General features: G+C 56.7%; 52 protein-coding genes (2 of these 52 running past the window's edge). 28 read left to right on the top strand and 24 right to left on the bottom strand.

The genetic code is table 11. From position 1 onward, the window contains the following. On the bottom strand, positions 1-809 hold the 5' portion of the coding sequence (locus KGP22_RS16320) for an MFS transporter (protein ID WP_223580161.1). The gene continues 421 nt to the left of window position 1, outside the view; 809 of the gene's 1,230 nt are visible here — the first part of the coding sequence; the start codon lies at positions 807-809; its stop codon lies beyond the left edge, outside the window. A gap of 97 nt (positions 810-906) precedes the next feature. On the opposite strand from KGP22_RS16320, the gene KGP22_RS16315 reads away from it, so the two are divergent. Beyond that, positions 907-1,797, top strand: coding sequence for a LysR family transcriptional regulator (locus KGP22_RS16315; RefSeq protein WP_223580160.1), 891 nt, complete (start codon positions 907-909; stop codon positions 1,795-1,797). Here the strand turns inward: KGP22_RS16315 and KGP22_RS16310 are convergent. Next, the gene (locus tag KGP22_RS16310) at positions 1,794-1,982 is read right to left on the bottom strand and encodes a YfgG family protein (protein WP_223580159.1); all 189 of its coding nucleotides are present in this window, start codon (positions 1,980-1,982) and stop codon (positions 1,794-1,796) included. The two genes, KGP22_RS16315 and KGP22_RS16310, sit on opposite strands and share 4 nt — an antisense overlap. 353 nt (positions 1,983-2,335) lie before the next feature. Between KGP22_RS16310 and KGP22_RS16305 the strand changes: the two genes are divergently transcribed. After that, entirely contained in the window at positions 2,336-4,576 is a 2,241-nt protein-coding gene (locus KGP22_RS16305; protein ID WP_223580158.1) for an EAL domain-containing protein, read from the top strand. A gap of 4 nt (positions 4,577-4,580) precedes the next feature. On the opposite strand, the gene ppx is transcribed toward KGP22_RS16305, so the two are convergent. From ppx to purM, 4 genes are all read right to left on the bottom strand, one after another. Beyond that, positions 4,581-6,119, bottom strand: coding sequence for an exopolyphosphatase (ppx, locus tag KGP22_RS16300; RefSeq protein ID WP_045399702.1), 1,539 nt, complete (start codon positions 6,117-6,119; stop codon positions 4,581-4,583). 3 nt (positions 6,120-6,122) lie between these two features. Continuing rightward, positions 6,123-8,183: a polyphosphate kinase 1 gene (ppk1, locus tag KGP22_RS16295; RefSeq protein ID WP_111965176.1), complete on the bottom strand. Its 2,061-nt coding sequence runs from the start codon at positions 8,181-8,183 to the stop codon at positions 6,123-6,125. Between the two features lie 207 nt (positions 8,184-8,390). Continuing rightward, positions 8,391-9,032 carry a phosphoribosylglycinamide formyltransferase gene (gene purN, locus KGP22_RS16290; RefSeq protein ID WP_223580157.1) on the bottom strand — a complete coding sequence of 214 codons (642 nt, stop codon included), beginning with the start codon at positions 9,030-9,032 and terminating at the stop codon, positions 8,391-8,393. After that, the gene (gene purM, locus KGP22_RS16285) at positions 9,029-10,066 is read right to left on the bottom strand and encodes a phosphoribosylformylglycinamidine cyclo-ligase (RefSeq protein ID WP_008501643.1); all 1,038 of its coding nucleotides are present in this window, start codon (positions 10,064-10,066) and stop codon (positions 9,029-9,031) included. Before purM ends, purN begins: the two co-directional genes overlap by 4 nt. Positions 10,067-10,332: 266 nt before the next feature. Between purM and KGP22_RS16280 the strand changes: the two genes are divergently transcribed. The 4 genes from KGP22_RS16280 (at position 10,333) to KGP22_RS16265 (ending at position 14,791) form a co-directional block, all read left to right on the top strand. Beyond that, positions 10,333-11,763, top strand: a complete 1,431-nt coding sequence (locus tag KGP22_RS16280; RefSeq protein WP_136195547.1) for a 6-phospho-beta-glucosidase — start codon at positions 10,333-10,335, stop codon at positions 11,761-11,763. A gap of 227 nt (positions 11,764-11,990) precedes the next feature. Then, entirely contained in the window at positions 11,991-12,617 is a 627-nt protein-coding gene (gene upp / locus KGP22_RS16275) for a uracil phosphoribosyltransferase (protein WP_111965178.1), read from the top strand. A gap of 86 nt (positions 12,618-12,703) precedes the next feature. Next, positions 12,704-13,993 carry a uracil permease gene (gene uraA / locus KGP22_RS16270; RefSeq protein ID WP_111965179.1) on the top strand — a complete coding sequence of 430 codons (1,290 nt, stop codon included), beginning with the start codon at positions 12,704-12,706 and terminating at the stop codon, positions 13,991-13,993. 96 nt (positions 13,994-14,089) lie between these two features. Beyond that, positions 14,090-14,791 (top strand): DnaA inactivator Hda, encoded by a 702-nt coding sequence (locus KGP22_RS16265; protein ID WP_211438414.1) that lies wholly within the window; start codon positions 14,090-14,092, stop codon positions 14,789-14,791. 65 nt (positions 14,792-14,856) lie between these two features. Here the strand turns inward: KGP22_RS16265 and arsC are convergent, their stop codons facing one another. Further along, positions 14,857-15,213 (bottom strand): arsenate reductase (glutaredoxin), encoded by a 357-nt coding sequence (gene arsC, locus KGP22_RS16260; protein WP_223580155.1) that lies wholly within the window; start codon positions 15,211-15,213, stop codon positions 14,857-14,859. A gap of 18 nt (positions 15,214-15,231) precedes the next feature. Beyond that, positions 15,232-16,695 carry a beta-barrel assembly-enhancing protease gene (gene bepA, locus KGP22_RS16255; protein WP_223580153.1) on the bottom strand — a complete coding sequence of 488 codons (1,464 nt, stop codon included), beginning with the start codon at positions 16,693-16,695 and terminating at the stop codon, positions 15,232-15,234. A gap of 221 nt (positions 16,696-16,916) precedes the next feature. Here bepA and KGP22_RS16250 point away from each other — a divergent pair, with 221 nt between their 5' ends. After that, the gene (locus KGP22_RS16250; RefSeq protein ID WP_033146172.1) at positions 16,917-17,981 is read left to right on the top strand and encodes an AI-2E family transporter; all 1,065 of its coding nucleotides are present in this window, start codon (positions 16,917-16,919) and stop codon (positions 17,979-17,981) included. A 95-nt stretch (positions 17,982-18,076) separates the two neighbouring features. Here KGP22_RS16250 and bcp read toward each other — a convergent pair whose 3' ends face one another. Then, positions 18,077-18,547: a thioredoxin-dependent thiol peroxidase gene (gene bcp / locus KGP22_RS16245; RefSeq protein ID WP_014171119.1), complete on the bottom strand. Its 471-nt coding sequence runs from the start codon at positions 18,545-18,547 to the stop codon at positions 18,077-18,079. Continuing rightward, positions 18,547-19,116, bottom strand: a complete 570-nt coding sequence (locus KGP22_RS16240) for a glycine cleavage system transcriptional repressor (RefSeq protein ID WP_023308758.1) — start codon at positions 19,114-19,116, stop codon at positions 18,547-18,549. The genes bcp and KGP22_RS16240 overlap by 1 nt, the downstream gene beginning before the upstream one ends. Before the next feature lie 145 nt (positions 19,117-19,261). Here KGP22_RS16240 and dapA point away from each other — a divergent pair, with 145 nt between their 5' ends. From dapA to ypfH, 6 genes are all read left to right on the top strand, one after another. After that, on the top strand, positions 19,262-20,140 hold the full coding sequence (gene dapA / locus KGP22_RS16235) for a 4-hydroxy-tetrahydrodipicolinate synthase (RefSeq protein WP_008501633.1): 879 nt from the start codon (positions 19,262-19,264) through the stop codon (positions 20,138-20,140). 16 nt (positions 20,141-20,156) lie between these two features. After that, positions 20,157-21,191: an outer membrane protein assembly factor BamC gene (bamC, locus tag KGP22_RS16230; RefSeq protein WP_111965182.1), complete on the top strand. Its 1,035-nt coding sequence runs from the start codon at positions 20,157-20,159 to the stop codon at positions 21,189-21,191. Positions 21,192-21,301: 110 nt separating this feature from the next. Then, entirely contained in the window at positions 21,302-22,015 is a 714-nt protein-coding gene (gene purC / locus KGP22_RS16225) for a phosphoribosylaminoimidazolesuccinocarboxamide synthase (protein ID WP_008501631.1), read from the top strand. A 120-nt stretch (positions 22,016-22,135) separates the two neighbouring features. Beyond that, positions 22,136-23,002: a neutral zinc metallopeptidase gene (locus KGP22_RS16220; RefSeq protein WP_223580151.1), complete on the top strand. Its 867-nt coding sequence runs from the start codon at positions 22,136-22,138 to the stop codon at positions 23,000-23,002. Next, positions 23,002-24,948, top strand: coding sequence for a GNAT family N-acetyltransferase (locus KGP22_RS16215; protein ID WP_223580148.1), 1,947 nt, complete (start codon positions 23,002-23,004; stop codon positions 24,946-24,948). The genes KGP22_RS16220 and KGP22_RS16215 overlap by 1 nt, the downstream gene beginning before the upstream one ends. Before the next feature lie 73 nt (positions 24,949-25,021). After that, positions 25,022-25,717 (top strand): esterase, encoded by a 696-nt coding sequence (ypfH, locus tag KGP22_RS16210; RefSeq protein WP_223580146.1) that lies wholly within the window; start codon positions 25,022-25,024, stop codon positions 25,715-25,717. A gap of 38 nt (positions 25,718-25,755) precedes the next feature. Here ypfH and KGP22_RS16205 read toward each other — a convergent pair whose 3' ends face one another. Genes KGP22_RS16205 through KGP22_RS16195 form a run of 3 tightly spaced genes read right to left on the bottom strand, consistent with a single transcriptional unit; the run spans position 25,756 to position 27,466 of the window. After that, complete coding sequence (locus KGP22_RS16205) at positions 25,756-25,953, bottom strand: YpfN family protein (protein ID WP_008501627.1); 198 nt, start codon at positions 25,951-25,953, stop codon at positions 25,756-25,758. Positions 25,954-25,977: 24 nt separating this feature from the next. Then, complete coding sequence (gene dapE / locus KGP22_RS16200; RefSeq protein ID WP_223580144.1) at positions 25,978-27,105, bottom strand: succinyl-diaminopimelate desuccinylase; 1,128 nt, start codon at positions 27,103-27,105, stop codon at positions 25,978-25,980. Positions 27,106-27,115: 10 nt separating this feature from the next. Continuing rightward, positions 27,116-27,466: an ArsC family reductase gene (locus tag KGP22_RS16195; RefSeq protein ID WP_111965187.1), complete on the bottom strand. Its 351-nt coding sequence runs from the start codon at positions 27,464-27,466 to the stop codon at positions 27,116-27,118. 387 nt (positions 27,467-27,853) lie between these two features. Here KGP22_RS16195 and ypfM point away from each other — a divergent pair, with 387 nt between their 5' ends. Then, positions 27,854-27,913, top strand: a complete 60-nt coding sequence (gene ypfM, locus KGP22_RS16190; protein WP_015572204.1) for a protein YpfM — start codon at positions 27,854-27,856, stop codon at positions 27,911-27,913. A 108-nt stretch (positions 27,914-28,021) separates the two neighbouring features. Here the strand turns inward: ypfM and acrD are convergent, their stop codons facing one another. Beyond that, positions 28,022-31,135, bottom strand: coding sequence for a multidrug efflux RND transporter permease AcrD (gene acrD, locus KGP22_RS16185; protein ID WP_149366403.1), 3,114 nt, complete (start codon positions 31,133-31,135; stop codon positions 28,022-28,024). A 142-nt stretch (positions 31,136-31,277) separates the two neighbouring features. Next, the gene (narQ, locus tag KGP22_RS16180) at positions 31,278-32,972 is read right to left on the bottom strand and encodes a nitrate/nitrite two-component system sensor histidine kinase NarQ (protein WP_149366404.1); all 1,695 of its coding nucleotides are present in this window, start codon (positions 32,970-32,972) and stop codon (positions 31,278-31,280) included. A 152-nt stretch (positions 32,973-33,124) separates the two neighbouring features. On the opposite strand from narQ, the gene aegA reads away from it, so the two are divergent. From aegA to KGP22_RS16165, 3 genes are all read left to right on the top strand, one after another. Beyond that, positions 33,125-35,104, top strand: coding sequence for a formate-dependent uric acid utilization protein AegA (gene aegA, locus KGP22_RS16175; RefSeq protein WP_223580141.1), 1,980 nt, complete (start codon positions 33,125-33,127; stop codon positions 35,102-35,104). A gap of 66 nt (positions 35,105-35,170) precedes the next feature. Continuing rightward, entirely contained in the window at positions 35,171-35,764 is a 594-nt protein-coding gene (gene nudK, locus KGP22_RS16170; RefSeq protein ID WP_111965191.1) for a GDP-mannose pyrophosphatase NudK, read from the top strand. A 101-nt stretch (positions 35,765-35,865) separates the two neighbouring features. Beyond that, complete coding sequence (locus KGP22_RS16165; protein WP_111965192.1) at positions 35,866-36,909, top strand: DUF1176 domain-containing protein; 1,044 nt, start codon at positions 35,866-35,868, stop codon at positions 36,907-36,909. Positions 36,910-36,951: 42 nt separating this feature from the next. Here the strand turns inward: KGP22_RS16165 and tkt are convergent, their stop codons facing one another. Together tkt and tal are read right to left on the bottom strand one after the other, a co-directional pair. Next, positions 36,952-38,940, bottom strand: coding sequence for a transketolase (gene tkt, locus KGP22_RS16160; RefSeq protein WP_111965193.1), 1,989 nt, complete (start codon positions 38,938-38,940; stop codon positions 36,952-36,954). A gap of 19 nt (positions 38,941-38,959) precedes the next feature. Beyond that, the gene (gene tal, locus KGP22_RS16155) at positions 38,960-39,910 is read right to left on the bottom strand and encodes a transaldolase (RefSeq protein ID WP_223580139.1); all 951 of its coding nucleotides are present in this window, start codon (positions 39,908-39,910) and stop codon (positions 38,960-38,962) included. A 289-nt stretch (positions 39,911-40,199) separates the two neighbouring features. Here tal and maeB point away from each other — a divergent pair, with 289 nt between their 5' ends. Then, complete coding sequence (gene maeB, locus KGP22_RS16150) at positions 40,200-42,479, top strand: NADP-dependent oxaloacetate-decarboxylating malate dehydrogenase (RefSeq protein ID WP_111965194.1); 2,280 nt, start codon at positions 40,200-40,202, stop codon at positions 42,477-42,479. A gap of 56 nt (positions 42,480-42,535) precedes the next feature. Here the strand turns inward: maeB and hemF are convergent, their stop codons facing one another. Both hemF and amiA read right to left on the bottom strand, forming a co-directional pair. Further along, positions 42,536-43,435, bottom strand: a complete 900-nt coding sequence (hemF, locus tag KGP22_RS16145) for an oxygen-dependent coproporphyrinogen oxidase (RefSeq protein ID WP_111965195.1) — start codon at positions 43,433-43,435, stop codon at positions 42,536-42,538. Beyond that, positions 43,435-44,310 carry an N-acetylmuramoyl-L-alanine amidase AmiA gene (amiA, locus tag KGP22_RS16140; RefSeq protein WP_111965196.1) on the bottom strand — a complete coding sequence of 292 codons (876 nt, stop codon included), beginning with the start codon at positions 44,308-44,310 and terminating at the stop codon, positions 43,435-43,437. The genes hemF and amiA overlap by 1 nt, the downstream gene beginning before the upstream one ends. A 212-nt stretch (positions 44,311-44,522) precedes the next feature. Here amiA and KGP22_RS16135 point away from each other — a divergent pair, with 212 nt between their 5' ends. The 10 genes from KGP22_RS16135 to pdxK all read left to right on the top strand — a co-directional run bounded on the left by KGP22_RS16135 (position 44,523) and on the right by pdxK (position 52,865). Next, positions 44,523-44,948, top strand: a complete 426-nt coding sequence (locus tag KGP22_RS16135; RefSeq protein WP_014884750.1) for a GNAT family acetyltransferase — start codon at positions 44,523-44,525, stop codon at positions 44,946-44,948. Then, complete coding sequence (locus tag KGP22_RS16130; protein ID WP_111965197.1) at positions 44,935-45,384, top strand: DUF2919 domain-containing protein; 450 nt, start codon at positions 44,935-44,937, stop codon at positions 45,382-45,384. Before KGP22_RS16135 ends, KGP22_RS16130 begins: the two co-directional genes overlap by 14 nt. Positions 45,385-45,447: 63 nt before the next feature. Further along, entirely contained in the window at positions 45,448-46,023 is a 576-nt protein-coding gene (locus tag KGP22_RS16125) for an RpoE-regulated lipoprotein (RefSeq protein WP_223580137.1), read from the top strand. Between the two features lie 92 nt (positions 46,024-46,115). Further along, positions 46,116-47,015 (top strand): Dyp-type peroxidase, encoded by a 900-nt coding sequence (locus KGP22_RS16120; protein WP_223580135.1) that lies wholly within the window; start codon positions 46,116-46,118, stop codon positions 47,013-47,015. A gap of 172 nt (positions 47,016-47,187) precedes the next feature. Next, positions 47,188-48,201: a sulfate ABC transporter substrate-binding protein gene (locus KGP22_RS16115; protein WP_111965200.1), complete on the top strand. Its 1,014-nt coding sequence runs from the start codon at positions 47,188-47,190 to the stop codon at positions 48,199-48,201. Then, the gene (cysT, locus tag KGP22_RS16110; protein ID WP_004123378.1) at positions 48,201-49,034 is read left to right on the top strand and encodes a sulfate/thiosulfate ABC transporter permease CysT; all 834 of its coding nucleotides are present in this window, start codon (positions 48,201-48,203) and stop codon (positions 49,032-49,034) included. The genes KGP22_RS16115 and cysT overlap by 1 nt, the downstream gene beginning before the upstream one ends. Continuing rightward, positions 49,034-49,909, top strand: coding sequence for a sulfate/thiosulfate ABC transporter permease CysW (gene cysW, locus KGP22_RS16105; protein ID WP_045325891.1), 876 nt, complete (start codon positions 49,034-49,036; stop codon positions 49,907-49,909). The genes cysT and cysW overlap by 1 nt, the downstream gene beginning before the upstream one ends. Beyond that, positions 49,899-50,993 (top strand): sulfate/thiosulfate ABC transporter ATP-binding protein CysA, encoded by a 1,095-nt coding sequence (gene cysA / locus KGP22_RS16100; RefSeq protein ID WP_008501607.1) that lies wholly within the window; start codon positions 49,899-49,901, stop codon positions 50,991-50,993. Before cysW ends, cysA begins: the two co-directional genes overlap by 11 nt. Before the next feature lie 118 nt (positions 50,994-51,111). Continuing rightward, entirely contained in the window at positions 51,112-52,023 is a 912-nt protein-coding gene (cysM, locus tag KGP22_RS16095) for a cysteine synthase CysM (RefSeq protein WP_223580134.1), read from the top strand. 5 nt (positions 52,024-52,028) lie between these two features. Continuing rightward, the gene (gene pdxK, locus KGP22_RS16090) at positions 52,029-52,865 is read left to right on the top strand and encodes a pyridoxine/pyridoxal/pyridoxamine kinase (protein ID WP_111965202.1); all 837 of its coding nucleotides are present in this window, start codon (positions 52,029-52,031) and stop codon (positions 52,863-52,865) included. A gap of 45 nt (positions 52,866-52,910) precedes the next feature. Here pdxK and crr read toward each other — a convergent pair whose 3' ends face one another. The 5 genes from crr to cysZ form a co-directional block, all read right to left on the bottom strand. Beyond that, complete coding sequence (gene crr / locus KGP22_RS16085; RefSeq protein WP_003861316.1) at positions 52,911-53,420, bottom strand: PTS glucose transporter subunit IIA; 510 nt, start codon at positions 53,418-53,420, stop codon at positions 52,911-52,913. Positions 53,421-53,460: 40 nt separating this feature from the next. Further along, positions 53,461-55,188 carry a phosphoenolpyruvate-protein phosphotransferase PtsI gene (gene ptsI / locus KGP22_RS16080; protein WP_023332954.1) on the bottom strand — a complete coding sequence of 576 codons (1,728 nt, stop codon included), beginning with the start codon at positions 55,186-55,188 and terminating at the stop codon, positions 53,461-53,463. A 44-nt stretch (positions 55,189-55,232) separates the two neighbouring features. Beyond that, positions 55,233-55,490 (bottom strand): phosphocarrier protein Hpr, encoded by a 258-nt coding sequence (gene ptsH / locus KGP22_RS16075; RefSeq protein WP_045909449.1) that lies wholly within the window; start codon positions 55,488-55,490, stop codon positions 55,233-55,235. 317 nt (positions 55,491-55,807) lie between these two features. Then, complete coding sequence (cysK, locus tag KGP22_RS16070) at positions 55,808-56,779, bottom strand: cysteine synthase A (protein ID WP_014884739.1); 972 nt, start codon at positions 56,777-56,779, stop codon at positions 55,808-55,810. Positions 56,780-56,942: 163 nt separating this feature from the next. Then, positions 56,943-57,671: the 3' portion of a sulfate transporter CysZ gene (gene cysZ, locus KGP22_RS16065; RefSeq protein WP_223580133.1), read on the bottom strand. It continues 33 nt past the right edge of the window; only the last 729 of its 762 coding nucleotides appear in the window; its start codon lies beyond the right edge, outside the window; the stop codon is at positions 56,943-56,945.

Raw genomic sequence — 57,671 nt, 5'->3', positions numbered from 1 at the left:
AGCGTGAGTTTGAAGGGGGTTAAGCGGGCGCCCGCCAGCACTTCCAGCGAGCGAGCACCCGTCTGGCCGATCCCCCACAGCATGCCGATGGCGACAGGCAGGCCGAAGTGGGCAATAAACTCCGGCAGATGGGTGGACGTGCCGTTCGAAACAAAAGTAATGAGGGCAATGAAGATGGCATAAAGCCAGCCGTGACGCCGCTCGTTGTTCAAAGGCGGCACGGTGACCTTTGTCGTCACCGTTAGCCGCTGACGGGGAAGCGTTCTTATCAGCGCCGCGCTCAGCAGGCCGAACAGAGCATAGACGCGCAGCGCGTCCTGCCAGCGCATAACCTGAAGCAGAGCATCGCCCAGCGGCCAGAAGACGGCGGAGGCCAGTCCACCCGCCAGCGTGACGCGTGAGATTGTTCTGCGCGCCTGCTGCCCGTAGAGGTTCACCAGCGCGGCGAACAGCGCATCGTAAAGCGACAGGCGCATGCCTGTGCCGGCGACCAGCCAGGCACAGTACCACCCAAAAAGCGTCTGGGTATACGCCATCCCTGCGCAGCTTGCGGCGATCAGCAACGTTCCGCTCATCACCACCGTCTGACCGCCAAAGCGTGCCAGCAGGCGGGCGACAAAAGGGGATACCACCGCCATCACCAGCATCGCCAGCGTCAGGCCGAGGTAAATCTGCGGTGAAGACCATCCACGGTCAGCTGAAATGGCCAGCGCAAAGGTGCCCGGCATATAAAACGAGATCCCCCAGTTGATGAGTTGATTACATCCGGCAGTGAGGGCGAGGTGGCGTGGCAGGGCAGGTGTTTCCATTATTTTTCATTCCGCTATGCAGTTGTCCTGAGCATAACGGGCGCGGTATTGTGCTGGCAGGGCTGCAACCTTATGCGCGGTATAAGAGAAACTTTGAATGACGACGCTTAATCTGGGCTATCTCGCCACCTTCCGTCTGGTGATCCAGCGCGGCAGCTTTTCAGCGGCAGCGGATGTGCTGGGTATCTCCCAGCCCGCCGTCAGCCTGCAAATACGCCAGCTGGAGCAGTTTCTGCAAACGCGGCTGGTAGAGCGTACCGGGCGAGGGATAAAGGCGACGGCTGCCGGAGAGGCATTGCTGGCGCATGGGGAGCGTATTCAGCAGGTGGTGGATGACGCTATTCGGTCCGTGAGCGCATTCAGCCACGATGTGAGCGGCACCATTACGCTTGGCACGGGGGCAACGGCCTGCATCCATTTTCTGCCGCCTCTGCTGGAGCAGCTACGACGCGACTATCCGCTCCTGAACGTGGGGGTGACGACGGGCAACACCCGCGATATCGTCAGGGCCATCGAAGAGAACCGTCTCGATATGGGGCTGGTCACGCTGCCGGTGAGTGGCAAGGCGTTGGACGTCATGCCGGTGATGGACGAAGAGTTTGTTTTTATCGCCTCGCGGGAGCTGAAGGATGTTTTCAGGGACTTTACCCCGGATGCGCTGCACGCTCAGCCGCTGATTGCCTTTGAATCAGGTAGCGGAACCCGGACGCTGATCGATGGCTGGTTTGCGGCTAATGGATTAGCGATCGCACCGGTGATGCAGCTTGGCAGCATCGAGGCGATCAAACGCATGGTTCGCGCGGGGCTGGGCTACAGCATCGTGCCTCGAATGGCGGTAGAACAGGATGACGATCGCGAAGGACTATGCGCGATGTCGCTTACGCCCATGCTGCAGCGGCAGCTGGCGGTGGTGATGCGACAGGATAAAATCCTCAGCAAAGGGATAGCGGCCATTATTCGGCTCGTGCAGCATCCTTCGGCGGTTTAGCGGTCAGCGGTATCGACGGTCAGGCCGGATTGCTGCGACTGGGTTTTGTCCTGATGGTGGTACCAGGCGCCAATCGAGGAGTAAACGAAGCGGCCAAAGAAAAACAGAAAGCTGATGAGCAGTATGATGCGGGTCATTCGGGTGTTAAATCGATGTCGTTTGCGCATACGCGTGACCTGACTCACTCTGTTTATCCTGGGTAAGCCCTTTTGGGCGATAGGGATATTAAGGCACAGCGGGAAGAAGGGGTCAATTCTGCAGTGTGTAAATAACCGTCAATGTATACATTAATTAATGTTATTGAATTTAATTAATGCATTTACCATATTGATAATATGAAGAAAATTATTTCAAAAAAAACACCACAAAGAGTAATTTGCGTAAAGTAGTTTGATTTAAGTCAACGGATTCCCGGCCCTTATATTTAAAATCCTTCCTCCACACAGTTCGCCCCGCACGCCGCCGGGCGGCGCGTACGTCAGGTTGGATGCCTGTCTTTATTTTCCCTCTGGAGCGAAAGGGGTTTAACCGGGCATCTATGAACATTCTCGCTTTCCTGAAAAAAAATGAAAACCGCTGGTGGGCATTGCCGCTTATTTTGCCTGTGGTTTTACTTCCCGTGCTGAGCATCGCGAATACCTTCACGCAGCTGGGAGACGGTATTGCGGCACTCTATTATTTACCCCTCTCATTTTTGCTTTCGCTGATGATGTTCTTTGGGCTGGAAGCGCTGCCCGGGATCGTATTGTCGCTGTTTATCCGCTATTACCCCTCGGTCGGCATGTTCGAAACGGTCGCTGGTATGCTCCATTTTGTCGTCCCTTTAGTGCTGAGCTGGGGCGGCTACCGGGTGTTTGCGCCCAGACGGAATATGACCGCATACGGCGACATCCGGCTGATGGCGCAGCGCATCTTCTGGCAGGTCTTCTGCCCCGCGACGCTATTTCTGGTGCTGTTTCAGTTTGCGGTGTATTTAGGCGTATATGAGAGCCGGCTGAGCCTTGCGGGATTAAACCCTCTTAATATTCGCACGCTCATCAACTATCAGACGCTGCTGGTCAGCGGGCTGACGGGCGTGCCGCTGAGCTATCTGCTGATCCGCCTGATTCGCCATCCGCGCTATCTCAAAAGCCTTTTCTCGCAGATCCGTTCCCAGATAGATAAAAAGGTGACGGTCATTGAGTTTCTGATGTGGGCGATTGCGCTAGGCGGGCTGCTTACGCTGCTGCTGCTCCCGATGAATGAAAACAGCTCCATTTTCACCACGAACTACACCCTGTCGCTGCTCATGCCGGTGATGCTCTGGGGCGCGATGCGTTTTGGCTATAAGCTGATTTCGCTTATCTGGACGCCGATACTGCTGGTATCTATTCACTATTTTTACCGCTATATCCCGGTGAACCCGGGGTATGACATTCAGCTGGCGATCACCTCTTCCAGTTACCTGGTCTTCTCGTTCGTGGTGGTTTTTATGTCGATGCTGGCAACCCGGCAGCGCGCGGTGAACAAACGCTCGCGCAGGCTGGCGCTGCTCGATCCGGTCGTCCATATGCCTAACCTGCGGGCGCTGTCGCGCGATCTGGCGAAAAACCCGTGGTCGGCGCTCTGCCTGCTGCGTATTCCGGAGCTGGAAATTCTGGGCCGAAATTACGGCGTGTTGCTGCGGATTCAGTACAAGCAGCAGCTGGCGCAGTGGGTGAACGGTACTCTCCAGCCCAGCGAGCAGGTGTACCACCTGACCGGGTGCGACATGGCGGTACGCCTCAACGCGGAATCGCACCAGCAGCGGATTGAAACCCTGGACGAGCATATCAAACAGTTCCGCTTTGTCTGGGACGGCATGCCGCTTCAGCCGCAGGTGGGAGTGAGCTATTGCTATGTCCGGTCCCCGGTTAACCATCTGTATCTGGTGCTGGGTGAACTGGGCGTGGTTGCCGACCTGTCGCTCGCCTCTAACCATCCGGAAAATCTTCAGCAGCGTGGGGCCGTCCATTTGCAGCGTAACCTGAAGGATAAAGTTGCGATGATGAGCCGCCTGCAAAAGGCGCTTGATAACGACGAATTCACCCTGCTGGTTCAACCCGTTCGCGGCCTGCGTGGCGATTGCTATCACGAAGTCCTGCTCCGGATGCCGGATGCCAGCGGGCTATTGATCTCTCCCGATCGGTTCCTGCCCGTCGCGCAGGAGTTTGGCCTCTCCTCGCGGGTGGATTTGTGGGTGCTGGAGTATACTCTGCGCTTCCTGGCCGCGCATCGCGAAAGGCTGCCCGGCCAGCGTTTCGCCATTAATCTGGCCCCCTCAACCGTATGTCGGGTGCAGTTTCCGCTTGAGGTCAGTCGCCTGCTGGCGAAATACGCCATTGAGCCGTGGCAGCTAATTTTTGAAGTGACGGAGTGCAGCATCTTTTGCAATGCGGAGCAGGCGCTACACATCCTCCGGCAGCTGCAGAAAATGGGGGTACGTATTGCGATTGATGATTTTGGCACCGGCTATGCGAGCTATGCGCGGCTGAAAAGCGTGGATGCGGATATTCTCAAGATCGACGGCAGCTTTATCCGCAATATCGTCAACAACAGCCTGGATTATCAGATTGTGGCGTCTATCTGCCATCTGGCGCGCATGAAGAAGATGCTGGTGGTGGCGGAGTACGTCGAAACCGAAGAGATACGTAGCGCGGTTCACGCGCTAGGCATCGATTATGTGCAGGGCTATCTGATTGGCAGACCGGCGCCGCTTGAGTCGCTGCTGGAAGCTGAGGCGTCCTGCGCGGACGCCTGAACCGTTACGCGGCGACGTCGGCGCTCTCTTCTTCGATTTTGAGCAGCCAGCCGGTGACCGCTTCCCAGTACTGCTGTTCTTTTTCCAGGTCCAGCAGGACCAGCGCGTTCTGGCTGAACCAGTCGTGCGGGAAGCTCAGCGTCCAGTGATGGTCGTCGGTTTTAAGCTTCAGCGTGGGCGGCGTGGTGGTGGCCTGGCGCTGGTTATTGAGCAGTACGCCCAGACGCAGCAGCTGTATAAGCGGCAGGAACTGTTTTTTCTTGAACAGCGTGAAGCGCGGCAGGTCGTCGAGCTTGATGGCTTTGCGGTGATAACGCACCAGGGTCGCCATCATGGTTTGCTGCTCCTGGTTGAAGCCAGGCAGATCGCTATTTTGCAGAATGTAGGCCGAATGGCGATGCATCCCGCTGTGGTTGATGTTGAGCCCCACCTCGTGGAGCATTGCGGCCCATTTTAACAGCGCGGCAAGCTGCGGGTGCGCGAGCTTCGGATTCTGCTCTTCCCACTGCTCGTACATCTGCACCGTGGTGTCCAGCACGCGCTTCGCCTGCTCGCGGTCGATATTGTACTGGTTAGCCAGGCTTTGTGCGGTGCGGCTGCGAATATCCTGATGGCGGAAGCGGCCTTCCATCTCATACAGCACACCTTCGCGCAGCGCGCCGTCGGAAAGGCGCAGCTCTTTAATGGCGAGGGCATCAAACACGCCGCAGAGGATGGCCAGCCCCGGAACGAAGACCACCTTACGCTCGTCGGAAAGCCCCGGCAGGCTTAAGGCGTCAAAACTTTTATGCTTCAGCACCTCTTCGGTCAGCAATGTCAGGCGTTCGGGCGTGATAAACCCGTCTTTTTCACCCATCGCCAGCAGCACTTCATGCGCCGCTTTGATGGTACCTGACGCGCCCAGCGCCACGTTCCAGCCCTGGATACGGTACTGCCAGGCCAGGTTTTCCAGCTTCTGGACGGCCGCCATCCGCGCACGCTGGAAGTTCTCGCGGGTGATGCTACCGCCCGGGAAATACATCTGTGCGAAGCTGACGCATCCCATACGGCGGCTTTCCACCAGGCGCGGCTCAAAGTCTTCGCCGATCACAAGCTCCGTAGAACCGCCGCCGATGTCGATAACCAGCTTGCGCCCTTTTTCCGGCTGGGTGTGCTCGACGCCCATGAAGATCAGACGCGCTTCCTCGTTGCCGGAGATGATCTCAATCGGGTAGGGGATCACCTTTTCGGCCCGCTTGAGAAACTCAGGTGCGTTCAGGGCCTGGCGTAGGGTGTGGGTGCCCACGATGCAAACGCTGGAGGGCGAGAAGCCCTGCAGGCGTTCAGCAAACAGCGACAGGCAGTTTAACCCGCGCTCCATCGCCTCTTCGCTGAGCATGCTGCGTTCATCAAGACCATCCGCCAGGTGTACGCGCTGCTTCAGACGACCGATGATCTGCAACGCGCCATCTACCTCACGGGCGATGACCATGTGGAAACTGTTAGAGCCAAGATCGACCGCGGCGAATTCCTGCGGGCGTGGGGTCTTATCATTTATCGGCATAGGTTAATCGGGTTGCTCGAGTGATTTGATATAGTCGTAAATCGCCAGTTGCGACCGCACTTTACGGCGGTTGCCGCGCGGTACATAGCGGTTACTGAGTTCTTTGTCGATATAGCGTGCTTTCACGGTATCGCTGAACAGAATCTCGATGATGTCGAGGATCTGCTGCTTCAGGCGCGGATCCAGCAGCGGTGCCGCGACTTCAATTCGGTAGTCAATATTGCGCGTCATCCAGTCTGCCGAAGAGAGATAGACCTGTTTATCACCCGCATTATCGAAAATATAGACCCGATCGTGCTCCAGGTAGCGGTCAACAATGCTGATCACGCGAATATTGTCGCTGATGCCTTCCAGTTCCGGGATCAGCGAGCACATGCCGCGGATCAGAAGATTAACCGGTACGCCGGAGCTGGACGCCGCATACAGCCTGTCCACCAGCCCTTTATCGACCAGGTTGTTAAGCTTCAGCGTGATGCCGGACGACAGCCCTTTCTGGGCATTGGCGATCTCTTTATCGATCATATCGTACAGCAGACGGCGCGAGTTCTGCGGCGAGACCAGCAGATAGTCGAAGCTCACCGGACGGTACGGGTTTTCGATAAAGTTAAAGACCCGGCGCACTTCGTTAGTGATGCGGGCATCGGCAGTTAAGAGCGAGTAGTCGGTATAAATTCGCGCGGTTTTCTCGTTAAAGTTCCCGGTACCGATGTGGGCATAACGCACCACCTCATCGCCCTCTTTACGAGAGATGAGGAACAGCTTGGCGTGAATTTTCAGCCCTGGCGCGGAGAAAATGACGTGCACACCGGCTTCCGTCAGACGACGCGCCCAGTGAATGTTCGCCTCTTCGTCGAAGCGCGCCTGCAGCTCAACCACCACTGTGACTTTTTTGGCGTTGTGCGCCGCGTGGATCATCGCATCGATGATGCGAGAATCTTTTGCCACGCGGTAGATGTTGATTTTGATCGCCAGCACGCTCGGGTCGAACGAGGCCTGACGCAGCAGTTCCAGCACGTGCTCGAAGGTGTGGTACGGATAGTAGAGCAGGACATCGCGTTCGCGGATGGCGTCGAATCCGTTGCGGAATTTATCGAACCAGAGATGGCGCAGGCGCGGCAGCGGCTTGTTCACCAGGTTGGCTTTGCCGACGTTCGGGAAGCCAATAAAATCTTTAAAGTTGTGGTAACGACCACCCGGAACGATGGAGTCATAGCGCGAAATGGTCAGTTTCTCACGCAGCATCTCCACCATGGCGTCCGGCATATCGCGCTGATAGACGAAGCGCACCGGTTCAGCCGTCAGGCGCTGTTTCAGGCTGGATGACATCAGCTCCATCAGGCTGGCTTCCATCTCGTGCACCAGGTCATATTCGGCGTCACGAGTCATTTTCATCGAGTAGGCGTTTAACGCATCGTAATCGAAGAAGCCTTTGAAGATGTCGTCCAGACAGTAGCGCAGGATGTTATCCAGAAGGATCATTGGCTTGCGTCTGCGCGGGGTTTCCGGCGGCAGGTTCACAAAGCGCGGCACCTTGTCGGATGGGATCTCCAGCAGCGCGTAACGGATAGATTCACCGCGAATAATTTCCACCGCCAGGTAGGTGTAGTCATCTTTCAAAAACTGCACCAGATCGGTTTCGCGGTTGATCAGAATGGGGGTAATGTGCTGGCGCAGATAGTGTTTGAAGTAGTGGCGCAGCCAGTTTTGTTGGTTAACGGAAAGCTGGCGTTCGTTAATCAGGAAGATTTGATTGCGCGCCATCTCCAGCAGCAGTTCGTTATACAGGCCGTCAAATTCCTGATCGGCTTTCAGCACGCGGGACTGGATTTTGCCCAGCAGATGCCGCGAGTGCGAGTTTAAGCCCTGTTCTTCGCTGATAATGATGCGTCTTTTCAGCTCGGCAAAGCGAACCTTGTAGAACTCATCCAGGTTGTTCGAATAAATACCCAAAAAACGCATGCGCTCGATCAGCGGGTTACTTTTGTCTGCCGCTTCCTGGAGTACACGTTCGTTGAATGCTAACCAGCTTAGCTCTTTCTCGATATATAACTTTTCCTGACCCATTACAGCTCACACTCCAGTTCAATCACAGGACGTGGTAAATCCGTCTCGTCCTTATTATGGCGAGCATTTCCACGATATGTCCAACAGTGCCAGAAAAGTATGACAGTTATTTTTTTTGTTGGGGAATTTAGAGGGTTGGGGAGGGGACATTCGGGTAATGCATCAGGCAGGTCGGGTAAGCGCAGAAGCGCCACCCGACATAATAAACTACTCTTCCGCCGCATGACCCTGCGGAGGTAACTTAACGCCGTCCAGCCAGGCAGCGCCGTCGCGCATCTCGAGACGTCCGTCGACAAACCAGCTTACCACCAGCGGGTAAATGGCGTGTTCCTGGGTCTGCACGCGTTCGGTCACGTCTTCTTCGCTATCGCCGTCAAAGACCGGGACTTTCGCCTGCAGGATAACCGGACCGCCATCCAGCTCGTCGGTAACGAAATGCACGGAGGTGCCATGCTCCTCATCGCCATTTTCCAGAACCTGACGATGGGTATGCAGGCCGGGATATTTCGGCAGAAGAGAAGGGTGAATATTCAGCAGACGTCCGGTGAAGTGTTCTACAAAAGCCGGGCTCAGAATGCGCATATAGCCCGCCAGCACGACTACGTCCGGCGCGTAGGCATCAATCTCATGCACCAGCTCGCGGTCAAAGGCTTCACGCCCGGCGAACTGGCTGGCTTCCAGCGCGTGCGCGGGAATGTTCGCTTCCCGCGCGCGCTCAAGGCCGAACGCGTCGGCCTTGTTGCTGAATACTGCCCGAATGGTGCCGTTGATTTTCTTCTGCTTGCAGGCGTCTATGATGGCCTGCAAATTGCTTCCGTTGCCGGAAATGAGCACCACGATGTTTTTCATTCAATGACCACACGCTGTTCGGAATCGGAGGCTTTAATCGTACCGATTTTCCACGCGTTTTCACCTTTCTCCGTCAGCAGCTTCACTGCTTTATCCGCTTCGCTTGCCGGCAGGGCGATAACCATGCCCACGCCGCAGTTAAAGGTGCGGTACATTTCGTGAGAGCTCACGTTGCCCGCGGTCTGCAGCCAGTTAAACACGGCTGGCCACTGCCATGAGGATTCGTCGATCACCGCCTGGGTGTTGTCCGGCAGAACGCGCGGGATATTTTCCCAGAAGCCGCCGCCGGTCAGGTGGGCAATGGCGTGAACGTCGACGTTCTCGATAAGCTCAAGCACGTTCTTCACGTAGATGCGGGTCGGCGCCAGCAGATGGTCGGCCAGCGGTTTACCGTCGAGTTCGGTCGTCAGCGGGTCACAGCCGCTCACTTCGAGGATTTTACGCACCAGGGAGTAGCCGTTGGAGTGCGGGCCGCTGGAGGCCAGCGCGATCAGCACATCGCCATCGGCCACTTTGCTGCCGTCGATAATTTCTGATTTTTCTACTACGCCGACGCAGAAGCCCGCGACGTCATAATCTTCGCCGTGATACATGCCCGGCATTTCTGCGGTTTCACCGCCGACCAGCGCGCAGCCAGACTGCAGACAGCCTTCGGCGATACCGTTGATCACGCTTGCCGCGGTATCCACGTCCAGTTTGCCAGTCGCGTAGTAATCGAGGAAGAACAGCGGCTCTGCGCCCTGAACCACCAGGTCATTCACGCACATCGCGACCAGATCGATACCGATCGTGTCGTGACGTTTTAAATCCATCGCCAGGCGCAGCTTGGTGCCTACACCGTCAGTACCCGAGACCAGAACAGGTTCACGATATTTTTGCGGCAGCGCGCACAGTGCGCCGAATCCACCCAGACCACCCATCACTTCCGGGCGGCGGGTTTTTTTCACCACACCTTTGATTCGGTCAACCAGCGCATTACCTGCGTCAATATCAACACCGGCATCTTTGTAGCTGAGAGAAGTTTTGTTGGTCACGGCTTAAATCCCCACGCGATTGCATAGCTAGTAAGAAAAATCGGCGCAATTCTAACAGTCCAGGCAAACGTTTGCGAGCCTATTCTGGACGTGGAGATCTTTTTTTCTGTGCACCCCGTGAATGCAGCCAAACTTGACTCTGTTCACGAAAATGAAACCGGTTTCTGAGAACTGCTTGCAACGGTAATTCCCTTTGCACATCATCGAACTGAAACCGGTTTCTGTAATTGTTTTTGCAGAAAATAACGCAGAATGAGGGAAAGCGAATGTCAGGATTTAAAGCAGATTTTCTGTGGGGTGGGGCCGTTGCGGCGCACCAGCTGGAAGGCGGCTGGAAAGAGGGCGGCAAAGGCGTGAGCGTGGCCGATGTCATGACCGCGGGCGCGCACGGCGTGCCGCGTGAAATCACCAACGGCGTGCTGGAAGGGAAAAATTACCCTAACCATGAAGCCATTGATTTCTACCACCGCTATAAAGAAGACATCAAACTCTTTGCCGAGATGGGGTTCAAATGCTTCCGCACCTCTATTGCCTGGACGCGGATCTTCCCGAAAGGCGACGAGCTTGAGCCTAACGAGGCTGGCCTGAAATTCTATGACGACCTGTTCGACGAATGCCTGAAGTACGGTATCGAACCGGTTATCACCCTGTCTCACTTCGAGATGCCTTTCCATCTGGTCACGGAATACGGCGGCTGGCGCAACCGTAAGCTGATCGACTTCTTTGTTCGTTTTGCAAAAGTGGTATTCCAGCGCTATCAGCATAAAGTGAAGTACTGGATGACCTTCAACGAGATCAACAACCAGGCCAACTTCCACGAAGACTTTGCGCCGTTCACTAACTCCGGGCTGAAGTACGCGCCGGGTGAAGACCGTGAGCCGGTGATGTTCCAGGCGGCGCACTATGAGCTGGTGGCCAGCGCCCTGGCGGTGAAGGCGGGGCGTGAGATTAACCCGTCGCTGCAGATTGGCTGCATGATTGCCATGTGTCCTATCTACCCGCTCACCTGCGCGCCGGACGATATGATGATGGCGATGAACGCCATGCACCGCCGCTACTGGTTCACCGACGTGCACGTGCGCGGCAGGTACCCGCAGCATCTGCTCAACTACTTTGCGCGTCGCGGCTTTACGCTGGATATTACCGAAGAAGATAAAGCCGCGCTGAAGCAGGGCTGCGTCGATTACATCGGCTTCAGCTACTATATGTCCTTCGCCACCAAGGCGACGGCGGATAACCCGCAGCTGGATTACGACGAGAGCAAGAGCCTGGTCACTAACCCGTACGTGCAGAAATCGGACTGGGGCTGGCAGATTGACCCGGTGGGGCTGCGCTACTCCCTCAACTGGTTCTGGGATCACTATCAGCTGCCGCTGTTTATCGTTGAGAACGGCTTTGGCGCGATCGACGTGCAGGAGAGCGACGGCACGGTGAACGACCAGTACCGCATTGACTACCTGTCCGCCCACATCCGCGAGATGAAAAAAGCGGTGGAGGAAGATGGCGTGGATCTGATGGGCTATACCCCGTGGGGCTGTATCGACCTCGTTTCTGCCGGTACGGGCGAAATGAAAAAACGCTACGGCTTTATCTTTGTCGACAAAGACAATGAAGGCAACGGCACGCTGAACCGCAGCAAGAAGAAATCGTTCGACTGGTATAAGCAGGTAATTGCGAGCAACGGCGATAGCCTGTAATTGCCGGGTGGCGCTAACGCTTACCCGACCTACACTACACGTAGGTCCGCGTAAGCGCAGCGCCACCGGGCAGAACTCGCACCCAAGCCGGAGTCTCGCCTCCGGTTTTTTTTGTCTCTAAATCACTTTGCTTGATATACGTCAAGCAAGATGGGTATGGCCTAATCCGAAAAAAGCGGTATAATCCCGAGATTTTTTTGCGGACGCCGCCTCAGAGGAGAAAGAGAATGAAGATTGTGGAAGTGAAACACCCACTCGTTAAACACAAGTTGGGCCTGATGCGTGAGCATGACATCAGCACGAAGCGTTTTCGCGAACTGGCATCTGAAGTCGGCAGCCTGCTGACATACGAAGCGACCTCCGATCTGGAAACAGAAAAAGTCACCATCGAAGGCTGGAACGGCCCGGTGCAGGTTGAGCAGATCAAAGGTAAGAAAATTACCGTGGTGCCAATTCTGCGTGCCGGTCTCGGCATGATGGAAGGCGTGCTGGAGCACGTGCCAAGCGCGCGTATCAGCGTGGTGGGTATCTACCGTAACGAAGAAACCCTTGAGCCGGTTCCTTACTTCCAGAAGCTGGTCTCTAACATCGACGAGCGTATGGCGCTGGTGGTTGACCCGATGCTGGCGACCGGTGGTTCGATGATCGCCACCATCGACCTGCTGAAAAACGCGGGCTGTAGCAGCATTAAGGTGCTGGTGCTGGTTGCGGCTCCGGAAGGGATCGCGGCGCTGGAAAAAGCGCACCCGGACGTTGAGCTGTATACCGCCTCTATCGACCAGGGCCTGAACGAGCACGGGTACATCATCCCGGGGCTCGGCGATGCCGGCGATAAGATCTTTGGTACGAAATAATCGAATAACGATAAATAAGCCGACTTTGATAGTCGGCTTTTTTTTGAATAAAACACCAACAACAATACTACTCAGAGGAAAACACTATGACGCGCCGTGCTATCGGGGTGAGTGAAAGACCGCCGCTTTTACAGACTATCCCGCTTAGTTTGCAGCACCTGTTCGCCATGTTTGGCGCAACCGTGCTGGTGCCAATCCTGTTCCACATTAACCCGGCAACCGTGCTGTTGTTCAACGGCATCGGTACGTTGTTGTACCTCTTTATCTGTAAAGGCAAAATCCCGGCGTATCTGGGGTCAAGCTTCGCGTTTATCTCGCCGGTTTTGCTGCTGCTGCCGCTGGGTTATGAAGTCGCGCTGGGCGGCTTTATCATGTGTGGCGTCCTGTTCTGCGTGGTGTCCTTCATTGTGAAGAAAGCCGGTACCGGCTGGCTGGACGTGATGTTCCCGCCTGCGGCGATGGGCGCCATCGTTGCGGTCATCGGTCTTGAACTGGCGGGTGTGGCGGCGAATATGGCCGGTCTGCTGCCTGCTGACGGCCAGTCACCGGATTCCAAAACCATTATCATCTCGCTGGTTACGCTGGGCGTAACGGTGTTTGGCTCCGTCCTGTTCCGCGGATTTATGGCGATCATCCCGATCCTGATCGGCGTGCTGGCGGGCTACGCGCTCTCCTTCGCGATGGGCGTGGTGGACACCACTCCGATTGCCGAGGCGCACTGGTTCGCGCTGCCAACCTTCTACACCCCTCGCTTCGAATGGTTTGCGATTTTCACCATTCTGCCTGCGGCGCTGGTGGTGATTGCGGAGCACGTCGGCCACCTGGTGGTGACGGCGAACATCGTTAAGCGCGATTTAATCCGCGACCCGGGTCTGCACCGTTCCATGTTTGCGAACGGTTTCTCCACCATTATCTCCGGTTTCTTTGGCTCAACGCCAAACACCACCTACGGTGAGAACATCGGCGTGATGGCGATTACCCGCGTCTACAGTACCTGGGTTATCGGCGGCGCGGCGATCATCGCCATTCTGCTCTCCTGCGTCGGCAAGCTGGCGGCAGCGATTCAGATTATCCCGGTGCCGGTGATGGGCGGCGTGTCTCTGCTGCTGTACGGGGTAATTGGGGCATCCGGTATTCGCGTGCTGATTGAATCCAAAGTGGATTACAGCAAGGCGCAGAACCTGATCCTGACCTCAGTAATCCTGATTATCGGCGTGAGCGGCGCGAAGGTGCACATCGGTGCGGCCGAGCTGAAGGGCATGGCGCTCGCGACCATCGTCGGCGTTGGCCTGAGCCTGATCTTCAAGCTGATCTCGGTGATCCGCCCTGAAGAGGTGGTACTGGACGTTGACGAAAGCGAAAAAGCGTCACATTGATCGAAAAGTCGGGCGAGGGATCGCCCGGTTCTCTCCTTGCAGGTTCCGTGTTAAACTCCTTTCCGATTTTACGTAGGATCTCTGGTTGAGGTATTTCTGAACGGACCGGCACAGCTCTCTCTGCCACTTTATCTCCCTGACGACGAAACTTTCGCGAGTTTCTGGCCGGGTGATAACCCCTCTTTACTGGCTGCACTGCAAAACGTGCTGCGCCAGGATCACAGCGGATACATCTATATCTGGTCACGCGAAGGCGCGGGGCGCAGCCATCTGCTGCATGCCGCCTGCGCGGAGCTTTCAGCGCGCGGTGATGCAGTAGGCTACGTGCCGCTGGATAAACGTACGTGGTTCGTGCCTGAGGTGCTGGAGGGAATGGAACATCTCTCGCTGGTCTGCATTGATAATATCGAGTGCGTGGCGGGGGACGAGCCGTGGGAAATGGCGATCTTCAACCTCTACAACCGCATCCTGGAGTCGGGCAAAACCCGGCTGCTGATCACCGGCGATCGTCCACCGCGACAGCTGAATTTGGGGCTGCCGGATCTGGCGTCTCGTCTGGACTGGGGGCAAATCTACAAGCTCCAGCCGCTGTCGGATGAAGATAAGCTTCAGGCGCTACAGCTGCGCGCAAAACAGCGCGGATTTGAGCTGCCGGAGGACGTGGGACGTTTCCTGCTCAAGCGTCTGGATCGCGAAATGCGCACGCTGTTTGACACGCTCGATCAGCTCGATCGCGCCTCCATTACCGCCCAGCGCAAGCTGACCATTCCGTTTGTGAAAGATATTCTCAAGCTTTGAGTTTTTTGCCGGGAGGCGGGCGGGGTTTGTAGGCCCGGTAAGCGTAGCGCCACCGGGCTAAACCATCACAGGATCTCGAGCACGTCTTCCGGCGGACGTCCAATGCGCGCCTGGCCGTTCGCCACCACAATCGGGCGCTCAATCAGCTTTGGATTTTCAACCATCGCCTGGATCAGCTCAGCCTCGGTGAGACGGCTGTTATCCAGGTTGAGCGACTTATACAGATCTTCTTTCTGACGCATCAGCTCTCTAGCGCTGCCCATTCCCAGCATGCGCAGCAGTTGGCGGAGGGTTTGCGCGTCAGGTGGTGTATCAAGGTAAAGCACCACTTCCGGCTCAACGCCGTTAGACTTAAGCAGGCTCAGGGTATCGCGGCTCTTGGAGCAGCGAGGGTTGTGATAGATTTTTACGGCGTCTGTCATGACGTGAATTCTCCTTTATTACATCTTCTCGTACGGCTTAAAGCGCTGCTGCAGGCCGCGCAGCTGATCGATACGCGCGTCGTAACGGGCCTGCTGTAGGCTACCAAGCTTGACCTGCGAGCTGGCGCTGCTGAGCGCGGAAATCGCCTGATCGAGGCGTCCCACCAGGGCAAAGCCTTCGGCACGCGCCGCAAGCTCCTGATCGCGGTTGCCGAGCTGGGCTTCCGCCTGAGCGAGCAGATCCCAGCCGTTTTGATCGTCTTTATTATTAAAGGTGTAACGGTTCAGGATGGTCGCCGCTTCACCCGGCTGGCCGCCCTGCAGGTAAGCATTCGCCAGGTTAAGCTGCAGCACCGGGTTGGTACGGGCGTCTTTCGCCCCTTTGAGACGGTTAATCGCATCGGCGGTTTTCTTCTGCCCCAGATCGATATCCGTCGAAAGATCGAGATACCACGGGTTGTTCGGGTCGGCAGCCAGAAGCGGTTGCAGCGCTTTACGCGCCTCGTCGTATTTGCTGGCTTCCATCGCCTGAAGCGCCTGACCATACTGCGCGGCGTTTTTCTCACGCACGTTGCCTTTCGCCAGTGTATCCAGCAGGTCACTGGTGAGCTGGTTACGCCCGGAATTGTACATTCCAAGCGTTCTCACTTTCGCCATGTAGAAATCCTGCGAAGACTGGACCACCACCGGACGCATCTGGTTTGCACGGTTACGCGCGTCCGATAGTCGGCTTTCAGGCAGCGGGTGCGTCAGCAGGATTTCCGGCGGACGGGAAGAGTAACGCGCCTGATCGAGCAGTTTTTCCAGGAAGCTCGGCATGGCCTGCGGGTCAAAGCCCGAGCGCTGCAGCACCTGAATCCCGATGCGGTCCGCTTCCTGCTCGTTTTGTTGGGTAAAGCTGATCATCCCCTGACGCGTTCCCGCCAGCGTACCGGTCAGCGCTGCCATCCCGGCCTGCGGGCTGGCCATCGCCAGCAGAATCGATCCCAGTGCACCCACCCAGGTGAGGGGAGCGTTACGTTTCTGGTCTTCCATCGCACGCGCCAGGTGACGCTGTGTGACGTGCGAAATTTCGTGCGCCATTACCGAGGCCAGCTGGCTTTCGTTGTCTGAATAACGGAATAACGCTGAATGCAGCACCACGTTACCGCCAAAGAAGGCGAAGGCGTTGATTTCGTCATTATTGATTAAATAGAAATGGAAGGGGGTCTTTACCGAGTCGGCGTGCGCTACCAGACGCATCCCCAGCCCGTTTATGTACTGCACCAACAAAGGGTCGTTGATCAGCGGGGCGCTGCCGCGTAGCTGGCGAACATAGTAATCCCCCATTTGCATCTCTTGCCCAATAGAGAGCGTGCTTCCTGCTGTGGTGCCCATGTCCGGCAATGAATCGGACGAGTCAGCAAAAGCGGGCAACACCTGACCGACCGTCACCGCGGCAATCAGTGTTGCAACCAGTGTTTTTCTCAACTGCCTGAACATAACCACTGTCCTGTATGTTGGATGTGCTAATTTGACCGATGAACCGGCATATCGTTCATCTCTGCTGCCCTGCGAGTGTAGCCGTGTTGTAGCATGAAGAAAATCCCATTCATCAGGGTTTTGCGGATTGCGATCGGGATACAAAAAGCGAAAGTCTTTTTTGTGACAGTTAGATACAATTCACCGTCTCACTCCCGCCATTCGATTCAGGGAAGGGTTGTATGCTCGAAATGTTAATGCAGTGGTACCGGCGTCGGTTCAGCGACCCGGAAGCCATTGCTTTGTTGGTTATTCTGGTTGCCGGGTTCGGTATTCTGTTCTTCTTCAGCGGCCTGCTCGCCCCTCTGCTGGTGGCGATTGTGCTGGCATACCTGCTGGAGTGGCCCACGGCGCGTCTGGAACATATCGGCTGTTCCCGCCGCTGGGCGACCAGCATCGTGCTGGTGCTGTTTGTCGGCATCCTGCTGTTAATGGCTTTTGTGGTGATGCCGGTCGCCTGGCAGCAGGGAATTAACCTGATCCGCGACATGCCCGGCATGCTGAACAAGCTGTCTGATTTTGCCGCCACGCTGCCGCGCCGTTATCCGGCCCTGATGGATGCCGGAATTATCGACGCGATGGCCGAAAATATGCGTGCCCGCATCATGACGATGGGTGATTCGGTGGTGAAATACTCTCTGGCGTCCCTGGTCGGACTGCTGACGCTGGCGGTTTACCTTGTGCTCGTGCCGCTGATGGTCTTCTTCCTGGTGAAAGATAAAGATCAAATGCTCAACGCCGTGCGCCGTATTCTGCCGCGCAACCGCGGGCTGGCGGGGCAGGTCTGGGAAGAGATGAACCAGCAGATCACCAACTACATTCGCGGCAAGGTGCTGGAGATGATTGTCGTGGGGGTAGCGACCTGGATTGGCTTCCTGATTTTCGGCCTGAACTACTCGCTGCTGCTGGCGGTGCTGGTGGGACTGTCGGTTCTGATCCCGTACATAGGCGCGTTTGTGGTGACCATTCCGGTTGTTGGGGTCGCGCTGTTCCAGTTTGGGCTGGGGACAGAGTTCTGGAGCTGCTTCGCGGTGTACCTGATTATTCAGGGCCTGGACGGTAACCTGCTGGTGCCGGTGCTGTTCTCCGAAGCGGTGAACCTGCATCCGCTGGTGATTATCTTATCCGTGGTGATTTTCGGCGGGCTGTGGGGATTCTGGGGCGTGTTCTTCGCCATTCCGCTGGCAACGCTGATTAAAGCCGTGGTCCACGCGTGGCCGGATGTACCGGCGGTGGAAGAGAAGTAGTTTTGAGCGGCCTGATGTCCTCACCCCGACCCCTTCCCACGGGGAGAGGGAGGAAACACGAAAAACGGCAACCTGGGTTGCCGTTTTGCTGTTTATCAGGCGCTTTGTTTCAGCCAGTTCAACACCACGTCGTGGTGGTTGCTGGTTTTGAAGTCGTCAAACACGTGTTCAACTTTACCGTCAGCGTCAATCAGGAAGCTGATGCGGTGGATGCCGTCGTAGGTTTTACCCATAAACGTCTTCTCGCCCCAGACGCCGAACTGCTCGCATACCTGATGATCTTCATCGGAAAGCAGCGTGAAGTTCAGCAGCTCTTTTTCAGCAAATCGTGACAGCTTTTCTGGTTTATCGGTGCTGATACCCAGCACTTCCACGCCGACTTTTTTCAACTCGTCCATGTTGTCGCGTAAGCCGCAGGCCTGTACGGTGCAGCCGGGGGTCATGGCTTTCGGGTAGAAATAGACCAGAACACGCTGTCCCTGGAAGTCGGTCAAATTTACTTGCTCGCCGTCTTGATCCGGTAAGCTAAATTTCGGTGCGATGTCACCGGCTTTCAGTGGGTTCATTACTCAACTCCATCCTGTTCGTGCTGCGAATAATTGACGACGCTTATACTGCCCTGCGCGTTTAATTCTGTACAGAGGGCTTTGAACGCTTGCTCGATATTTGACGCATCCTGTGAGGCAGGGCTGTGCGCGGTAATTTGAATAAACAGCACCGGAAGACCATGGTCATCGCTTGTCTGCGTACGGGAAACCAGTTCGGCAATATTCATCTGATGACTGTCAAAAAGCGCCGTGAAACGCTCAATCAGATGCGGAGAATCAGGCACTTCAACCTGTACCCAGACGGTAGAAGGCAGTGCCGGACGCGGACGCGCAGTGGTGCGCTTCATGACAATCAGCAAATCCAGTTCGGCCCCTTTCAGCGGCAGGGTCGATTCAATCAACGTGATGGCGTTCCATGTCCCGGAAAGTAACATAATAAATGTGAACTCTTCACCGAGCATCGCCAGACGGCTGTCTTCGATATTACAGCCGCAGCTGCTTACGTGGCGGGTGATGGTGTTCACGATACCCGGCCTGTCGGCACCCAGCGCAGTGATAACCAGGTAATGTTGTGATGAGGTTGTCAAACCTGTTCTTCCTTTGCATGGTTAAGTCTTCCTAAGGAAAGCATAAAAAAAACATGCATACAACCGCCTGAGAGCCTCAGGTCGCTTGCTTTTATTACAGTTCCAAACGTAACATTGAGGCTCTTGTTCGCACAGAGGATGGCTCATGTTCACGGGAAGTATTGTCGCGCTTGTTACACCGATGGATGAAAAAGGTAATGTCTGCCGGTCAAGCATGAAGAAGCTCATTGATTACCATGTCGCCAACGGAACCTCGGCGATCGTTTCGGTAGGGACTACCGGTGAATCCGCAACGCTGAGCCACGACGAGCACGGCGATGTGGTGATGCTGACCCTGGAACTGGCTGACGGACGTATTCCGGTCATCGCGGGCACAGGGGCTAATGCAACAGCAGAAGCTATCAGCCTGACCAAACGTTTTAACGACAGCGGCATCGTTGGCTGTCTGACGGTGACTCCTTACTACAACCGTCCTACTCAGGAAGGTTTGTTCCAGCACTTCAAAGCCATCGCTGAACATACTGACTTGCCACAAATTCTGTATAATGTGCCGTCCCGTACCGGTTGCGATATGCTGCCGGAAACCGTTGGTCGTCTCTCGGAAGTAAAAAATATTATCGGTATTAAAGAGGCGACAGGGAACTTAAGCCGCGTTCATCAGATCAAAGAGCTGGTTTCAGACGACTTTATCCTGTTGAGTGGTGATGATGCGACCGCGCTGGACTTTATGCAGCTCGGTGGCCATGGCGTGATCTCCGTAACGGCAAACGTTGCGGCGCGCGACATGGCTGAAATGTGCAAACTGGCCGCAGCAGGTCATTTTGATGAAGCGCGCGTCATTAATCAGCGTCTGATGCCGCTGCACAATAAATTATTTGTCGAACCCAATCCGATCCCAGTGAAATGGGCATGCAAGGAGTTGGGTCTTGTAGCAACCGATACGCTGCGTCTGCCAATGACACCGATCACCGACCACGGTCGTGATATCGTCAGGGCTGCGCTGAAGCATGCCGGTTTGCTGTAGAGTTTAGGGAGATTTGATGGCTTATTCAGTACAGAAGTCGCGCCTGGCGAAGGTTGCGAGTGTTTCGCTTGTTATGCTGCTCGCTGCCTGTAGTTCAGACTCGCGCTACAAGCGCCAGGTGAGCGGTGATGAATCCTATCTGGATGCGACCCCGCTTGCTGAACTTCACGCACCGGCTGGTATGATCCTGCCGATTCAGAACGGCGATTATAATATTCCCGTGACCAACGGCAGCGGCCTGGTCGGTAAAGCGCTTGATATTCGTCCGCCAGCACAGCCTCTGGCGCTGGTTAGCGGGGCGCGTACCCAGTTCACCGGTGATACGGCGTCTCTGATGGTTGAGAGCGCGCGCGGTAGCAATCTGTGGCCGCAGGTTGTCAGCGTCATTCAGTCGAAGAACTACACCATCGATAAACGCGATGACGCCAGCCAGACGTTAACCACCGACTGGATCGAATGGAACCGTCTGGATGAAGACCAGCAGTACCGTGGTCGCTATCAAGTCTCCGTTAAACCACAGGGTTATCAGCAGGCGGTCAACGTTAAGCTGTTGAACCTGGAGCAGGCTGGTAAACCGGTTGCGGATGCCGCGTCCCTGCAGCGTTACAGTACCGAAATGTTGAACGTAATTGCCGCAGGTCTGGATAAGACCGCTACCGATGCCGCCAACGCTGCGCAGAGCCGTAACGGTGTGACCTTCGATGTTCAGAGCGGCGCGGATGATACCGGCCTGCCAATGCTGGTGGTGCGTGCACCGTTTAACCAGACCTGGCAACGTCTGCCAGCGACGCTGGAAAAAGTGGGCATGAAAGTGACCGACAGCACGCGTTCAACCGGCAGCATGACGGCAACCTATAAGCCGCTCTCCGACAGCGCGTGGCAGGAACTGGGTGCGAAAGATCCTCAGCTTGCCTCCGGTGACTACAAAATTCAGGTCGGTGACCTTGATAACCGCAGCAGTCTGCAGTTTATCGATCCAAAAGGTCACACGCTGACCCAGTCGCAGAACGATGCGCTGGTCGCTGTCTTCCAGGCCGCATTCAGCAAATAAATACGAGGGCTGGTGAATCCAGCCCTTTTTTATTTTAGTGCCACGCAAACGTGTGCGTGGCATAATATCCCCAGTTTTGAACACAAATCATCACACCAGGAGTAATGAAGATGCAGAAGCAAGCTGAGTTGTATCGTGGCAAAGCGAAGACCGTATACAGCACGGAAAACCCGGATCTGTTGGTGCTCGAGTTCCGCAATGATACGTCAGCAGGGGATGGCGCACGCATTGAGCAGTTCGATCGTAAAGGCATGGTGAACAACAAGTTCAACCACTTCATTATGACCAAACTGGCCGAAGCGGGTATCCCGACCCAGATGGAAGCGTTGCTGTCCGATACGGAATGTCTGGTGAAAAAACTGGATATGGTTCCGGTTGAGTGCGTTATTCGTAACCGTGCGGCGGGCTCCCTGGTGAAGCGTCTCGGCATTGAAGAAGGTATCGAACTGAATCCACCGCTGTTCGACCTGTTCCTGAAAAACGATGCCATGCACGATCCGATGGTCAATGATTCCTACTGCGAAACCTTCGGCTGGGTGAACAAAGAGAACCTGGCGCGCATGAAAGAGCTGACCTACAAAGCCAACGACGTGCTGAAAAAACTGTTTGATGACGCGGGCCTGATCCTCGTCGACTTCAAGCTGGAGTTTGGTCTGTTCAAAGGCGAAGTGGTGCTGGGCGATGAGTTCTCACCAGACGGTAGCCGCCTGTGGGATAAAGAAACGCTGGATAAAATGGACAAAGACCGTTTTCGCCAGAGCCTGGGTGGCCTGATTGAAGCGTACGAAGCGGTTGCTCACCGTTTAGGCGTTAAGCTCGACTAACTCCCTCACTTGCCAAAGGATGTTCGCATCCTTTGGCGTCTTACCTTTGTTTCCTATGGTAATCTTGCCGTTAACCGCCTACGATCATAGCTATTATAAATGGAATAGTTAGAGGTGGTTATGCGCTGGCAAGGGCGTCGTGAAAGTGACAATGTAGAAGACAGACGCAGTTATGGCGGCGGCGGTCCTTCAATGGGTGGACCCGGCTTCCGGTTACCCAGCGGTAAGGGCGGCATCATCCTGCTGATTGTGGTTTTAGTCGCGGGTTATTACGGCGTTGACCTCACAGGGTTGATGACCGGTCAGCCGCTGCAACAGCAGCAATCTCAGCACTCCATCAGCCCGAATGAAGATGAAGCGGCCAAATTTACCTCCGTTATCCTCGCCACAACGGAAGACACCTGGGGTCAGCTGTTTGAGAAGATGGGGCGTACCTACCAGCAGCCGAAGCTGGTGATGTACCGGGGCGCAACCCGCACCGGATGCGGCACCGGACAGTCCGTGATGGGTCCGTTCTACTGCCCGGCAGACGGCACCGTCTATATCGATCTCTCCTTTTACGATGACATGAAACGCAAGCTTGGCGCTGACGGTGATTTTGCCCAGGGCTACGTTATCGCGCATGAAGTCGGCCATCACGTGCAAAAGCTGCTGGGGATTGAGCCTAAGGTGCGCCAGCTGCAGCAAAATGCCTCGCAGGCAGAAGTTAACCGACTGTCCGTCAAAATGGAGCTGCAGGCGGACTGCTTCGCGGGCGTCTGGGGCCACAGCATGCAGCAGCAGGGCGTTCTGGAATCCGGCGATCTTGAAGAGGCGTTAAACGCCGCTCAGGCTATCGGTGACGACCGTCTTCAGCAGCAGAGCCAGGGGCGCGTCGTGCCGGACAGCTTTACTCACGGTACCTCACAGCAGCGCTACAGCTGGTTCAAACGCGGCTTCGATAGCGGCGACCCGGCGCAGTGTAATACCTTCGGCAAAGCGATGTAATGCTGGCGTTTGAACAGCTGATACGCGAGCTTGAGCGCACCGGCCATCGTCGGCTGGTGGTGCTCAGCGGCGAGGCGCAGTGGACGTTAACCCAGGCGCTTGCCCTGCGTGCTGCCTTGCCCGGAGACTGGGTAAGGCTTGACGAACACCCTTCAAAAGCCATCAGCGGCCTGCTGGGACGCGAGTTCCGGCATGCTGTTTTTGACGCCAGCGCCGGGTTTGATGTCGCCGCGTTTGCCGCCCTGAGCGGAACGCTGAGTGCCGGAAGCCTTCTGGTGCTACGGGTTCCGCCACTCGACGCGTGGGCCGGGTTGCCAGATAGCGATTCACTGCGCTGGAGCGACAGCGCGGAAGCAATAGCCACGCCGCATTTTGTCCACCATTTCTCCCGGACGATTGCAGCCGATCCCGACGCGATTGTCTGGCTTCAGGGCCGCGCGTTATCCCTTCCGCCTTTACCCGGCGCGCCAGACTGGCAGCCTGCCAGCGGCGCCCCGCAGCGCGAGCAGGCTGAGATCCTGGATGTGCTGCAGGGGATGTCGGGTGGCATCGTGACCGTCACCGCCGCGCGCGGGCGCGGAAAATCAGCCCTGGCAGGAATGTTGCTGAGCCGCATTGCTGGCAGCGCCGTGGTTACCGCGCCGTCGAAGGGGGCAACGGATATCATCGCCCGCTTTGCCGGAGAGCGTTTTCATTTTATGGCCCCGGACGCGCTGCTTGCCTCTTCGCGCCAGGCAGACTGGCTGATTGTTGATGAAGCCGCTGCGATCCCCGGACCTCTGCTGGAAAAGTTAGTTGCCCGTTTCCCCCGCGTGCTGTTGACCACCACGGTGCAGGGCTATGAAGGGACGGGCCGGGGATTTTTGCTTAAATTCTGCGGTCGGTTTGCCGGGCTGCAGCGCTACAGCTTATCTACACCTGTGCGCTGGGCGGCGGGCTGCCCGCTTGAGCGGATCGTCGCCAGTGCGCTGCTGTTTGACGATACGCTGATCGACCGTCGCCCGGAAGGAGAGGTGCATTTAACGTCTCTGGCGCCGACGGCATGGGAAAGCCGCCCGGCGCTTGCCGCGAGCGTGTATGAGCTCCTCTGCGCGGCGCATTACCGCACCTCGCCGCTCGATTTGCGCCGCATGATGGACGCGCCCGGGCAGCAGTTTGCCGTTGCCGAAACGAACACGGTTATCGCCGGGGCGCTATGGCTGGTAGAGGAGGGCGGGCTGTCCCCTGAGCTTAGCCGCGCCGTGTGGGCGGGGTTCCGGCGTCCGCGCGGGAACCTGGTGGCGCAGTCTCTGGCGGCACACGGCGGCTCTCCGCTGGCGGCGACGCTCAGAGGACGGCGGGTGACCCGCATTGCCGTGCACCCTCGCCGTCAGCGGGAAGGGATTGGCCAGGCGCTTGTTCGCAGCGCCTGCGGCGAAGATTATCTGTCGGTGAGCTTTGGTTACACCGATGAACTTTGGCATTTCTGGCAGCAGTGCGGCTTTGTGCTGGTGCGGATGGGCAGCCATCGTGAAGCCAGCAGCGGCTGCTACACGGCGATGGCGCTGCTGCCGCTTAGCGAGGCAGGGCGTCGGCTGTGCGCGCAGGAACATCAGCGTTTGTGCCGGGATATGCGCGTCCTGTCTGCCTGGAACGGTGAAAAGATCCCCGTGGAAGACCGATGGGAAGCTACCCTTAATAGTGACGACTGGCTGGAGCTGGCGGGGTTTGCTTTTGCACATCGGGCGTTTTCAACCTCGGTTGCCGCGCTGACGCGGCTGTTGTTAGCCGTGGACATGCCGCTTCCGGCCCTGCGTGGGAAAATGGCAGGAAAAACGGAAGACGTCGGGCGAAAAGCGTTGCTGGCAAAGCTGCGCAGTGAAACCGCGCAAGCGCTTGAAAGCCTTGATTATCCCCGCTGCCAGCAGTTGAAAGATGACATTTTGCAATGGCAATTTTTTCAATGACTTCTTCAGTAAAGTGGCATGGTCATTCACGTCGGGAGGCGTAGAATCCAGGTCATCTATTAAGGAGACCACCATGAAACACGATCATTTTGTTGTTCAAAGCCCTGACAAACCGGCTAAACAGTTACTGCTTCTGTTTCATGGGGTTGGCGATAATGCCGTCAATATGGGGCAGATTGGCAGCTGGTTTGCGCCCGTTTTCCCCGAAGCGCTGATTGTCAGCATCGGTGGCGTAGAGCCATGCGGCCCGAACGGGCGCCAGTGGTTCTCGGTTCAGGGCGTGACGGAAGAGAACCGTCAGGCGCGCATTGACGCCATCATGCCGACCTTTATCGAGGTCGTCCGCTACTGGCAGCAGCAGAGCGGTGTAGGAGCCGATGCCACCGCGCTGATTGGCTTCTCGCAGGGGTCAATCATGTCGCTGGAAAGCGTAAAGGCGCACCCGGGTCTGGTGTCACGGGTGATTGCGTTTAACGGCCGTTTTGCGACGTTACCGACGAGCGCGACCACGCAAACCACGATCCACTTAATCCACGGCGGTGAAGACCGGGTGATTGAGCTCTCGCATGCGGTTGACGCGCAGGAAGCGTTGATTCGCGAAGGCGGAGATGTGACGCTGGATATCGTTGACGATCTGGGCCACGCGATTGACGACCGCAGCATGCAGTTTGCGCTCGATCGTTTGCGCTATACCGTACCGAAGCACTACTTTGATGAAGCGCTCAGCGGCGGTAAGCCGGATAATGATGATATTGTTGAGTTTATGTGAGGTTATCCCCTCTCCACAGGAGAGGGGATACAGACCGGTTACTTCTTCTGGTCTTTCTTCGGCCAGTCGTCATCATCGTCCCACTTGTCGTTGAAATCACGGTGCGGGGGAAGATCCGGTTTGTTGGCGAGAAATTTTTTATGGTCCACGCGCTTAAGGTCTTTAATCACGTTAAGCAGTACGCCGACCAGAAAAACCAACACCAGAACCCACCAGTACTTTGAAAGCCAATCCATTCGCTATTCCTCTCAGAGCGTTCGTCAGGCGACGATTTGCTCCATAATACGTTGATACATACGGGCCAGCAGTTGCAAATCTGCCGCATTGACACACTCATTTATTTTATGAATGGTTGCGTTCACTGGCCCCAGTTCGACAACCTGTGCACCCATACGGGCGATAAAGCGTCCGTCTGAGGTGCCACCCGTTGTCAGCAGCTGTGGCTTAATTTCATTATAGTGCTCGATGGCGTTCACCACCGCATCCACCAGTTTGCCGCGCTGCGTCAGGAACGGCTGGCCGGAAAGCCACCACTCCACGGTGTAGCGCAGTTGATATTTTTCCAGCAGGGCAACAACGCGCGCCTTGATCATCTCATCGGTCAGCTCAGTGCTGAAGCGGAAGTTGAACTGGACGAAGTAATCCCCCGGGATCACGTTATTGCTGCCGGTCCCGGCCTTGACGTTCGCAATCTGCATGCTGGTCGGCGGGAAGAACTCGTTGCCTTTGTCCCACTCGATGCTCACCAGCTCGTTCAGCATTGGCGCGGCGCGGTGGACCGGGTTATCGGCCAGATGCGGATACGCAACGTGCCCCTGAACGCCGTGAATGGTCAGGTTACAGGTCAGCGAGCCACGGCGTCCGTTTTTGACGACGTCACCCACCACTTCGGTGCTGGACGGCTCACCGACCAGGCAGTAGTCGAGACGCTCGTTGCGTGCCATCAGCGCTTCAACAACCTTCACGGTACCGTTGTGCGCGCTGGCTTCTTCGTCGGAGGTTACCAAAAACGCGAGGCGGTTTTTGTGGTTGGGATGCTGCGCCACAAAGCGCTCTGCCGCCACGACCATCGCCGCCAGAGAGCCTTTCATGTCTGCCGCGCCGCGACCAAACAGCATGCCGTCGCGAATGGTCGGTTCAAACGGTGGGTTAATCCAGCGGTCCGCGTCACCGGCGGGAACGACGTCAGTATGCCCGGCGAAGGCCAGCGTTTCGCCCTGACCGCGCCACGCCCAGAAGTTCTGGGTATCGCCAAAATCCATGCGTTCAACGGTAAAACCGATGGCTCGCAGGCGTTCAATCATAAGAGCCTGACAACCTGCGTCGTCCGGGCTAAGGGAAGGACGGCGAATAAGCTGCTGAGTCAGCTCAATGACCGGGCATGACATAAACTACACCTCAACGAAAAAAGTCGGAATAAAGGGTTTCACTGAAACCCAGCAGCATAGGCTGCCCTGGCGCGCAGAGCAATGGGCGTTTGATAATTGCCGGCATCTCGAGCATCAGTTTTGCCGCGCTGTCGGCATCTTTGATGCTGGCGCGCAGAGATTCGTCCAGTTTACGCCATGTGGTACCGCGTGTGTTCAGCAGAGCTTCCCAGCCCAGTTCGCGGATAGCGCTATGCAGAAATTCTGCATCAAGCCCATCGGCGCGGTAATCGTGGAAGCGGTACTCCACGCTGTTAGCTTCCAGCCATCGGCGGGCTTTTTTGATGGTGTCGCAATTTTTAATGCCGTACATCACAACCATGGTGAATCCTTTTGACCTTATGATGATTAAATGTTCAGTAAATTCGAAGATATATCCTTAAGTGGAATATAACACATTCAGGAATCGTCTGGATTTATACTTTATATTAATTCAACTCACATCTGTACGCTGAATATTCTTTCACCATTTAAGCATAGATGTCCATAAACTTTAAAAACCCAATAAACTCAGCAAATAAAATAAAACTCACCCATCCGTAGGGTTATTTCAAAATATTGCTGGCCGTCACAAAAAATTGAGGTCTCACCGTTCATATTTATCATAAATCCCCGCAGGACGTGGGGTACAATCACAGCAATTGGTTAAATAGTCTTCACAATGATGGCCCGTTTTTGTAGAATGCGCATAATAATAAGAGAGGTAGTTATGATTGAACGTGAACTGGGGAACTGGAAAGATTTTATCGAAGGCATGCTTCGTAAATGACATTCAGTAAGAATTGCAAGAGCACTAAAATAAGTAAAATAACCATAGTGTGAATTAATCACACAATAAAAAGGCGGCCGATAAAGCCGCCTTTTTTATTTCAATCACTTACTCAGCACGTTCCTTTAGCGGGAAGCGACGACGCACGAGCACAAAGAATAGCGGAACGAAATAAATGGCCAGGATGGTGGCCGAAATCATGCCGCCCATGACCCCCGTCCCGACGGCATGCTGGCTGCTGGAGCCTGCTCCCGTACTGGTTGCCATCGGCAGTACGCCAAAGACAAACGCCAGTGACGTCATCAGGATCGGGCGTAAGCGCTGACGGCAGGCGTGCAGCGTGGCCGCCATCAGCTCGTGGCCTTTGGCATTCATCTCGTTGGCAAACTCAACGATCAGAATGGCGTTTTTCGCCGACAGCCCAATCACGGTGAGCAGACCCACCTGGAAGTAAACATCGTTCTCCAGACCGCGCATCCAGGTCGCGAGCAGGGCACCAATGACGCCAAGGGGCACGACCAGCATGACGGAGAACGGGACCGACCAGCTTTCATACAGGGCGGCGAGGCAGAGGAAGACCACCAGCAGAGAGAGTGCGTAAAGTGCGGGAGCCTGTGCCCCGGAGAGGCGCTCCTGGTAAGACATGGCCGTCCACTCCAGACCAAAACCGGCGGGCAGCTGTTGCACCAGTTTTTCCATAGTGTCCATGGCGGTACCGGTGCTGACGCCCGGCGCGGCTTCCCCGACGATTTCAACCGCAGAGTAGCCGTTATAGCGCTCCAGGCGTGGCGATCCGCTCTCCCAGTGCGAAGTCGCAAAGGCAGAGAACGGCACCATGCCGCCAGCGTTATTCCTGACAAACCAGCGGTTTATATCATCCGGCAGCATGCGGAACGGCGCGGCGGACTGGACATAGACTTTTTTCACGCGGCCGCGATCCATAAAGTCATTCACATAGCTCGAGCCCCACGCCGTTTGCAGGGTATCGTTGATATCGTTGATCGACACGCCCAGCGCCTGCGCCTTACGCTGATCGATATCCACCTGAAGCTGCGGGCTGTCATCCAGACCGTTATGGCGAACGCGGGTCAGGCCGGGATCGTTGCCCGCCAGCGCTAACAGCTTATCGCGTGCCGCCATCAGCGCCGTGTGTCCCGCACCGGCGTGATCCTGCAGCTCCATGTCAAACCCGGCGGAACTGCCAAGGCCGCTGATTGCCGGCGGGCTACTGGCAAAGACGCGCGCTTCTTTGATGTGCGCGAAGGCTTTGGTCGCGCGTTCAATGATGGCAAATGATGTTCCCGTTCTGGTATCGCGCTCGTCCCAGTCCTTCAGGCGGACGAACATGCGGGCGACGTTCTGCCCGTTCCCGCCCGGCCCGGAACCGACGGTAGAGAAGACGGATACGACGTTATCTTTCTCTTTAGTAAAGAAATACTGCTCCACTTTCTGGACCACTTTCAGCGTCTGCTGCTGCGTTGCGCCGCTCGGCAGCTGCACCGAGGTGGTGAACATCCCCCGGTCTTCCATCGGCAGGAACGAGGTGGGCAGGTGCAGGAACAGCCACACCATCCCGCCCAGCAGCACGACGTAAACCATCATCCAGCGCAGGCTGCGGTGGAGTACACGCCCAACGGCAGATTCATACCGCGCGGCGTTGCGGTCGAACATGCGGTTAAACCAGCCGAAGAACCCTTTCTGCCCGTGATGCTCCCCTTTATGCAGCGGTTTCAGCAGGGTGGCGCACAGCGCGGGGGTGAGGATCAGCGCGACCAGCACGGAGAGCACCATCGCCGAGACGATGGTGATCGAGAACTGGCGATAAATCGCCCCGGTGGTGCCGCCAAAGAAGGCCATCGGGATAAAGACAGCCGACAGTACCATCGCGATACCGACTAGCGCCCCCTGAATTTGACCCATGGATTTACGCGTCGCCTGGCGCGGAGAGAGCCCTTCTTCGCTCATGATGCGCTCGACGTTTTCAACCACGACGATGGCATCATCCACCAGCAGGCCGATTGCCAGCACCATCGCAAACATCGTCAGGGTATTAATGCTATACCCGAACGCGTAAAGCACCGCAAAGGTCCCAAGCAGCACCACGGGGACTGCAATGGTGGGGATCAGCGTCGCGCGGAAATTTTGCAGGAACAGGTACATGACCAGGAACACCAGCGCGATGGCTTCCAGCAGGGTCTTCACCACGTCCTCAATGGAGGCTTTAACGAAGGAGGTGGTTTCATAGGCGACTTTGTACTCCAGCCCGTGCGGGAAATACTGTGAAAGCTCGTCCAGACGGTCTAACACCAGTTTTGCCGTCGCCATTTCGTTCGCGCCGGAGGCCAGTTTAATCCCCAAACCGGAAGCCTGATTGCCGTTAAAGCGGCTAAGGTAGTCGTATTTTTCGGCCCCCATTTCCACCGTGGCGACATCGCCCAGACGCACTTCCGACCCGTCCTGATTCACGCGCAGGGTGATATTGCGGAACTGGTCCGGCGTCTGCAGCAGGGATTGCGAATTGATGGTGGCGTTCAAGGCTTGCTTATCAACGGAAGGCGTTCCCCCCAGCTGTCCCACCGCAATCTGGGCGTTCTGGGCTTTGATGGCATTCGTTACGTCGGTCGCCGTCATCTGATAGCTGTTGAGCTTGTTGGGATCGAGCCAGATGCGCATGGAGTATTGTGAGCCGTAGGCGTCAATATCCCCGACGCCGTTAATCCGGCTGATGGGATCCTGAATATTACTGGCGACGTAGTCCGCGATGTCCTGTTTATCCATTGAGCTATCTGTCGAGACAAACGCGATGGTCAATATGTTGGTATCACCGGTTTTACGCACGGTTACGCCCTGGTTCTGCACCGCCTGGGGCAGCTTGCGCATGGCCGACTGCAGCTGGTTTTGGACCTGCTGCACCGCTTCGTCCGGGTCGGTGCCCGCCTTGAAGCTCAGGGTCACCGTCGCCTGTCCCGTGGCGCTACTCTGCGAGGACATGTACATCAGGTTATCCAGACCCGTCATGTTCTGCTCGATAACCTGCGTGACGGTATTTTCCAGCGTCTGTGCCGACGCGCCGGGGTAGTTTGCGGTGACGCGCACGTTCGGCGGAGCCAGGTCGGGGTATTGCTCAACGGGAAGTGAAGTAATCGCCAGGACGCCTGTCAGACACAACAGGATGGCAAGCACCCAGGCAAAAATGGGGCGATCGATAAAAAAATTCGCCATGAAAGTGTGACCTCGTTTTGCTGCACGTCATTATTGTTTATTGCCCGCATAACTTTAGCGGTAAGGCCCAGGTCAAACGTGGAGAAATAAAGGAGATAATGTAAATTATCATGCGCTTTTCCCTGCGCTTCCCTCTTTACCGTTATTTACCCGTTAACGGCGTGGGCGCCGGAAACGTCACGCTGACCAGCGTGCCGCCGTTTTGCGGCTGCGAGAAGTGCAGCATCCCGCCGAGCCGTTGCGCGCGTTCGCGCATAATATTCAGGCCGTAATGTCCCGGCGGCTCGCTGGCCTCGCCAATCCCAATGCCGTTGTCACGAATGCTGACGCTGTGCGTCCCGTCCACTGAGGTCACGCAGCTTACGGTGATCTCGCTGGCCTGCGCGTGCTTAATGGCATTCAACACCGCCTCACGCACGATCTGTAACAGGTGCACCTGCTTTTGCGCGTCGAGCGCCAGCGAGGAGAGGCGGCAGTCGAGATGCAGTTTCGCCTGCGTCTGGCTCTGCAGCACGTCGAGGGACTCCTGCAGCGCCGCGGGTAAGTTCGCGTGGTTCAGCGTCAGGCGGAAGGTGGTCAGCAACTCGCGCAGCTGCTGCCAGGCATTGTTCAGCTCGCGGGAGAAGTCGGTGATAATGGTCTGCGCCGGGGTATTTTCCTCGGGCACGGCGCGTTTGAGCAGCGCAAGCTGAATGCGTAGATACGACAGCACCTGCGCCAGCGAATCGTGCAGTTCGCGGGCAATGGTGGCGCGCTCTTCCATCAGGAGCAGCTGCTGGTAGTGCTTTTGCGCCTGGTTAAAGTACAGCCCGCGCCCGAGCATGGTCGCCACGCTTCTCATCAGCGGAAGGGGGACGCTGTCCGTCTCGCTTTGCCAGCGCAGCTCGCCGTAAAGGGTATCCTGCATCAGTACCGGCAGGTTTTGCAGAGGAGTGCCATGTGCCTCCGTCCCTTCACACAGCCGCCAGTCGTCGCTGGTGCGCAGTTCCAGATAATTCATCTGCGTATAGTCATGGACAATCTGCAGGATATGCCGGAAGCAGTGGCTGTCTATCTGGCCGGTATTCAGCGCCTGAGAGCACTTGAACAACATGTCGAGCTGCTGGTGGGCTTCATGCAAATGTCGCGTCTTTTCAGCGACCGAGGCTTCGAGAGAACGGTAGAGCGTATCCAGCTCGGCTGACATGTGGTTAAAGGCGCGCGAAAGCTGGCCCAGCTCGTTCGGCAGGGCGCTATCCGGCGCAGGCGTGGCAAACTCGCCGCGCTCAATGCGTTCGCTGGCCGCCACCAGGTTATTCAGCGGTAGCACCACCTGGCGGCGGATGCGTCGCAGGGTAAACAGCGTCAGCAGCAGGATCCCGAGTGCGCCAGCCAGCGAGAGCAGGGTGACCGTCTGAATTTTATGTTCAGTGTAGTGCTGCAGGGCGAGCACAAAGGCATCAATGCGGCCGACAAAATCTTCAATATTGCGTTGATACCACGCGCTGTCGCCGCGGGCGATGCGCGCATCCATCTCCTGCCAGGCCACATGAAGCTGCTGATATCGTGCTTTAACATTGTCGGGGACGTACCAGCGGTTCAGCTTTTGCAGGGCAGGCGCGCCGAGCGTCTGTTGCCAGCTCTCGCGATGTGCCGCAAGAGAAGGGCTGTTGCGCTGCATCTCGTAACCCATGCGATAGCTCTGCATGCGCAGCGAACCGGCGATATTGATGGCTTCGGCATCACGCTGGCTGCTTGCCAGCGTCAGCAGCGCGACGGTGCTGGTCAGAACGGACAGGGCTATGATCGAAAAGAAAGCCCAGGCAAGGCTTCCGGAAACGGGTCGTTTAACGGTCACAGAACGGCTCTCTGAATAAAATTGATCTGCCACAGGTTCACTGGAAATAATTGGGCGCTTCAGGCATTTGAACGTTGCCCGATCGCACCGTGATGCGTAAATACCATACTCTTATAAAGAGAAAGGTTATTGAACCAAAAACAGGTGTGGTTATGAATCGTTTTATTATGGCTAACAGCCAGCAGTGCATTGGGTGTCACGCCTGCGAAGTGGCCTGCGTGATGGCGCACAACGATGAGCAGCATGTCCTGAGCGAGCGCCATTTTCATCCGCGTATCACGGTCCTGAGAGCTGGCGAGAAAAGCCGCCCCGTGACCTGTCATCATTGCGAAAACGCGCCCTGCGCGCAAAGCTGCCCGAACGGCGCCATCAGCAAATGCGATGACAGCGTACAGGTGAATCAACAAAAATGCATCGGCTGTAAGGCCTGCGTGGTGGCCTGCCCGTTTGGCACGATGGAGATTATCGTCACCCCGCTCGACAACGGCAGCGTGAAGGCTTCGGCGAATAAATGCGATCTCTGCCTGACGCGTCCACACGGCCCGGCCTGTATCGAAAATTGCCCGGCGGATGTCCTCTCCCTGGCGACGTCTGCCGTGCTGGATAAGCTGGCGAAATCACGCCGACAGCGCACGGCCTGCCTGGAGGCGCAGCCCTGGCATGATTCGGAGGCCGTCGGCGTGGACGCGCCGCGTACCAAACTGCAGCAGATGCAGGCGACGGTGCCGCGCGGCGAGCCCGACAAGCTGGCTGCTGCAGAACGCGTGGGCCATTTTAACGAAATTTACCTACCGTTCCGGGCCGAACAGGCCGTTCGCGAGGCGTCGCGCTGCCTGAAATGCGGAGAGCACAGCATTTGCGAGTGGACCTGCCCGCTGCACAACCACATTCCGCAGTGGATCGAGCGCCTCAACGCGGGAGATATCGCCGGCGCGGCCGAGCTTTCTCATCAGACTAACTGTTTACCTGAAATTACCGGCCGCGTCTGCCCGCAGGATCGATTATGCGAGGGTGCCTGCACAATACGTGAAGAGGCAGGATCCGTGACCATCGGCAACATCGAGCGCTATATCTCCGATCGGGCGCTGGCGATGGGCTGGCGGCCGGATATGTCCGCCGTCACGCCGTCAGGTAAACGCGTCGCGATCGTCGGCGCGGGGCCTGCCGGGCTGGCGTGCGCCGACGTGCTGGCGCGCCGCGGCGTGAGCGTGACGGTCTATGACCGGCACCCGGAAATTGGCGGATTGCTGACCTTCGGCATCCCGGCGTTCAAGCTGGACAAATCGCTGCTCGCGCGGCGCAGAGAGATATTTACCGCGATGGGGATCCGCTTCGAGCTTAACTGCGAGGTGGGCCAGGACGTGTCGATGTCGCAGTTAAAGAACGATTACGACGCCCTGTTTATTGGCGTGGGAACCTATCGCTCGATGAAGGCGGGTATCCCACATGAAGACGCGCCAGGTGTCTACGACGCGCTGCCTTTCCTGGTGGGCAACACGCGCCATGTTATGGGGCTGGAGGCAACGGCCAGCGAACCATACATCGACACCCATGGCTTAAACGTGGTGGTGCTTGGTGGGGGCGATACCGCGATGGACTGCGTCCGAACTGCGTTACGCCACGGTGCGGCGAAGGTGACCTGCGCCTATCGCCGGGATGAGGCCAACATGCCGGGCTCGAAGAAAGAGGTGAAGAACGCCAGAGAAGAGGGGGCGGCGTTTGAATTTAACGTCCAGCCGGTTGAGCTGACGCTGGATCCGAACGGAAAGGTCAACGGTATCCGGATGCTGCGTACCGAGCTCGGAGAGCCGGATGCGCAGGGACGGCGGCGACCGGTTCCGGTGGCGGGCAGCGAGTTTGTGATGGCCGCGGATGCGGTCATCATGGCGTTTGGTTTTAACCCGCACGCGATGCCGTGGCTGCAGGCGCAGGGTGTCGAAACGGATGACAGGGGGCGGATCGTGGCCTCGGTCGAGAGCCGCTACCGTTACCAGACGACCAACCCGCAGATCTTCGCCGGGGGCGATGCGGTACGCGGCGCGGATCTGGTGGTAACCGCAATGGCGGAAGGGCGCCATGCCGCGCAAGGGATCCTCGACTGGCTTGGGGTTAACGCGCCAAAACATCATTAAACCTGCGGGCGACAAAGCGGGATTCACGGCGTAGTATAGGACGACTCATTGTGCTGTGGAGCCCGTATGACCCTGAAAATTGACGTTATCAAAGACAAAATTCTCTCTGAAAACTACTTTGTCCTGCGTAACATCACCTATGATCTTACACGTAGCAACGGTGAGGTTATCCGCCACAAACGCGAGGTCTACGACCGCGGCAACGGAGCGACCATTCTGCTCTATAACCGTGACAAGCAGAGCGTGGTGCTAATCCGTCAGTTCAGGGTGGCGACATGGGTTAATGGCAACCCTGATGGACGTTTGATTGAAACCTGCGCGGGCCTGCTTGATGACGATGAGCCGGAAGTTTGTATCCGCAAAGAGGCCGTGGAAGAAACCGGCTTCGAAGTGGGTGAGGTCAAAAAGGTCTTCGAGCTGTTTATGTCTCCGGGCGGCGTAACGGAAATTGTGCATTTCTTCATTGCCGAATACAGCGACGCCCAGCGCACGCACCGGGGCGGTGGCGTAGAGGATGAAGATATTGAAGTGCTGGAGCTTCCTTTTACCCGGGCGCTGGAGATGATGCGTTCAGGCGAAATCAGGGATGGTAAGGCAGTGATATTACTGCAGTATTTACAGACGACCGGGTTGATGAACGCTGCTTTCGAGCGGATGTAGTGCATTTTTCGGGTATATCTGATAAATCCGATTGAGCAACCCCGCCGGGAACACGAAGATACTGCCCAGTTAAGCGTTTTCGTTCCGGGACTGTGTCATTCATGCGCTACAGCGTCTTTTTGTTTTACCTGTTTTGTGTGCTCCTCGCACCGCAGGTGCGGGCTGCACCTGCGCAGCAAGCCTTCTCTGACTGGCAGGTAACCTGCAATAACCAGAACTTTTGCCTTGCCCGCAACACGGGTGAACACCGTGGTCTGGTCATGACGCTCACCCGTAGCGCCGGGGCGAAAACGGATGCCACTCTGCGTATCGATCTTGGCGGTCTTGATACTCCCTCGATCAAAGAGCCAGAGATTGCCCCCCGGCTGCTGCTGGATAGCGTTCCTCTGAAGCTGGACAAACAGCGCTGGCAGCTCACGCCATGGCATCTGAAAACGGACGATGCGGCCACCATCACCGCCTTTCTGAAAAATATCCAGGAAGGGAAGGCCCTGACTCTGCGCGGCGGTAAGCAGGTCATTTCACTGACCGGGCTTAAGGCCGCGCTACTGTTCATTGATGCGCAGCAAAAGCGCGTCGGCAGCGAAACCGCGTGGATCAAGAAAGGTGACGATCCGCCGTTAAGCGTTCCGCCTGCACCCGCCTTAAAAAAGGTGGCGGTCGTCAATCCGACCCCGACGCCACTCTCCCACGCCGAACTGAACGACCTGCTGGACTATGGTACCGGACGGATGAACAGCAGCCAGTGCTCGCTGGATCCTAACCGCCGGGAAGTGCGCGTCACCGCGTTAACCGATGAGAAAGCGCTGCTGATCGTCAGCTGCGAGGCGGGGGCCTATAACACGGTCGATCTGGCGTGGCTGGTATCACGTAAAAAACCGTTCACCGCACGCAGCGTCAGGCTTCGTCTGCCGTTTACGCCGTCAGGCGACGGGAGCGAAATGGAGTTGATGAACGCCAGCTTCGATGAAAAGACGCGCGAGCTGACAACGCTGGCGCTGGGGCGCGGTTTGGGCGATTGCGGAGTCCAGACGCGCTGGCGTTTTGACGGACAGCGATTCCGCCTGGTGCGCTACGCCGAGGAGCCCAGCTGTGATAACTGGAACGGGCCAGATGCCTGGCCCACGCTCTGGATCACGCGCTAGTTTTGCCCGGTAAGCGTAGCGCCACCGGGCACGCAGACAGCGCTACAGCACGCTCAACGCCTTCTCAACCACGTTCTCAACGGTAAAGCCGAAGTACGGGAACAGCTTGTCGGCGGGGGCGGACTCACCGTAGCCCCTCATGCCGACAATCGCCCCTTTCAGACCCACATATTTGTACCAGTAGTCGGCGATACCGGCTTCCACCGCCACGCGCGCTGCGACGTTTGAGGGCAGTACCGATTCGCGGTACGCCTCGTCCTGGGCATCGAAAATATCCGTAGAAGGCAGGGACACCACGCGCACAGCGTGACCTTCGGCGGTCAGTTTCTCCGCCGCTTTCACCGTGATTTCCACCTCGGAGCCGGTGGCAATCAGGATCACGTCCGGCTTGCCGCCGCTGTCCTTGAGGATGTAGCCGCCGCGGGCGATGTTTTTCACCTGCTCCGGAGTACGCTCGATCTGCGCCAGGTTCTGTCGTGACAGAATCAGTGCAGTCGGGCCGTTATGGCGTTCTACCGCCAGCTTCCAGCCCACCGCAGCTTCGACCTGATCGCAGGGACGCCACGTGCTGAAGTTCGGCGTCAGGCGCAGGCTCGCCAGCTGTTCAACCGCCTGGTGGGTGGGGCCATCTTCTCCCAGACCGATGGAGTCGTGGGTATAGACCATAATCTGCCGCGCCTTCATCAGCGCTGCCATGCGCGCCGCGTTACGGGCGTACTCGACGAACATCAGGAAGGTGGCGGTGTAGGGCACGAAGCCGCCGTGATGGGCGATGCCGTTGGCAATCGCGGTCATCCCGAACTCGCGCACGCCGTAGTGGATATAGTTCCCGGCGATATCCTCTTTCAGCGATTTCGATCCCGACCAGATGGTCAGGTTACTCGGCGCCAGATCCGCCGATCCGCCGAGCAGTTCGGGCAGAAGAGGGCCGATTGCATTCAGGGTATTTTGCGACGCCTTACGGGTGGCGATTTTCGCCGGGTTGGACTGCAGATTTTCAATCAGCGCCTGGGTTTTATCGTCCCAGTCTTCCGGCAGGCCGCCGCTCATGCGGCGGGAAAACTCGGCTGCCAGTTCAGGATGCGCTTTTTTGTAGGCGGCAAATTTATCGTTCCATGCGTGCTGCGCTTTCTCACCCTCTTCGCGGGCATCCCATGCCCGGTAGATCTCTTTCGGGATCTCAAACGGCGGATGTTTCCAGCCCAGCTTCTGCCGGGTCAGCGCCACTTCCTCCTCGCCCAGCGCCGCGCCGTGCGCCTCTTCTTTACCCGCCTTGTTCGGCGAGCCGAAGCCGATCGTGGTGCGGCAGATAATCAGGGACGGTTTGTCCTTCACGCTTTGCGCTTCCTGAATCGCTTTTTTCACCGCTTCTGGGTCGTGACCGTCGATCTCATGCACCACGTGCCAGTGGTAGGCTTCGAAGCGTTTTGCCGTGTCGTCGGTAAACCAGCCTTCGGTTTCCCCGTCGATGGAGATTCCGTTGTGATCGTAGAACCCGATCAGCTTGCCGAGCCCCAGGGTGCCCGCCAGGGAGCAGACCTCATGGGAGATCCCCTCCATCAGACAGCCGTCACCCATAAACACGTAGGTGTAGTGATCGACAATCTCGTGGTCCGGCTGGTTGAACTGTGCCGCCAGCGTGCGTTCGGCAATCGCCAGCCCGACCGCATTTGCCAGCCCCTGGCCGAGCGGCCCGGTGGTGGTCTCCACTCCTGGCGTATAGCCGATCTCCGGGTGCCCCGGGGTTTTGGAGTGCAGCTGGCGAAAGTTTTTCAGCTCCTCAAGCGGCAGATCGTAGCCGGAAAGGTGCAACAGGCTGTAGAGCAGCATTGAGGCGTGACCGTTGGAGAGAATAAAGCGGTCGCGATCGTACCAGGTGGGGTCATTGGGGTTGTGCTTCAGAAAGTCGTTCCACAGTACTTCGGCAATATCAGCCATGCCCATCGGCGCGCCGGGGTGGCCGGAATTGGCTTTCTGCACGGCATCCATGCTGAGGGCGCGGATGGCATTGGCTAGCTCTTTACGGGACATAGTTCACTCCGTGGCAAGGTTAAAGTTTGGCGGCGAGAAGATCTTCTAGTTTGCGCTGGTCAACGGCGAACTGGCGGATACCGTCCGCCAGTTTTTCCACGGCCATGGCGTCCTGGTTGTGCTCCCAGCGGAACTCCGCTTCGGTCATGGCTTTCGGTTTTGGCAGAACGGTGGAGGTCGGCACCAGCTTGCGGATCACCGTTTCTTCTTTGTCCTGTAGCTCCTGGAGCAGATTGGGTGAAATTGTCAGGCGGTCGCAGCCTGCCAGGGCGAGGATCTGCTCGGTACGGCGGAAGCTGGCACCCATCACGATGGTTTCGTAGCGGTGCTGCTTGTAGTAGTCGTAGATATTACGGACCGATTTCACGCCCGGATCCTCATCCACCACGTACGGATCCATCGGCTGTTTCGCCAGGTACCAGTCGTAGATGCGCCCGACAAACGGCGAGACGAGGAACACGCCCGCTTCGGCACAGGCGCGCGCCTGGGCAAACGAGAACAGCAGCGTCAGGTTGCAGTGGATGCCCTCTTTTTCCAGTACCTCTGCCGCTCGGATGCCTTCCCAGGTGGAGGCGAGCTTGATCAGAATGCGTGATTTATCGATCCCCTGTTCCTCGTACAGTTCCACGAGGCGACGCGCCTTGTTGATGCTCTTTTCTTTATCGAAAGAGAGGCGGGCGTCGACTTCGGTCGAGACGCGGCCCGGGATGCTTTTAAGAATTTCCGCACCAAAATTAACTGCCAGCTTGTCGCTGGCTTCGGCGACCTGCTGCTCCTGCGTCTTCCCGCGCTGTTTACCGTAGGCAATGGCGTCATCAATCAGATGACTAAAATGGGTAAGCCCGGCTGCCTTGAGCAGTAGCGAAGGGTTGGTGGTCGCGTCCTCCGGCTGATAGTGGCGAATCGACTCAATATCGCCGCTGTCTGCCACCACCGTGGTGAATTGTTTGATGCCGTCTAGCTGGTTCATAAATGATTACTCCTTGGAAATAAAAGAGTTAGATGAGTGCGTTAGTTCACACTTCTGAAAAAATCATGATGGACTTAACAAAAAAGCATAGCAGACAGGGGAGGCATTGCTTTTGAGACGGGTAACATGGCTGTTATAAATTGATAACAATTTTTAATGTGTGATGGTGAGAGTTTGGCTGCCTTCAAAGTTTAGGAGGCGGCCTGAGGCGATACTAGGCGGCACACCAGGGTGTGCATCAGGATCGCTTACGTCACCCTTTTGACCGATACGTGAAAGGATAAATAAGATGGATGAGCAGTTGAAACAGAGTGCCCTCGATTTTCACGAGTTCCCTGTCCCGGGCAAAATCCAGGTCTCCCCAACCAAGCCGCTGGCAACTCAGCGCGATCTGGCACTGGCCTATTCCCCGGGCGTAGCTGCCCCGTGTCTGGAAATCGAAAAAGACCCGCTGGCGGCCTACAAATACACCGCGCGCGGCAATCTTGTCGCCGTGATCTCTAACGGCACGGCGGTGCTGGGGCTGGGCAACATCGGCGCGCTGGCCGGTAAGCCGGTGATGGAAGGCAAGGGGGTGCTGTTCAAGAAATTCGCCGGTATCGACGTGTTCGATATCGAGGTGGATGAACTCGATCCTGACAAGTTCATTAACGTAGTGGCCGCGCTGGAGCCGACTTTCGGCGGGATCAACCTGGAAGACATCAAAGCGCCGGAATGTTTCTATATCGAGCAGAAGCTGCGCGAGCGTATGAACATTCCAGTGTTCCATGATGACCAGCACGGTACGGCCATTATCAGCACCGCTGCGATTCTGAACGGCCTGCGCGTGGTAGAGAAAAACCTCTCCGACGTGCGCATGGTGGTCTCCGGCGCCGGCGCCGCGGCCATCGCCTGTATGAACCTGCTGGTGGCGCTGGGTATGCAGAAACACAACATTGTGGTCTGCGACTCTAAGGGCGTTATTTATAAAGACCGCGAGCCGAACATGGCGGAAACCAAAGCGGCGTATGCGGTAGAAGACGACGGCAAGCGCACGCTTGAGGACGTCATTGACGGCGCGGATATCTTCCTCGGCTGCTCGGGTCCGAAGGTGCTGACCCAGGAGATGGTGAAGAAGATGGCGCGTGCGCCAATGATCCTGGCCCTGGCGAACCCTGAGCCGGAAATTCTGCCGCCGCTGGCGAAAGCGGTGCGTGAAGACGCCATCATCTGTACCGGCCGTTCGGACTACCCGAACCAGGTCAACAACGTGCTCTGCTTCCCGTTCATCTTCCGCGGCGCGCTGGACGTCGGCGCAACGGCGATCAACGAAGAGATGAAGCTTGCAGCCGTTCACGCCATCGCGGAGCTGGCCCACGCCGAGCAGAGCGAAGTGGTTGCCTCAGCCTATGGCGATCAGGATCTGAGCTTCGGCCCGGACTACATCATTCCAAAACCGTTCGACCCGCGTCTGATTGTCAAAATTGCCCCTGCGGTGGCCAAAGCGGCAATGGACTCCGGCGTGGCGACGCGTCCGATTGAAGACTTCGACGCTTACGTCGATAAGCTCACCGAGTTTGTCTATAAAACCAACCTGTTCATGAAGCCGATCTTCTCTCAGGCGCGCGCCGACGCGAAGCGCGTGGTGCTGGCGGAAGGGGAAGAGGCGCGCGTGCTGCACGCCACCCAGGAGCTGATCACCTTAGGTCTGGCGAAGCCGATCCTGATTGGTCGTCCGAGCGTGATTGAAATGCGTATCCAGAAGCTGGGCCTGCAGATTAAGCCGGGCGTCGACTTCGAGATCGTAAACAACGAATCCGATCCGCGCTTCAAAGAGTACTGGACCGAATACTACGCGATCATGAAGCGTCGGGGGATCACCCAGGAGCAGGCGCAGAAAGCCGTCATCAGCAACACGACGGTGATCGGCGCGATCATGGTCCATCGCGGCGAGGCGGATGCGCTGATCTGCGGCACCATCGGCGATTACCACGAGCACTTTAGCGTGGTGCAGGAGATCTTCGGCTATCGCGACGGCGTGCATACCGCCGGTGCGATGAACGCCCTGCTGCTGCCGAGCGGCAACACCTTTATCGCTGACACCTACGTTAACGACGATCCGAGCCCGGATGAGCTGGCGGAGATCACCGTGATGGCCGCCGAGACCGTGCGTCGCTTTGGTATCGAGCCGAAGGTGGCGCTGCTGTCGCACTCTAACTTCGGTTCGTCCAAATCTGCGGCGGCTTGCAAAATGCGTGAGACGCTGGCGCTGGTGCGCGAGCGCGCGCCGGAGCTGATGATTGACGGAGAAATGCACGGCGATGCCGCGCTCGTGGAAAGCATCCGTAATGAACGTATGCCGGACAGCCCGCTAAAGGGATCGGCTAATATCCTGATTATGCCGAACGTGGAAGCGGCGCGTATCAGCTATAACCTGCTGCGCGTCTCCAGCTCTGAAGGGGTGACCGTAGGACCGGTGCTGATGGGCGTGGCAAAACCGGTGCACGTGTTAACGCCGATTGCCTCCGTGCGTCGTATCGTGAATATGGTCGCGCTGGCGGTAGTTGAGGCGCAGACGCAGCCGCTGTAATTTTTACCCTCACCCTAACCCTCTCCCTTTGGGAGAGGGCCGGGGTGAGGGGAGGGTTACACCCAGTCCCGAACCTGAATAAACTCTTTTAAGGCAGCCTCCGGGCTGCCTTCTTTTGGCTCGTAGCAGTACTCCCAGCGCACCAGCGGCGGCATCGACATCAGAATCGACTCCGTGCGCCCGCCGGTCTGCAGGCCGAACAGCGTCCCGCGATCCCACACCAGGTTGAACTCCACGTAGCGCCCGCGGCGGTAGAGCTGGAACTCGCGCTCGCGCACGCCGTAGCTGGTGTCTTTACGGCGTTCGACGATAGGCAGGTACGCGTCGGTATAGCCTTCACCCACCGCACGCATAAAGCTGAACGCGGTATCAAAATCAGGCGTGTTGAGATCGTCAAAGAACAGTCCGCCGATGCCGCGCTGCTCGTCGCGATGCTTCAGGTAAAAGTAGTCGTCGCACCACTTTTTATATTTCGGGTAAATGTCTTCGCCAAACGGCAGGCAAAGATCCCGCGCGGTGGTGTGCCAGTGCACGGCATCCTCTTCGAAGCCGTAGTAGGGCGTCATGTCGAAACCGCCGCCAAACCACCAGACCGGATCGGCCCCCGGCTTTTCCGCAATGAAAAAGCGCACGTTGGCGTGGCTGGTTGGCACGAACGGGTTGTGCGGGTGCACCACCAGCGAGACGCCCATCGCTTCGAAGCTGCGGCCCGCGAGTTCGGGACGATGTGCCGTCGCAGACGCGGGCATGGCGTCACCGTGAACGTGGGAAAAATTCACGCCAGCCTGTTCGAAGATGCCGCCGTTACGCAGCACGCGGCTGCGCCCGCCGCCGCCGGCCTCGCGCTGCCAGGTATCTTCCTGAAATTCTCCGCAGTCTGCGGCGGCCAGTTTCTGGCAAATCTCATCCTGCAGCTTCAGCAGGAAAGTTTTGACCAGTTGTGCATCGGGTTTCATCAACGTTTCCTGGAGTGCGCTTTTTGGTTATCGAACCAGTTGAAATAACTGATAATGCCAGAGGCGATAGCGTTGGCGATCTTCTGACGAAATGCCGTGGTGCCAAGGAGTCGCTCCTCTTCCGGGTTGGTGATGAAGGAGGTTTCCACCAGCACGGACGGGATGGACGGTGATTTCAGGACCACGAACGCCGCCTGCTCGGTGCCTTTGCTGTGCAGGCGATGCACCGGCTTAATCTTCTTCAGGATGTGCGAGCCAAGCGTCAGGCTGTTTTTGATTGTATCCGTCTGCACGAGGTCGAACAGCACCTGCTGTAGCAGGTGGTCTTTGTCGGTGGCTTTTTTCCCGGCGACTTCATCCGCCCGGTTTTCGCGGTCGGAGAGGTATTTCGCCATGGCGCTACTGGCGCCGCGGTTGGAAAGCGCAAACACCGAGGCACCTGCCGCAGAAGGGTTGGTAAAGCCGTCCGCGTGAATCGACATAAACAGATCCGCACCGTGCTGGTGGGCGATCTCTACGCGGTCATACAGCGGAATAAAGGTATCGCCAGAGCGCGTCAGACGGGCGTCAATGCCGTTACTGCGTAAAATCGTCCGCACATTTTTTGCAATCGCCAGCACGACGTGTTTTTCTTTCGACCCGTTTTTGCCGATGGCGCCGGTATCAATGCCGCCGTGCCCAGGGTCGAGCATCACCAGACGCTTCGCGCCCGGCTTTTTGCTTTTCGGTTTGCTGTGTCCGTTACTGGTTTTAAGCGTGCTCTCGTCTTTCGCCTGAGCCTGCTTTGCGATACCCGTTAACGTTAAGGCCGCCAGCCCCGCTTTGAGAACCTGACGACGCGATGTGAGTGCTTTTAATGGTTTGAATGTGCTCATGCGGCCTGAATACTAAAAAATGGGGTCCTGGTGTTATATCGTATCGTGTTTCCCGTTACGACAGTCCATGTTGAGAATTGTTTTACTTTTCATTTCAATACGTGACAAAGTGACATTATGCCAAATTTTGGCGAGATTTTCCCCGGTTATTGGCTAAAGGCGAGCTTCGCGCCATAATCACTGTTTTTAAACCCGAAAAGGCGGTTAATACCATGGAGATACGCGTTTTTCGCCAGGAAGATTTCGAAGAGGTGATTACCCTTTGGGAGCGCTGCGATCTGCTGCGTCCGTGGAACGATCCGGAAATGGATATCGAACGTAAGGTGAATCACGACGTCAGTCTGTTCCTGGTCGCGGAAGTCAACGGTGAGGTTGTGGGGACGGTAATGGGCGGTTACGACGGCCACCGCGGCTCGGCCTATTATCTGGGCGTCCACCCGGAATACCGTGGTCGCGGCATTGCCAATGCGCTGCTTAACCGGCTCGAGAAGAAGCTGATCGCCCGCGGCTGCCCGAAAATCCAGATTATGGTGCGGGAAGATAACGATGTGGTGCTGGGAATGTATGAGCGTCTGGGCTACGAGCATTCTGACGTGCTGAATCTGGGAAAGCGTCTGATCGAAGATGAAGAGTACTGAGATCCATCCGGCAGACTATGACGCGCAGGGCCGCGTCAGGCTGCCCTTTTTATTCTGGTGCGTTCTGCTGCTCCAGGCCAGAACCTGGGTTCTGTTTGTGATGGCCGCCGCGTCGCGCGGGCAGGGCGATACGCTGCTGAATCTTTTTTATCCCGATCACGATGCTTTCTGGCTCGGCTTACTGCCGGGCGTACCGGCGGTGGTGGCTTTTTTGTGCAGCGGACGACGGCACCTGATCCCTCGTTTTTGGCGCACGCTTCGCTGGCTGCTAATCCTTGCCCAGACTGCGCTGCTCTTATGGCAGCCGGTTCTCTGGTGGTACGGTGAACCGCTGACGGGCACCGGCGTTGCGCTGGTGGTGGCCGATATTGTGGCGCTGCTGTGGCTGATGACCAACCCGCGTCTTCGTGCCTGTTTTGCGCCTCAGGATGATTAATCCGGCACTTTTTGCCGATGTCGCACTCCAACAAGCGTTGATTTAACAAGTAAGGACGTTTTAATGAAATCGCTGCGTTTACTCTTATGCGCTCTCCCGCTGGCATTGACCGGCTGTTCGACGCTCTCCTCCATTAACTGGTCCGCTGCGTATCCGTGGAACTGGTTTGGCTCATCAACGGAAGTAACCGAGCAGGGCGTGGGGAAAATTACCGCCGCGACGGCGCTGGATCAGAATGCTATCCAGGATGCGCTCAGCAGTGATTACCGCCTGCGCAGCGGCATGAAAACGGAGAATGGCAATATTGTTCGCTACTACGAGGCGCTGAAGGGCGACAAGCTGGCGCTGGTGATCAACGGTGACAAAGGCACGGTCAACCGAATTGCGGTGATGGATGCAGATATTCCGACGGCGAGCGGTGTGAAGGTGGGGACCCCGTTTAGCGATCTTTATAAGCAGGCCTTTGGCAACTGCGCCAGCGTGCCGTCTGACGACAAGGTTGCGGTGGAATGTAAGGCTGAAGGCAGCCAGCACATCAGCTATGTCTTCACCGGCACCTGGAGCGGCCCGGAAGGACTGATGCCGTCTGACGACACGCTTAAGAGCTGGAAAGTGAGCAAAATACTCTGGAAGCAGTAATTTGCGCCTGAGCAAACCGCCTCGCTGAAATCCGGGTATAATACCCGCTATCAATGCCACGCTGACGTGGCATCTTTATTTCAGGAGGAGCGATGTCTCAGGTTCAGAGTGGCATTTTGCCAGAACATTGCCGCGCGGCGATTTGGATTGAAGCCAATGTTAAAGGGGATGTGGATGCCCTGCGTGCGGTCAGCAAAGCGTTTATTGATAAACTGGCGACCTTCCAGGCCAAATTCCCGGAAGCACACCTCGGCGCCGTTGTCGCCTTTGGCAATAACGTCTGGCGTCAGCTGAGCGGTGGTGAAGGGGCGGAAGAGCTGAAAGACTTCATCCCATACGGCAAAGGTCTGGCTCCGGCAACCCAATACGACGTGCTGATCCACATTCTCTCCCTGCGCCACGATGTGAACTTTTCCGTTGCCCAGGCGGCGGTAGCGGCTTTTGGCGACAGCATTGATGTGCAGGAAGAGGTTCACGGCTTCCGCTGGGTCGAAGAGCGCGATCTGAGCGGCTTCGTCGACGGTACCGAAAACCCGGCGGGCGAAGAGACGCGTCGTGAAGTGGCGGTGATTAAAGACGGCGTGGATGCGGGCGGCAGCTACGTGTTCGTGCAGCGCTGGGAGCACAACCTCAAGCAGCTTAACCGCATGAGCGTGCACGACCAGGAGATGATGATTGGCCGTACGAAAGAGGCTAACGAAGAGATTGACGGCGACGACCGTCCCGTTACCTCGCACCTGACCCGCGTTGACCTCAAAGAAGACGGCAAAGGGCTGAAGATTGTCCGCCAGAGCCTGCCGTACGGTACTGCAAGCGGAACGCACGGCCTTTACTTCTGCGCCTACTGCGCGCGCCTGTATAACATCGAGCAGCAGCTGCTGAGCATGTTCGGTGATACCGACGGCAAGCGCGACGCCATGCTCCGCTTCACCAAACCGGTGACCGGCGGCTACTACTTTGCGCCGTCCGTTGAGCGTTTGCTAGCGCTGTAATGGCATTTCTCCCTCTCCCTGCGGGAGAGGGCCGGGGTGAGGGCACCAAGCCTCACCCTTATTCCCTTTTCTGCTTCTAAATCACCAAACGGTATATAAAACCGTTACTCCTTTCATCCCCGTTATAAATATTATGACTATAAGATAGTCATCACATTTATAAGGGTGCGCAATGGCCGTTACTGTACTGAAAAAAGGAACTCTGGCGCTGGCAGGTTTACTGCTGGTGGCACAGGCGCAGGCGACTGAACTGTTGAACAGTTCGTATGATGTCTCCCGCGAGCTGTTTGCCGCCCTTAATCCACCGTTTGAACAGCAGTGGGCGAAAGACAATAACGGCGACAAGCTGACCATCAAGCAGTCCCACGCCGGCTCGTCCAAGCAGGCGCTGGCGATTTTGCAGGGCCTGAAAGCGGATGTGGTGACTTACAACCAGGTGACTGACGTGCAGATCCTGCACGACAAAGGCAACCTCATCCCGGCGGACTGGCAGAGCCGTCTGCCGAACAACAGCTCCCCGTTCTATTCCACCATGGGCTTCCTGGTGCGTAAGGGCAACCCGAAGAATATCCACGACTGGAGCGATCTGGTGCGTTCCGACGTGAAGCTGATTTTCCCGAACCCAAAAACCTCCGGTAACGCGCGTTATACCTATTTAGCCGCGTGGGGCGCGGCGGACAAGGCTGACGGTAACGATAAAGCCAAAACCGAGCAGTTCATGACCCAGTTCCTGAAAAACGTCGAAGTGTTTGATACCGGCGGCCGCGGGGCGACAACGACCTTCGCGGAGCGCGGTCTCGGCGACGTGCTGATCAGCTTTGAATCGGAAGTGAATAACATCCGCAAACAGTATGAAGCGCAGGGCTTTGAGGTGGTTATCCCGAAAACCAACATTCTGGCCGAGTTCCCGGTCGCATGGGTGGATAAAAACGTGCAGGCGAACGGTACCGAGAAAGCGGCAAAAGCCTATCTCAACTACCTGTACAGCCCTCAGGCGCAGACCATCATTACCGATTACTACTACCGCGTAAACAACCCGGACGTGATGAACAAGCTGAAAGATAAGTTCCCGCAGACCGCGCTGTTCCGCGTGGAAGAACATTTTGGCTCCTGGCCTGATGTGATGAAAACGCATTTTGCCAGCGGCGGTGAGTTAGACAAACTGCTGGCGGCGGGGCATAAGTAATGTTTGCAGTTTCGACAAAACGCGTCCTGCCGGGCTTTACCTTAAGCCTCGGGACCAGCCTGCTGTTCGTCTGCCTGATCCTGCTGTTGCCGCTCAGCGCGCTGGTGATGCAGCTTGCTCAGATGAGCTGGGCGCAGTACTGGGACGTGGTCACCAACCCGCAGGTGGTGGCGGCCTATAAGGTGACGCTGCTGTCGGCGTTTGTCGCCTCCATTTTTAACGGCGTGTTTGGCCTGCTGATGGCGTGGATCCTGACCCGCTATCGCTTCCCGGGCCGCACGCTGCTTGACGCCCTGATGGATCTGCCGTTTGCGCTGCCGACGGCGGTGGCGGGCTTAACCCTCGCGTCGCTCTTCTCTGTAAACGGGCTGTACGGCGAGTGGCTGGCGAAATTTGATATCAAAGTAACCTACACCTGGCTCGGTATCGCGGTGGCGATGGCCTTCACCAGCATCCCGTTTGTGGTACGTACCGTGCAGCCGGTGCTGGAAGAGTTGGGTCCGGAATACGAAGAAGCGGCGGAAACACTGGGCGCCACGCGCTGGCAGAGCTTCCGCAAGGTGGTGCTGCCGGAGCTCTCTCCAGCGCTGATGGCAGGTGTTGCGCTGTCGTTTACCCGCAGCCTCGGTGAGTTCGGCGCGGTGATTTTTATCGCCGGGAACATCGCCTGGAAAACGGAAGTGACCTCGCTGATGATTTTCATCCGCCTGCAGGAGTTTGATTATCCGGCGGCGAGCGCGATTGCTTCGGTGATCCTCGCCGCCTCGCTGCTGCTGCTGTACTCGATTAACACTCTGCAAAGTCGCTTTGGTCGACGTGTGGTAGGTCACTGATGGCGGAAGTTACGCAATTGAAGCGATACGATGCGCCCCGCATCAACTGGGGTAAATGGTTTCTGATTGGGGCGGGCGTGCTGGTTTCCGCCCTCATTCTCGTCGTTCCGACGATTTATATTTTCGTTCAGGCGTTCAGCAAGGGTCTGATGCCCGCGCTGGAAAACCTGGCGAACCCGGATATGCTCCACGCCATTTGGCTGACCGTGCTGATTGCCCTGATCACCGTCCCGGTGAACCTGGTGTTCGGTACCCTGCTGGCGTGGCTGGTGACGCGTTTTAACTTCCCGGGACGTCAGCTGCTGCTGACCCTGCTGGATATTCCGTTTGCCGTGTCGCCGGTGGTAGCGGGCCTGGTGTACCTGCTCTTTTATGGCTCCAACGGCCCACTGGGCGGCTGGCTGGATGCGCATAACCTGCAGATCATGTTCGCCTGGCCGGGCATGGTGCTGGTCACCATCTTCGTGACATGTCCATTTGTAGTGCGCGAACTGGTGCCAGTGATGCTAAGCCAGGGGAGCAACGAAGACGAAGCGGCGGTGCTGCTGGGGGCTTCGGGCTGGCAAATGTTCCGCCGCGTGACGCTGCCGAACATCCGCTGGGCGCTGCTTTACGGCGTGGTGCTGACCAACGCCCGCGCGATTGGCGAGTTCGGTGCCGTTTCCGTTGTTTCCGGCTCCATTCGCGGTGAAACCCTGTCGCTGCCGCTGCAGATTGAACTGCTGCAGCAGGACTACAACACCATCGGCTCGTTTACTGCCGCAGCGTTGCTGACGCTGATGGCCATTTTGACCCTGTTTTTGAAGAGTGTGGTGCAGTGGCGTTTAGAAAATCAGGAAAAACGTCAGCATCAGGAGGGAAATCATGAGCATTGAGATTGCCAATATTAAGAAGTCTTTTGGTCGCACCCAGGTGCTGAATGATATCTCGCTGGATATCCCTTCCGGACAAATGGTGGCGCTGCTGGGGCCGTCCGGCTCGGGCAAAACCACGCTGCTGCGCATTATCGCCGGGCTTGAGCATCAGACCAGCGGACACATCCGCTTCCACGGCACCGACGTGAGCCGCCTGCACGCCCGCGATCGTAAAGTGGGTTTTGTGTTCCAGCATTACGCCCTGTTCCGCCACATGACCGTATTTGACAACATCGCGTTTGGGCTTACCGTGCTGCCGCGTCGCGAGCGCCCGGATGCGGCAACCATTAAGGCTAAGGTGACCAAACTGCTGGAGATGGTGCAGCTGGCTCACCTGGCGGATCGTTTCCCGGCCCAGCTGTCCGGCGGGCAGAAACAGCGCGTAGCGCTGGCTCGCGCGCTGGCCGTTGAACCGCAAATTCTGCTGCTGGATGAGCCCTTCGGCGCGCTGGATGCGCAGGTGCGTAAAGAGCTGCGCCGCTGGCTGCGTCAGCTCCATGAAGAGCTGAAATTCACCAGCGTCTTCGTGACCCACGATCAGGAAGAGGCGATGGAAGTTGCGGATCGCGTGGTGGTCATGAGCCAGGGCAACATTGAGCAGGTTGACGAACCGGAGCAGCTCTGGCGTGAACCGGCGACCCGCTTCGTGCTGGAGTTTATGGGCGAGGTGAACCGTCTGCAGGGCACTATTCGCGGCGGTCAGTTCCACGTGGGCGCGCACCGCTGGCCGCTGGGCTATACCTCCGCGCACCAGGGCCCGGTCGATCTGTTCCTGCGTCCGTGGGAAGTGGACGTGAGCCGCCGAACCAGCCTGGATTCACCGCTGCCGGTGCAGGTGCTGGAAGCGAGCCCTAAAGGTCACTACACCCAACTGGTGGTACAGCCGCTGGGCTGGTATACCGAGCCGCTGACCGTGGTCATGCGCGACGACGTCCCGCCGCACCGGGGGGAGCGCCTGTTTGTCGGGCTGCAGCATGCCCGGATTTATCACGGGAAGGAGCGCATCGAGACGCGCGAGGATATTGCTCTGGCGGAGTCAGCCTGATAGGTTATTAGGATGTTTATCGCCCGGTGGCGCTGCGCTTACCGGGCCTACAGTTATCACTGCGTCTTGTAGGCCGGGTAAGCGAAACGCCACCCGGCTTTTTTATTGAGTAAAAAACGTGAATACACTCGAACACACCATCGGCAACACCCCTCTGGTCAAACTTCAGCGCATGGGGCCGGCTAACGGCAGCGAAATCTGGGTCAAACTCGAAGGCAATAACCCGGCGGGGTCGGTAAAAGATCGTGCCGCGCTGTCGATGATTGTCCAGGCTGAAAAACGCGGAGAAATTAAGCCGGGAGACGTGCTGATTGAAGCCACCAGCGGCAACACCGGTATCGCCCTGGCGATGATTGCGGCGCTGAAAGGCTACCGCATGAAGCTGCTGATGCCGGACAACATGAGCCAGGAGCGCCGCGCCGCGATGCGTGCCTATGGGGCCGAGCTGATTCTGGTGACCAAAGAGCAGGGGATGGAAGGCGCGCGCGACCTGGCGTTACAAATGGCCGAGCGCGGCGAAGGTAAACTGCTCGATCAGTTTAATAATCCGGACAACCCGTACGCGCACTACACCACCACCGGCCCGGAAATCTGGCAGCAAACCGACGGGCGAATCACCCATTTTGTCTCCAGCATGGGCACCACCGGCACCATTACCGGCGTATCGCGTTTTCTGCGCGAGCAGGACAAAGCCGTCACCATTGTGGGCCTGCAGCCGGAAGAGGGGAGCAGCATTCCGGGCATTCGCCGCTGGCCGGCGGAGTATATGCCCGGCATCTTTAATGCGCAGCTTGTGGACCAGGTGCTGGATCTTCACCAGCGCGAGGCGGAAAATACCATGCGTGAGCTGGCCGTACGCGAAGGTATCTTCTGCGGCGTCAGCTCGGGCGGCGCGGTAGCGGGCGCGATTCGGGTAGCGCAGGCAAACCCGGGCGCTGTGGTGGTGGCGATTATTTGCGATCGCGGCGATCGCTATCTGTCTACCGGCGTCTTTGGTGAAGAGAGTTATTCGCAGGGGGCGGGGATTTAAGCGTCATGGAGATGATTCTATTCCGGGATAATACCCGGGCGCAGCAAACTGATATTGTCGCGGTACAGTCGCAGGTGGTGTACGGGAGCGTGGGTAACAGCATTGCGGTGCCTAATATTCGAACCCACAGGCTGAACGTCACCGCCGTGCCAACGGTACTGTTCAGCAACACGCCACACTATGACACCTTCTATGGTGGCGTGATCCCCGATGAGTGGTTCAGCGGCTACCTGAAGGCGCTGGAAGAGCGCGAGATCCTGCGCGAGCTTAAGGCGGTTACCACAGGCTATATGGGCAGTGCCAGCCAGATCGTCCTGCTGGCGCAGTGGCTGAAGGCGGTCAAAGCTCAGCATCCTGATCTGCTGGTGCTGGTCGACCCAGTTATCGGCGATATCGACAGCGGGATGTACGTGAAGCCGGATATCCCGCAGGCTTATCGGGAGCACCTGCTGCCGCTGGCGCAGGGGATTACGCCAAACGTCTACGAGCTGGAAGTGTTAAGCGGCAAGCCGTGCCGCACGCCGGAAAGCGCCATCGCGGCGGCACAGGGACTGCTTTCAGACAGCCTGAAATGGGTGGCGATCACCAGCGCGCCGGTCGCAGACGACCCGCAAAACATCCACGTGGTACTGGTGACGAATGAGGGCGTGACCGTCAGCGCGCACCCGCGCGTAGAAACCGATCTGAAAGGGACGGGCGACCTGTTCTGTTCAGAGCTGGTGAGCGGAATTGTAGAGGGGAAAACCGTTGCAGATGCCATTCGCATGGCCGGCGATCGGGTGACTGACGTGATGCTTTATACCCAGTCGAAAGGCTACGACGAGCTTATCCTCCCGGCATAAACAAAAATGGCGCCCGAAGGCGCCATTTTTCTGTGCGGGCAAGAATTACTTCTTGATGCGGATAACCGGGGTTTCACCCACGGTGACGCTGCCAGACAGTTTGATCAGTTCTTTGATTTCGTCCATGTTGGAGATAACAACCGGCGTCAGGGTAGACTTGGCTTTTTCTTCCAGCAGTGGCAGATCGAATTCAATCACCGGGTCGCCAACTTTAACACGCTGGCCTTCTTCCGCGATACGTTTGAAGCCTTCGCCTTTCAGTTCAACGGTGTCGATACCGAAGTGAACGAACAGTTCGATACCGCTATCAGATTCGATAGAGAACGCATGGTTGGTTTCAAAAATTTTACCGATGGTGCCGTCAACTGGAGCAACCATTTTGTTGCCAGTTGGTTTGATAGCAATGCCATCACCAACGATTTTCTCAGCAAACACTACATCCGGCACGTCTTCGATGTTGACGATCTCGCCGGAGAGCGGAGCAACAATCTCAATAGTTCCGGAGTCTTTCTTATCATCAGAAACCAGAGATTTCAGTTTATCGAACAAACCCATGATCTTCTCCTAAGCAGTAATTTGGGCCGCATCTCGTGGATTAGCAGATTGTTTTTTCTTCAATGAACTTGTTAACCAGCGTCATTAACTCGTCCGTTGTCGGTTGAGCAAGAGCCTGCTCTGCTAACACCTTCGCATCTTCGAAGTTCGTGTTACGGATAATCTTCTTAATGCGCGGGATGGAAATGGCGCTCATAGAGAATTCGTCCAGACCCATACCCAGCAACAGAAGTGTAGCACGTTCGTCGCCTGCAAGCTCACCACACATGCCAGTCCATTTACCTTCTGCATGAGAAGCATCAATAACTTGCTTGATCAAGTTCAGTACGGACGGTGACATTGGCTGGTAGAGATGTGAAATCATATCATTACCACGGTCAACTGCCAGGGTGTACTGCGTTAAATCATTGGTGCCGATACTAAAGAAATCAACTTCTTTGGCTAAATGACGCGCAATGGTCGCCGCCGCAGGTGTTTCCACCATTACGCCGATCTCGATTGACTCGTCAAACGCTTTACCTTCGTCGCGCAGTTCCTGCTTGTAGATTTCGATCTCTTTCTTCAGTGCACGCACTTCTTCAACAGAGATGATCATCGGGAACATGATGCGCAGTTTACCGAAAGCAGAGGCACGCAGGATCGCGCGAACCTGGTCACGCAGGATCTCTTTACGATCCATCGCGATACGAATCGCACGCCAGCCCAGGAACGGGTTCTCTTCTTTCGGGAAGTTCATGTACGGCAGCTCTTTATCGCCACCAATGTCCATAGTACGGACGATAACCGCCTGAGAGCCACACGCTTCAGCCACGGCTTTATAGGCAGCAAACTGCTCTTCTTCCGTTGGCAGCGCGTCGCGGTCCATGAACAGGAATTCTGTACGATAGAGACCTACGCCTTCCGCACCGTTGCGCTCAGCGCCATCAACGTCGCGAACGGTACCGATGTTTGCGCATACTTCTACCTGATGGCCGTCAAGGGTGATAGCTGGCAGGTCTTTCAGCTTAGCGAGTTCCGCTTTTTCAGTCGCAACCTGCTCCTGAACCGCGCGCAGTTTATCGATCTCTTCATTAGTTGGGTTGACGTAAACCAGATTGTTTACGGCATCCAGAATCAGATAGTCGCCGTTTTTCACCTGAGAGGTGACGCTACCGGTACCCACGATGGCAGGCAGTTCCAGAGAGCGCGCCATGATAGAGGTATGGGAGGTACGGCCACCCGCGTCGGTGATGAAACCGAGGACCTTTTTCAGGTTCAGCTGTGCGGTTTCAGACGGGGTGAGGTCCGCGGCAACCAGGATCACTTCATCCTGAATTGCGCTCAGGTCGATAATGGCCAGACCCAGGATGTTGCGCAGCAGGCGCTTACCGATGTCACGTACGTCAGCCGCACGCTCTTTCAGGTATTCATCATCCAGTTCTTCCAGGGCAGTTGCCTGACCTTCGATAACTTCATGCGCAGCCGCGTCGGCCGTCATGCCTTTATCTTTAATCAGGGCTATGATTTCCTGCTCCAGCTCCTCATCTTCGAGCAGCATGATGTGCCCTTCGAAGATGGCTTCTTTTTCTTCACCGAAAGTTTCGCCAGCTTTAGTTTTGATTGCTTCCAGTTGCGCAGATGCCTTGGCACGACCGCTCAGAAAACGTTCAACTTCCTGATCAACCTTGTCGGCAGAAATTTTTTTCCGGTCGATGACGATCTCGTCTTCTTTCAGCAGCAGTGCTTTGCCGAAAGCGATACCCGGGGATGCTAAAATGCCTGAAATCATAACCCTACCTTACTTGTGACTGATATTTAAAAGAACCCGGAAACTTACTCGAGCTCAGCCATCAGTTTTACCAGATGCTCAACTGCTTTCTGCTCGTCTTCACCTTCCGCAGAGATGGTGACAACGGTGCCCTGAGTCAGGCCCAGAGTCTGCAGTTTGAACAGGCTTTTTGCGCTCGCGCTTTTGCCGTTGGAAGTCACAGTGATTTCAGAAGAAAAGCCTTTTGCTTCTTTAACAAACTGAGCAGCAGGGCGGGTGTGCAGACCGTTCGGAGCGGTAATGGTAACTTCTTGCTGGAACATTGTATTTCCCCAACTTATAGGTTTAGTGTTGTGGAACTAAAGTCTAGCCTGGCGACTGAACTTTAGCCTGTATTGTTAGCGCTGACGTTTCGATCGTCATTAAACATTATGCAGCGAAAGCAAGACTTGAACCAAATCATAAAATCGATTCAGCAAGGCTATTTCATTCACCGATTAATTTCACGCATCAAAATAATTGCTGGTTTAAATACCAGACCCAACGGGGTGAAGCAATGCCAGGAGGGGTAAAAGTTTGAAGCAGGCCACAAAAAAGCACCTGAAAAGGTGCTTTTTTACGCGTTATTAACATGCTGGCACTACTGTTGCAGCTCTTTTTCGGTAAACAGATCGGCAAACAGTGCGGTGCTCAAGTAACGCTCACCCGAGGACGGAAGGATAACCACAATATTCTTATTGGTAAAGGCTTCGTCTTCCTGCAGCTTGAGCGCTGCCGCAACGGCCGCACCGGAAGAGATACCCGCCAGAATGCCTTCTTCATCCATCAGGCGACGCGCGGTAGAGATGGCCTCTTCGTTAGTGATGGTGACCACTTTATCGATCAGCTTCAGATCCAGGTTGCCCGGAATGAAGCCTGCGCCAATACCCTGGATTTTATGCGGGCCTGGTTTGAGCTCTTCACCGGCCAGGGCCTGGGTGATAACCGGTGAGTCAGTCGGCTCAACGGCAACGGTGATCAGGTCTTTTTTACCCTTTGTGCCTTTAATATAGCGTGACACGCCGGTCAGCGTACCGCCGGTACCCACACCGGAGATAAAGACGTCAACCTGGCCGTCGGTATCTTCCCAGATTTCCGGACCGGTGGTCTTCTCGTGAATTTCCGGGTTTGCCGGGTTGCTGAACTGCTGCAGCAGCAGATATTTCGCCGGATCGCTGGCCACAATCTCTTCGGCTTTCTGAATGGCGCCCTTCATGCCCTTCGCGCCTTCGGTCAGAACCAGGTTCGCGCCCAGCGCTTTAAGCAGCTTACGACGCTCGATGCTCATCGTTTCTGGCATAGTCAGCGTCAGCTTGTAGCCGCGCGCGGCAGCAACATAGGCCAGAGCAATACCGGTGTTACCGCTGGTCGGTTCCACCAGCTCAACGCCAGGCTTCAGCACGCCACGTTTTTCAGCATCCCAAATCATGTTTGCACCGATACGGCATTTAACGCTGAAGCTCGGGTTACGTGATTCGACCTTCGCCAGGATGCGTCCATTACCGATACGGTTCAGTCGAACCAGGGGCGTATGACCGATAGTCAGCGAGTTGTCTTCATAAATCTTACTCATGGCCTGTCCTTAACTGTATGAAATTGGGATACCGACCCAGCATACCTGTTGAGCAGGTAGGGGGAAGTAAGGAATTCGCATATCTATATACTGCAAGGAAATAATGGGGATCAGTATGGAATAAGGGGCGGCATAAGCCACCCCTGCTTTACACATTTTTGCATTATTTCCATAACGCATGCTTAGCACGGTAGCAGTCGACCCACATCGCCGTCGCGCCGCAAACGGCGACGGGCATAATGAACAGATTAAGGAAGGGAATCATGGTGAACAGGCTGGTCAGTGCGCCAAACTGCATATTGGCGACCTTCTGGCTGCGCAGGGCGGTGCGCATCTCTTTAAACGGTACCTTGTGGTTATCGAAAGGATAGTCGCAGTACTGAATGGCCAGCATCCAGGCGCTGAACAGGAACCACAGCACCGGTGCCACGGTCTGGCCAATGCCTGGCACAAAATAGAGGATAAGCAGCACGAGCGCGCGGGGCAGGTACCAGGCAAACTTCTGCCATTCGCGCTTCATAATGCGAGGGAGGTCTTTCATGATCCCCCATATCCCTGTGTCCGGCGGCGTCGCACCGGTAAGCCGCGCTTCCAGCTGTTCCGCCAGCAGACCGTTAAACGGTGCGGCTATCCAGTTTGCAATTGTCGAGAAGAAGTAGCCAAACACCAGTAGCACGGAGATCACCGCCACCGGCCAGAGCAGGTAGTTAAGCCACTGCAGCCAGTCCGGCACGTAACTCATCAGCGACGGGATCCAGCTCTCCAGTTTTGTAAACAGCCACCAGAACGCGCCGCCCATAAGAATAATGTTGATCAACAGCGGCAGAATGACGAAGCGTCGAATCCCCGGCAGGGAGACCAGTTTCCAGCCCTGAGAAAAATACCAGACGCC

It is taken from the genome of Enterobacter sp. JBIWA005 (genome assembly GCF_019968805.1).
GTDB classification, from domain to species: Bacteria; Pseudomonadota; Gammaproteobacteria; order Enterobacterales; family Enterobacteriaceae; genus Enterobacter; species Enterobacter vonholyi.
This window is presented reverse-complemented; position numbering and strand designations above follow the sequence as displayed.

Coding starts and splice junctions, on each gene's coding strand:
- ppk1 (WP_111965176.1), bottom strand. CDS start 8,183: ATGGGTCAGGAAAAGTTATATATCGAGAAAGAGCTAAGCTGGTTAGCA.
- tkt (WP_111965193.1), bottom strand. CDS start 38,940: ATGTCCCGTAAAGAGCTAGCCAATGCCATCCGCGCCCTCAGCATGGAT.
- KGP22_RS16130 (WP_111965197.1), top strand. CDS start 44,935: ATGAAGAGTACTGAGATCCATCCGGCAGACTATGACGCGCAGGGCCGC.
- cysA (WP_008501607.1), top strand. CDS start 49,899: ATGAGCATTGAGATTGCCAATATTAAGAAGTCTTTTGGTCGCACCCAG.
- KGP22_RS16215 (WP_223580148.1), top strand. CDS start 23,002: ATGCTGGCGTTTGAACAGCTGATACGCGAGCTTGAGCGCACCGGCCAT.
- bepA (WP_223580153.1), bottom strand. CDS start 16,695: ATGTTCAGGCAGTTGAGAAAAACACTGGTTGCAACACTGATTGCCGCG.
- KGP22_RS16165 (WP_111965192.1), top strand. CDS start 35,866: ATGCGCTACAGCGTCTTTTTGTTTTACCTGTTTTGTGTGCTCCTCGCA.
- KGP22_RS16280 (WP_136195547.1), top strand. CDS start 10,333: ATGTCAGGATTTAAAGCAGATTTTCTGTGGGGTGGGGCCGTTGCGGCG.
- dapA (WP_008501633.1), top strand. CDS start 19,262: ATGTTCACGGGAAGTATTGTCGCGCTTGTTACACCGATGGATGAAAAA.
- KGP22_RS16115 (WP_111965200.1), top strand. CDS start 47,188: ATGGCCGTTACTGTACTGAAAAAAGGAACTCTGGCGCTGGCAGGTTTA.
- acrD (WP_149366403.1), bottom strand. CDS start 31,135: ATGGCGAATTTTTTTATCGATCGCCCCATTTTTGCCTGGGTGCTTGCC.
- crr (WP_003861316.1), bottom strand. CDS start 53,420: ATGGGTTTGTTCGATAAACTGAAATCTCTGGTTTCTGATGATAAGAAA.
- tal (WP_223580139.1), bottom strand. CDS start 39,910: ATGAACCAGCTAGACGGCATCAAACAATTCACCACGGTGGTGGCAGAC.
- KGP22_RS16125 (WP_223580137.1), top strand. CDS start 45,448: ATGAAATCGCTGCGTTTACTCTTATGCGCTCTCCCGCTGGCATTGACC.
- bamC (WP_111965182.1), top strand. CDS start 20,157: ATGGCTTATTCAGTACAGAAGTCGCGCCTGGCGAAGGTTGCGAGTGTT.
- dapE (WP_223580144.1), bottom strand. CDS start 27,105: ATGTCATGCCCGGTCATTGAGCTGACTCAGCAGCTTATTCGCCGTCCT.
- KGP22_RS16315 (WP_223580160.1), top strand. CDS start 907: ATGACGACGCTTAATCTGGGCTATCTCGCCACCTTCCGTCTGGTGATC.
- KGP22_RS16305 (WP_223580158.1), top strand. CDS start 2,336: ATGAACATTCTCGCTTTCCTGAAAAAAAATGAAAACCGCTGGTGGGCA.
- ypfH (WP_223580146.1), top strand. CDS start 25,022: ATGAAACACGATCATTTTGTTGTTCAAAGCCCTGACAAACCGGCTAAA.
- pdxK (WP_111965202.1), top strand. CDS start 52,029: ATGGAGATGATTCTATTCCGGGATAATACCCGGGCGCAGCAAACTGAT.
- nudK (WP_111965191.1), top strand. CDS start 35,171: ATGACCCTGAAAATTGACGTTATCAAAGACAAAATTCTCTCTGAAAAC.
- hemF (WP_111965195.1), bottom strand. CDS start 43,435: ATGAAACCCGATGCACAACTGGTCAAAACTTTCCTGCTGAAGCTGCAG.
- ptsI (WP_023332954.1), bottom strand. CDS start 55,188: ATGATTTCAGGCATTTTAGCATCCCCGGGTATCGCTTTCGGCAAAGCA.
- purC (WP_008501631.1), top strand. CDS start 21,302: ATGCAGAAGCAAGCTGAGTTGTATCGTGGCAAAGCGAAGACCGTATAC.
- ptsH (WP_045909449.1), bottom strand. CDS start 55,490: ATGTTCCAGCAAGAAGTTACCATTACCGCTCCGAACGGTCTGCACACC.
- KGP22_RS16250 (WP_033146172.1), top strand. CDS start 16,917: ATGCTCGAAATGTTAATGCAGTGGTACCGGCGTCGGTTCAGCGACCCG.
- aegA (WP_223580141.1), top strand. CDS start 33,125: ATGAATCGTTTTATTATGGCTAACAGCCAGCAGTGCATTGGGTGTCAC.
- KGP22_RS16195 (WP_111965187.1), bottom strand. CDS start 27,466: ATGGTTGTGATGTACGGCATTAAAAATTGCGACACCATCAAAAAAGCC.
- arsC (WP_223580155.1), bottom strand. CDS start 15,213: ATGACAGACGCCGTAAAAATCTATCACAACCCTCGCTGCTCCAAGAGC.
- upp (WP_111965178.1), top strand. CDS start 11,991: ATGAAGATTGTGGAAGTGAAACACCCACTCGTTAAACACAAGTTGGGC.
- KGP22_RS16220 (WP_223580151.1), top strand. CDS start 22,136: ATGCGCTGGCAAGGGCGTCGTGAAAGTGACAATGTAGAAGACAGACGC.
- purN (WP_223580157.1), bottom strand. CDS start 9,032: ATGAAAAACATCGTGGTGCTCATTTCCGGCAACGGAAGCAATTTGCAG.
- maeB (WP_111965194.1), top strand. CDS start 40,200: ATGGATGAGCAGTTGAAACAGAGTGCCCTCGATTTTCACGAGTTCCCT.
- cysT (WP_004123378.1), top strand. CDS start 48,201: ATGTTTGCAGTTTCGACAAAACGCGTCCTGCCGGGCTTTACCTTAAGC.
- KGP22_RS16120 (WP_223580135.1), top strand. CDS start 46,116: ATGTCTCAGGTTCAGAGTGGCATTTTGCCAGAACATTGCCGCGCGGCG.
- uraA (WP_111965179.1), top strand. CDS start 12,704: ATGACGCGCCGTGCTATCGGGGTGAGTGAAAGACCGCCGCTTTTACAG.
- cysW (WP_045325891.1), top strand. CDS start 49,034: ATGGCGGAAGTTACGCAATTGAAGCGATACGATGCGCCCCGCATCAAC.
- KGP22_RS16135 (WP_014884750.1), top strand. CDS start 44,523: ATGGAGATACGCGTTTTTCGCCAGGAAGATTTCGAAGAGGTGATTACC.
- ppx (WP_045399702.1), bottom strand. CDS start 6,119: ATGCCGATAAATGATAAGACCCCACGCCCGCAGGAATTCGCCGCGGTC.
- cysK (WP_014884739.1), bottom strand. CDS start 56,779: ATGAGTAAGATTTATGAAGACAACTCGCTGACTATCGGTCATACGCCC.
- amiA (WP_111965196.1), bottom strand. CDS start 44,310: ATGAGCACATTCAAACCATTAAAAGCACTCACATCGCGTCGTCAGGTT.
- bcp (WP_014171119.1), bottom strand. CDS start 18,547: ATGAACCCACTGAAAGCCGGTGACATCGCACCGAAATTTAGCTTACCG.
- KGP22_RS16205 (WP_008501627.1), bottom strand. CDS start 25,953: ATGGATTGGCTTTCAAAGTACTGGTGGGTTCTGGTGTTGGTTTTTCTG.